This is a genomic window from Nostoc edaphicum CCNP1411 (genome assembly GCF_014023275.1).
Lineage (GTDB): Bacteria > Cyanobacteriota > Cyanobacteriia > Cyanobacteriales > Nostocaceae > Nostoc > Nostoc edaphicum_A.
In genome coordinates this window covers 4438968-4496638 of the sequence record NZ_CP054698.1, presented here as the reverse complement: position 1 = coordinate 4496638, position 57671 = coordinate 4438968, and the positions used below count along the sequence as shown (strand labels likewise).

General features: G+C 41.7%; 52 protein-coding genes and 1 pseudogene (1 of these 53 only partly in view). 25 read left to right on the top strand and 28 right to left on the bottom strand.

The genetic code is table 11. The annotated features are described in order from the left end of the window. Nucleotides 1-130: 130 nt before the first annotated feature. Nucleotides 131-1570: a trigger factor gene (tig, locus tag HUN01_RS21440; RefSeq protein ID WP_181927896.1), complete on the bottom strand. Its 1440-nt coding sequence runs from the start codon at nt 1568-1570 to the stop codon at nt 131-133. Between the two features lie 875 nt (nt 1571-2445). Here tig and HUN01_RS21435 point away from each other — a divergent pair. The 3 genes from HUN01_RS21435 to HUN01_RS21425 all read left to right on the top strand — a co-directional run bounded on the left by HUN01_RS21435 (nt 2446) and on the right by HUN01_RS21425 (nt 6542). Next, on the top strand, nt 2446-3483 hold the full coding sequence (locus HUN01_RS21435) for an aspartate-semialdehyde dehydrogenase (protein WP_181927895.1): 1038 nt from the start codon (nt 2446-2448) through the stop codon (nt 3481-3483). 141 nt (nt 3484-3624) lie between these two features. Further along, a complete protein-coding gene (gene dapA, locus HUN01_RS21430; RefSeq protein WP_181927894.1) occupies nt 3625-4509 on the top strand; it encodes a 4-hydroxy-tetrahydrodipicolinate synthase in 885 nt (294 codons plus the stop codon). Between the two features lie 260 nt (nt 4510-4769). After that, a complete protein-coding gene (locus HUN01_RS21425; protein WP_181927893.1) occupies nt 4770-6542 on the top strand; it encodes a ribonuclease J in 1773 nt (590 codons plus the stop codon). 296 nt (nt 6543-6838) lie between these two features. Here HUN01_RS21425 and HUN01_RS21420 read toward each other — a convergent pair whose 3' ends face one another. Next, entirely contained in the window at nt 6839-8035 is a 1197-nt protein-coding gene (locus HUN01_RS21420) for an anion transporter (protein WP_181927892.1), read from the bottom strand. A gap of 516 nt (nt 8036-8551) precedes the next feature. Here HUN01_RS21420 and HUN01_RS21415 point away from each other — a divergent pair. Continuing rightward, nucleotides 8552-8929 (top strand): Mo-dependent nitrogenase C-terminal domain-containing protein, encoded by a 378-nt coding sequence (locus HUN01_RS21415; protein ID WP_181927891.1) that lies wholly within the window; start codon nt 8552-8554, stop codon nt 8927-8929. An 86-nt stretch (nt 8930-9015) separates the two neighbouring features. On the opposite strand, the gene HUN01_RS21410 is transcribed toward HUN01_RS21415, so the two are convergent. Further along, nucleotides 9016-10887 carry a caspase family protein gene (locus HUN01_RS21410; RefSeq protein ID WP_181927890.1) on the bottom strand — a complete coding sequence of 624 codons (1872 nt, stop codon included), beginning with the start codon at nt 10885-10887 and terminating at the stop codon, nt 9016-9018. A 200-nt stretch (nt 10888-11087) separates the two neighbouring features. On the opposite strand from HUN01_RS21410, the gene HUN01_RS21405 reads away from it, so the two are divergent. From HUN01_RS21405 to HUN01_RS21395, 3 genes are all read left to right on the top strand, one after another. Then, complete coding sequence (locus HUN01_RS21405) at nt 11088-11579, top strand: hypothetical protein (protein ID WP_181927889.1); 492 nt, start codon at nt 11088-11090, stop codon at nt 11577-11579. Nucleotides 11580-11725: 146 nt separating this feature from the next. Then, complete coding sequence (gene rpmF / locus HUN01_RS21400; protein WP_012407602.1) at nt 11726-11899, top strand: 50S ribosomal protein L32; 174 nt, start codon at nt 11726-11728, stop codon at nt 11897-11899. Between the two features lie 494 nt (nt 11900-12393). Continuing rightward, a complete protein-coding gene (locus tag HUN01_RS21395) occupies nt 12394-12999 on the top strand; it encodes a sulfite oxidase-like oxidoreductase (protein WP_181927888.1) in 606 nt (201 codons plus the stop codon). Nucleotides 13000-13082: 83 nt separating this feature from the next. Here HUN01_RS21395 and HUN01_RS21390 read toward each other — a convergent pair whose 3' ends face one another. Further along, a complete protein-coding gene (locus HUN01_RS21390; protein ID WP_181927887.1) occupies nt 13083-14465 on the bottom strand; it encodes an aldehyde dehydrogenase in 1383 nt (460 codons plus the stop codon). Between the two features lie 177 nt (nt 14466-14642). Further along, entirely contained in the window at nt 14643-15782 is a 1140-nt protein-coding gene (locus HUN01_RS21385) for a hybrid sensor histidine kinase/response regulator (RefSeq protein ID WP_181927886.1), read from the bottom strand. Nucleotides 15783-16605: 823 nt separating this feature from the next. Between HUN01_RS21385 and HUN01_RS21380 the strand changes: the two genes are divergently transcribed. Then, on the top strand, nt 16606-18684 hold the full coding sequence (locus tag HUN01_RS21380; protein WP_238845526.1) for an NACHT domain-containing protein: 2079 nt from the start codon (nt 16606-16608) through the stop codon (nt 18682-18684). A gap of 2 nt (nt 18685-18686) precedes the next feature. On the opposite strand, the pseudogene HUN01_RS21375 reads toward HUN01_RS21380, so the two are convergent. The 8 genes and pseudogenes from HUN01_RS21375 to HUN01_RS21340 form a co-directional block, all read right to left on the bottom strand. Continuing rightward, nucleotides 18687-19721: pseudogene (locus HUN01_RS21375) on the bottom strand (IS630 family transposase); the annotation flags it as partial. A gap of 260 nt (nt 19722-19981) precedes the next feature. Further along, nucleotides 19982-20935, bottom strand: a complete 954-nt coding sequence (locus HUN01_RS21370) for an RpnC/YadD family protein (RefSeq protein WP_181927884.1) — start codon at nt 20933-20935, stop codon at nt 19982-19984. A 3-nt stretch (nt 20936-20938) separates the two neighbouring features. After that, a complete protein-coding gene (gene ureC / locus HUN01_RS21365; protein WP_181927883.1) occupies nt 20939-22654 on the bottom strand; it encodes an urease subunit alpha in 1716 nt (571 codons plus the stop codon). A gap of 61 nt (nt 22655-22715) precedes the next feature. Further along, nucleotides 22716-23021 carry an urease subunit beta gene (locus tag HUN01_RS21360; protein ID WP_181927882.1) on the bottom strand — a complete coding sequence of 102 codons (306 nt, stop codon included), beginning with the start codon at nt 23019-23021 and terminating at the stop codon, nt 22716-22718. Nucleotides 23022-23141: 120 nt separating this feature from the next. Further along, the gene (locus HUN01_RS21355) at nt 23142-23810 is read right to left on the bottom strand and encodes a hypothetical protein (protein ID WP_203219492.1); all 669 of its coding nucleotides are present in this window, start codon (nt 23808-23810) and stop codon (nt 23142-23144) included. A 95-nt stretch (nt 23811-23905) separates the two neighbouring features. After that, a complete protein-coding gene (gene ureA / locus HUN01_RS21350; protein ID WP_012407584.1) occupies nt 23906-24208 on the bottom strand; it encodes an urease subunit gamma in 303 nt (100 codons plus the stop codon). A gap of 39 nt (nt 24209-24247) precedes the next feature. Further along, nucleotides 24248-25084: an urease accessory protein UreD gene (locus HUN01_RS21345; RefSeq protein ID WP_181927881.1), complete on the bottom strand. Its 837-nt coding sequence runs from the start codon at nt 25082-25084 to the stop codon at nt 24248-24250. A gap of 16 nt (nt 25085-25100) precedes the next feature. Next, entirely contained in the window at nt 25101-25880 is a 780-nt protein-coding gene (locus HUN01_RS21340) for a class I SAM-dependent methyltransferase (protein WP_238846405.1), read from the bottom strand. A gap of 118 nt (nt 25881-25998) precedes the next feature. On the opposite strand from HUN01_RS21340, the gene HUN01_RS21335 reads away from it, so the two are divergent. Next, nucleotides 25999-26160: a type II toxin-antitoxin system HicB family antitoxin gene (locus HUN01_RS21335; RefSeq protein ID WP_181927879.1), complete on the top strand. Its 162-nt coding sequence runs from the start codon at nt 25999-26001 to the stop codon at nt 26158-26160. Between the two features lie 114 nt (nt 26161-26274). Here the strand turns inward: HUN01_RS21335 and HUN01_RS21330 are convergent, their stop codons facing one another. From HUN01_RS21330 to groES, 4 genes are all read right to left on the bottom strand, one after another. Further along, nucleotides 26275-28941: a ParA family protein gene (locus HUN01_RS21330; protein ID WP_181927878.1), complete on the bottom strand. Its 2667-nt coding sequence runs from the start codon at nt 28939-28941 to the stop codon at nt 26275-26277. Nucleotides 28942-28953: 12 nt separating this feature from the next. After that, nucleotides 28954-29394: a hypothetical protein gene (locus tag HUN01_RS21325; RefSeq protein WP_181927877.1), complete on the bottom strand. Its 441-nt coding sequence runs from the start codon at nt 29392-29394 to the stop codon at nt 28954-28956. Between the two features lie 100 nt (nt 29395-29494). Next, a complete protein-coding gene (gene groL, locus HUN01_RS21320; RefSeq protein WP_099099977.1) occupies nt 29495-31129 on the bottom strand; it encodes a chaperonin GroEL in 1635 nt (544 codons plus the stop codon). A gap of 143 nt (nt 31130-31272) precedes the next feature. Next, the gene (gene groES, locus HUN01_RS21315; protein WP_094348596.1) at nt 31273-31584 is read right to left on the bottom strand and encodes a co-chaperone GroES; all 312 of its coding nucleotides are present in this window, start codon (nt 31582-31584) and stop codon (nt 31273-31275) included. A gap of 337 nt (nt 31585-31921) precedes the next feature. Between groES and HUN01_RS35555 the strand changes: the two genes are divergently transcribed. Then, nucleotides 31922-32116: a hypothetical protein gene (locus tag HUN01_RS35555; protein WP_238845524.1), complete on the top strand. Its 195-nt coding sequence runs from the start codon at nt 31922-31924 to the stop codon at nt 32114-32116. A gap of 607 nt (nt 32117-32723) precedes the next feature. After that, nucleotides 32724-33401, top strand: coding sequence for a response regulator transcription factor (locus HUN01_RS21305; protein ID WP_012407592.1), 678 nt, complete (start codon nt 32724-32726; stop codon nt 33399-33401). 77 nt (nt 33402-33478) lie between these two features. Here the strand turns inward: HUN01_RS21305 and HUN01_RS21300 are convergent, their stop codons facing one another. Further along, complete coding sequence (locus HUN01_RS21300) at nt 33479-33787, bottom strand: NIL domain-containing protein (protein WP_181927876.1); 309 nt, start codon at nt 33785-33787, stop codon at nt 33479-33481. Between the two features lie 401 nt (nt 33788-34188). Between HUN01_RS21300 and HUN01_RS21295 the strand changes: the two genes are divergently transcribed. From HUN01_RS21295 to HUN01_RS21285, 3 genes are read left to right on the top strand one after another with little or no spacing between them, the layout of a single operon-like run. Beyond that, nucleotides 34189-35877 carry a serine/threonine protein kinase gene (locus tag HUN01_RS21295; RefSeq protein WP_181927875.1) on the top strand — a complete coding sequence of 563 codons (1689 nt, stop codon included), beginning with the start codon at nt 34189-34191 and terminating at the stop codon, nt 35875-35877. Beyond that, nucleotides 35874-36620 (top strand): hypothetical protein, encoded by a 747-nt coding sequence (locus tag HUN01_RS21290; protein WP_181927874.1) that lies wholly within the window; start codon nt 35874-35876, stop codon nt 36618-36620. The genes HUN01_RS21295 and HUN01_RS21290 overlap by 4 nt, the downstream gene beginning before the upstream one ends. A gap of 34 nt (nt 36621-36654) precedes the next feature. Continuing rightward, nucleotides 36655-37452 (top strand): Rpn family recombination-promoting nuclease/putative transposase, encoded by a 798-nt coding sequence (locus HUN01_RS21285; protein WP_181927873.1) that lies wholly within the window; start codon nt 36655-36657, stop codon nt 37450-37452. A gap of 141 nt (nt 37453-37593) precedes the next feature. On the opposite strand, the gene asnS is transcribed toward HUN01_RS21285, so the two are convergent. Together asnS and HUN01_RS21275 are read right to left on the bottom strand one after the other, a co-directional pair. After that, nucleotides 37594-38985 carry an asparagine--tRNA ligase gene (asnS, locus tag HUN01_RS21280; RefSeq protein ID WP_181927872.1) on the bottom strand — a complete coding sequence of 464 codons (1392 nt, stop codon included), beginning with the start codon at nt 38983-38985 and terminating at the stop codon, nt 37594-37596. A 2-nt stretch (nt 38986-38987) separates the two neighbouring features. Continuing rightward, entirely contained in the window at nt 38988-39350 is a 363-nt protein-coding gene (locus HUN01_RS21275) for a sll0565 family protein (RefSeq protein ID WP_181927871.1), read from the bottom strand. A 105-nt stretch (nt 39351-39455) separates the two neighbouring features. Here HUN01_RS21275 and HUN01_RS21270 point away from each other — a divergent pair, with 105 nt between their 5' ends. After that, nucleotides 39456-39734, top strand: coding sequence for a DUF6439 family protein (locus HUN01_RS21270; protein WP_181927870.1), 279 nt, complete (start codon nt 39456-39458; stop codon nt 39732-39734). A 64-nt stretch (nt 39735-39798) separates the two neighbouring features. On the opposite strand, the gene HUN01_RS21265 is transcribed toward HUN01_RS21270, so the two are convergent. Together HUN01_RS21265 and rlmD are read right to left on the bottom strand one after the other, a co-directional pair. After that, nucleotides 39799-40248 (bottom strand): ATP-binding protein, encoded by a 450-nt coding sequence (locus HUN01_RS21265; protein WP_181927869.1) that lies wholly within the window; start codon nt 40246-40248, stop codon nt 39799-39801. Nucleotides 40249-40639: 391 nt separating this feature from the next. Next, on the bottom strand, nt 40640-42046 hold the full coding sequence (gene rlmD / locus HUN01_RS21260; RefSeq protein ID WP_181927868.1) for a 23S rRNA (uracil(1939)-C(5))-methyltransferase RlmD: 1407 nt from the start codon (nt 42044-42046) through the stop codon (nt 40640-40642). Nucleotides 42047-42261: 215 nt separating this feature from the next. Here rlmD and HUN01_RS21255 point away from each other — a divergent pair, with 215 nt between their 5' ends. The 6 genes from HUN01_RS21255 (at nt 42262) to purF (ending at nt 48283) form a co-directional block, all read left to right on the top strand. Next, complete coding sequence (locus tag HUN01_RS21255; RefSeq protein WP_181927867.1) at nt 42262-42747, top strand: allophycocyanin subunit alpha-B; 486 nt, start codon at nt 42262-42264, stop codon at nt 42745-42747. Between the two features lie 90 nt (nt 42748-42837). Further along, on the top strand, nt 42838-43014 hold the full coding sequence (locus HUN01_RS21250) for a hypothetical protein (RefSeq protein WP_181932954.1): 177 nt from the start codon (nt 42838-42840) through the stop codon (nt 43012-43014). 493 nt (nt 43015-43507) lie between these two features. Continuing rightward, on the top strand, nt 43508-43822 hold the full coding sequence (locus HUN01_RS21245; protein WP_181927866.1) for a hypothetical protein: 315 nt from the start codon (nt 43508-43510) through the stop codon (nt 43820-43822). Continuing rightward, on the top strand, nt 43809-44201 hold the full coding sequence (locus tag HUN01_RS21240; protein ID WP_181927865.1) for a type II toxin-antitoxin system death-on-curing family toxin: 393 nt from the start codon (nt 43809-43811) through the stop codon (nt 44199-44201). Before HUN01_RS21245 ends, HUN01_RS21240 begins: the two co-directional genes overlap by 14 nt. A 42-nt stretch (nt 44202-44243) precedes the next feature. Beyond that, nucleotides 44244-46616, top strand: a complete 2373-nt coding sequence (gene purL / locus HUN01_RS21235) for a phosphoribosylformylglycinamidine synthase subunit PurL (protein WP_181927864.1) — start codon at nt 44244-44246, stop codon at nt 46614-46616. Nucleotides 46617-46783: 167 nt separating this feature from the next. After that, a complete protein-coding gene (gene purF, locus HUN01_RS21230; protein WP_181927863.1) occupies nt 46784-48283 on the top strand; it encodes an amidophosphoribosyltransferase in 1500 nt (499 codons plus the stop codon). A 53-nt stretch (nt 48284-48336) separates the two neighbouring features. Here the strand turns inward: purF and lysS are convergent, their stop codons facing one another. Beyond that, nucleotides 48337-49854, bottom strand: coding sequence for a lysine--tRNA ligase (gene lysS, locus HUN01_RS21225; protein WP_181927862.1), 1518 nt, complete (start codon nt 49852-49854; stop codon nt 48337-48339). A 112-nt stretch (nt 49855-49966) separates the two neighbouring features. Here lysS and HUN01_RS21220 point away from each other — a divergent pair, with 112 nt between their 5' ends. After that, nucleotides 49967-50230, top strand: a complete 264-nt coding sequence (locus HUN01_RS21220) for a Uma2 family endonuclease (protein WP_238845520.1) — start codon at nt 49967-49969, stop codon at nt 50228-50230. 167 nt (nt 50231-50397) lie between these two features. Here HUN01_RS21220 and HUN01_RS21215 read toward each other — a convergent pair whose 3' ends face one another. The 5 genes from HUN01_RS21215 to HUN01_RS21195 all read right to left on the bottom strand — a co-directional run bounded on the left by HUN01_RS21215 (nt 50398) and on the right by HUN01_RS21195 (nt 54056). Then, nucleotides 50398-50823 carry a hypothetical protein gene (locus HUN01_RS21215; RefSeq protein WP_181927860.1) on the bottom strand — a complete coding sequence of 142 codons (426 nt, stop codon included), beginning with the start codon at nt 50821-50823 and terminating at the stop codon, nt 50398-50400. Between the two features lie 84 nt (nt 50824-50907). Further along, entirely contained in the window at nt 50908-52029 is a 1122-nt protein-coding gene (locus HUN01_RS21210; protein ID WP_181927859.1) for a geranylgeranyl reductase family protein, read from the bottom strand. Between the two features lie 137 nt (nt 52030-52166). Beyond that, nucleotides 52167-52715, bottom strand: a complete 549-nt coding sequence (gene frr / locus HUN01_RS21205; RefSeq protein WP_069074278.1) for a ribosome recycling factor — start codon at nt 52713-52715, stop codon at nt 52167-52169. Further along, nucleotides 52702-53430 (bottom strand): UMP kinase, encoded by a 729-nt coding sequence (pyrH, locus tag HUN01_RS21200; RefSeq protein ID WP_181927858.1) that lies wholly within the window; start codon nt 53428-53430, stop codon nt 52702-52704. Before pyrH ends, frr begins: the two co-directional genes overlap by 14 nt. A gap of 71 nt (nt 53431-53501) precedes the next feature. Beyond that, nucleotides 53502-54056: a thioredoxin family protein gene (locus HUN01_RS21195; protein ID WP_181927857.1), complete on the bottom strand. Its 555-nt coding sequence runs from the start codon at nt 54054-54056 to the stop codon at nt 53502-53504. Nucleotides 54057-54525: 469 nt separating this feature from the next. On the opposite strand from HUN01_RS21195, the gene HUN01_RS21190 reads away from it, so the two are divergent. The 3 genes from HUN01_RS21190 to HUN01_RS21180 form a co-directional block, all read left to right on the top strand. Next, complete coding sequence (locus tag HUN01_RS21190; protein WP_181927856.1) at nt 54526-55452, top strand: alpha/beta fold hydrolase; 927 nt, start codon at nt 54526-54528, stop codon at nt 55450-55452. Between the two features lie 39 nt (nt 55453-55491). Continuing rightward, on the top strand, nt 55492-56316 hold the full coding sequence (locus HUN01_RS21185; protein WP_181927855.1) for a Uma2 family endonuclease: 825 nt from the start codon (nt 55492-55494) through the stop codon (nt 56314-56316). A gap of 584 nt (nt 56317-56900) precedes the next feature. Continuing rightward, nucleotides 56901-57671 carry the 5' portion of a serine/threonine-protein kinase gene (locus HUN01_RS21180; RefSeq protein ID WP_181927854.1) on the top strand. Its footprint extends 480 nt past the window's final position, so 771 of the gene's 1251 nt are visible here — the first part of the coding sequence; the start codon lies at nt 56901-56903; its stop codon lies off the right edge, out of view.

Here is a 57671-nt window from a genome sequence, read left to right as displayed (position 1 = left end):
AGCACTCTTGACTCAGCACTCTTGAGGGGCATTGGTTATTTCTTGCCCTACTTCCTCATATCCCTTACCTTACCGATTTCACCAGTACTTTAACTCAGAACTGGTGAACTCATGGCTGTGGGATTTTTTATTATCCTTCTGTGACTTCTGTAGAAGCTTCGCTGTTTTCTTCTTCAGTCTGAGGTGCATCACCATCAGCATCAGATTCTGCGTCTTCTGTTTCCTCTGCGGGACTCAAAGAACCTTCGGGTACAAGTTCAACCGAGGAGTGTTCTAAAAGCCAATCGATGATTTTTTCGTTTAGCAGCTCGTTTTCCACGATTGAGCGCAGTTTATCTTCATCAACGTCTTGCTCCTCTGGGTACTGTTCCAAAAGTTCTGTGACTCTGGCTGCGATTTCTTCTGGTGTTACCTCGATAGATTCGCGTTTACCGACTTCCCGCAAAGACAAGGAACGTTTGATGCGTTCAATTGCTTCAGTGCGCGATCGCTCCCGCAATTGCGGAATAATATCTTGAGTAAACAACTTTCTTACATCCAACCCTTGCTGAGACAGCCGGATTGCTGTTTGCGTTAGCATTGCATCTACTTCTTGCTCAATCAAAGTTGCTGGTAAGTCAACTTCTACGTGCTTGAGCAGTTCAGTTAACAAGGCTTCCTGCTTATTTGTTTTTGTTTTGTCATCTGACTCTTTTTGATATCGCTCTACCAAAGAAGCACGTAACTCCTCTAAGGTTTCAAAATCGCTGATTTCTTGGGCAAAATCGTCATTTATTTCTGGTAGTTCTTTTTCCTTCAGTTCTTTGAGCGTCACTGTGAAAGTTGCCGCTTTTCCAGCTAAATCTTCATTAGCATACGGGTCTGGGAACTGCGCGGCAATTTCTTTGGTTTCTTCAGGATTCATCCCTACTATTCCCGAAATAAAGCCTGGAATAAATTTATCTTCTTGCAATTCAACTTGAAAATCAGTTGCTTCGGCTCCGGGAATCGGTTCTGGTTCGGCTGTTTCGTCTTCGCCCTCTACTTTGGCGAATGAACCTTTAAAATCGACTACTGCAATATCGCCGATTTGGGCTGCACGTCCTTCCACAGGAATCAATGTCGCCAATTCTTGACGTTCCTTATCCAGCGTGTTCTCCACCCGTTCTGGATCGTACTTGACTTCTTCAGCCTTGGCTTGTAGATCAGTGTACTGCACGAGATTTACTTCTGGTTCTACATCGACCGCCGCCGAAATCGTCAGGGGTTTTCCAGGTTCATAATTATTAATCAAATCCTCAAAAGAGGAGCGCAATTGCGGCTGACCGATTGCCGGGATAGCTTCTTGTTTAACTGCTTGCTCAATGCCGTCTTGAATTAGTTCTTCCAGCGCTGCTGCCTTGATACGAGTTGTACCCAGCCGTTGTAGCAATATCGGCCGAGGTACCTTGCCTTTACGAAACCCAGGAATATTGGCAGTACTCGCTAAGTTTTTGATGACCTGTTCGTAAGTTTGCTTGGTAATTTCCGGCGTAATTTCTATTTCCAGGCCAATTTGGCTGGCGGGAAGTTTTTCCTGGGTGACTTTCATGCTTCGTCTCTAGTTTTCTGGTATTTTATACTCCGAGTACACACAAGACGCAATAAAATAATTGTTTGCGTTTTATAGCTTGATGTCTCTTAGGGGCAATGGGAGTTTGCCAAAAGGTCTGATGACATCCAAGGATGGATGTTTATCCTGGGGCAAAGATCCAGTTTACTGCCAATGACCAAGGACTTGACATTTTACCTTCATAACAATTTTGTTAATGGGGCATTGGGATTAGGGGGAAGGGGAGAGGTGATAGGGAATAAATCTGTAACCTCTACCCTGTAGCCTATTCCCTTCTTCACTCCCTACTACCCCTAAAACTTAGGAATTAATTATTCAGTGGGCTAATGCCGTGATATCCTGGTTCTCAACGAGTGGTTAGTACCCCCAAGTTAAAGTTATAGTATTGAGTCTAGCTATTATTAAGTTGTGGTACGAGAGCGCATCTGTTACCAAACCGCATAGCTCACTTTTGTGCTTTGCTAGTTTTATGCAATTTGATCATAGTATATTCATCATGTTGGTAAGCAGATTTGCAGCAAAAACGTTTATTGCCTTAAAGCTGGGATGCCTATTAAACGTCTAAGTGCAGATATATCCATTTTTCTGCTAAATGGTGGTTTATTGTATAATTAGTATTATAGTTAAAGGTTGATGAAAAAAATTGGAAGTCCGTTGTCGTAGAATGCAACATCACTTAACTTATTAAAAAACCAAGAAAATAAATGTATTAGATATATAAAGACCGACTAAATTAGAGAAAAAACTAAATCTATTCAAAATGTATTTCAAGACTGCGATAGCAATTTATATATAAGAAAATTGTCAATTGTTCCAAGAAATTGCACATAAATCTCTTAAAGGAGGAAGCAAGTTTGTCGAAATCCTATCGTTTAGCTATTTTGGGAGCGACTGGTGCAGTTGGCACAGAGTTGCTGGAATTGTTAGAAAGTCGTAATTTTCCTCTTGCCAACCTGAAGTTATTGGCATCAGAGCGGAGTGTCGGGCGATCGCTACAGTTTAAAGGTGAAAATATACAAGTAGAGCCAGTGAGCGATCGCGCTTTTGAAAATGTCGATATAGTATTGGCTAGTGCAGGTGGTTCCACATCCAAAACTTGGGCAGCAGTTGCCGTCGAAAAGGGCGCAGTGGTAATTGACAACTCCAGCGCCTTTCGGATGAACCCGGAAGTTCCCTTAGTAGTGCCAGAGGTGAATCCCCAAGCCGCTGCTAATCACCAAGGCATTATTGCTAACCCCAACTGCACAACAATTTTAATGGCTGTGGCAGTCTGGCCATTGCATAAAGTTAAACCAGTGCAACGCATTGTCGCTGCAACCTACCAATCGGCTAGTGGTGCAGGTGCTAGGGCAATGGCAGAAGTCAAAACCCAAACAAGCGCTATACTACAAGGACAGCCACCGATTGCTGAAATATTGCCTTACCCATTGGCATTTAATTTATTCCCCCACAACTCACCATTAAACGATTTGGGTTATTGTGAGGAAGAAATGAAAATGGTTAACGAAACCCGAAAAATATTTGGCACGCAGCAAATCAGAATCACTGCGACATGTATACGGGTTCCCGTACTCCGCGCCCATTCAGAAGCCATTAATTTAGAATTTGAGACTCCCTTTAGTGCAGAGGAAGCCAGACAAATTTTAAATTCCTCCCCTGGAGTGAAATTGGTCGAAGATTGGGAAACTAATCATTTTCCGATGCCAATTGAAGCAACAGGTCGAGATGAAGTTTTAGTGGGAAGAATTCGTCAGGATATTTCTCATCCCTGTGGCTTGGAATTATGGTTATGTGGCGACCAAATCCGCAAAGGCGCAGCATTGAACGCAGTACAAATCGCCGAGTTATTAGTAGAGAAAAATCTACTCAAACCATTAGCTATTAGTCATTAGTCATTGGTAATTGGTCATTGGTAAAGTGACAAAGGACAAATGACAAAGGAAAAATGACACTTGAAAGCAATTTGCAGATAGGTTATTACAATAGAGAACCACCAAGATATAAAAACATGGGTAATTAGGAGTGAAAAAAGGGTGGGAGATTTTGGCAATGTTTTAACCGCTATGATTACGCCATTTAAGCCAGATGGTAGTGTCAATTATGATGTAGCGGCAGAACTGGCGGCGCATCTAGCTAACAACGGTACAGATACATTGGTAATGTGCGGCACAACAGGAGAATCCCCAACACTGAGTTGGGATGAAGAATACCAGTTGTTTGTCGAGGTATTGCAGTCCGTGGCAGGAAAAGCCAAGGTCATCGCAGGTTGTGGATCAAATTCCACCAAAGAAGCGATCGCAGCCACCCAAAAAGCGTCTAAGATAGGAGTACATGGTTCCTTACAAGTTGTTCCTTATTACAACAAACCGCCACAGGCGGGATTGGAAGCGCACTTTAAGGCGATAGCACAAGCCTGTCCCGACCTACCATTGTTGTTATATAATGTTCCCGGTCGTACCGGACAAAACCTTCAGCCAGAAACAGTTGCCCGGTTAGCTGAGGTTAACAATATTGTCGGGATAAAAGAATCCACTGGTAATATAGATCAGGCAAGCGAAATTCGTCGCTTGACACCAAAAGAATTCCACATCTATTCTGGTGATGATTACATGACTTTGCCCTTGTTAGCGATCGGGGCAAAAGGTGTGGTAAGTGTAGCTTCTCATCTGGTAGGAAACCAACTACAGCAGATGATCCAAGCTTTTAGTGCCGGGAAAATTGAAGTAGCAAGCGACATTCATCTCCAACTCTTCCCGTTATTTAAAGCTCTATTTCTCACTTCAAATCCCATTCCAGTGAAAAAAGCACTGAAACTTCAAGGTTGGGAGGTTGGTTCAACTCGTCCGCCGCTATGTGAAGCTGATTTAGAAGTCAGTCAAAAGTTAGAAGCGGTTTTGAAAGAACTTAGTTTAATCTAGCCACCAGCTAGTTAAGCGCAAGATACATATAAACAATGATCATAATTGTTCATAAGTTGCAATTTAAAAATCTGTGCTAGGACTGATAGATATACTATGAATCCTTGAGCTTACAGTTAATTTTATTGAATAAAAAATTGAAGATTTCAATTTAAAACTTGATTGCTTTCAGACTGACTTAAGAGGCAGATTATGTTGTCTTAAATACAAGTTCGTTAACTATCAACTTAATTAACCACAAGTAACAATCTAAGGAGAAAATGGCTAAAAACGAAGCTAATAATTCCGCCTTGAAAATTATTCCTTTGGGCGGTTTGCATGAAATTGGGAAAAATACCTGTCTTTTTGAGTATGACGATGAAATCATCCTGTTAGATGCAGGATTGGCTTTTCCCACAGAGGCGATGCATGGGGTCAACATTGTTTTACCAGATACGACCTATCTGCGGGAAAATCGCCACAAAATTAAAGGGATGATTGTTACTCACGGTCATGAAGACCATATTGGCGGGATTGCTTTTCATCTCAAACAATTTGATATCCCGGTGATTTATGGCCCCAGACTAGCAATGGCAATGCTAGAGGGTAAACTTGAAGAAGCAGGAGTCCGCGATCGCACAGAAATCAGAACAGTTTTACCACGTGATGTAGTGCGGATTGGCAAAAACTTTTTAGTTGAATATATCCGTAACACCCACTCCATCGCTGATAGTTTCACTGTTGCCATTCATACTCCCCTGGGTGTAGTAATTCACACAGGGGATTTTAAAATTGACCATACCCCAGTGGATGGTGAAAAGTTTGACTTGCAACGCCTAGCAGAACATGGTGAAAAAGGCGTTCTTTGTTTGCTAAGTGATTCCACTAACGCAGAAGTGCCAGGATTTACACCTTCGGAACGTTCAGTTTATCCCAATCTGGAGAGAGTATTTAGTCAAGCACCTGGGCGATTATTTGTCACCACCTTTGCTTCTAGCGTGCATCGCATCAACATGATTTTGGATATCGCCAAGAAGCAGAATCGTGTAGTGACAGTTGTGGGACGTTCCATGCTGAACTTGATCGCTCATGCCCGCAATTTAGGTTACATCAAATGTGAAGATAATCTGCTGCAACCATTGCACGCCGTCCGGAATCTTCCTGACGAAAAAGTTTTAGTCTTAACTACAGGTTCTCAGGGTGAATTAATGGCAGCAATGACCCGCATTGCCAACAAAGAACATCCTCACATTAAAATCCGCCAAGGAGATACGGTAGTATTCTCTGCTAACCCAATTCCCGGAAATACGATCGCTGTAGTTAACACCATTGATAAGTTGATGATTCAAGGTGCGAAAGTGGTCTATGGACGGGATAAAGGAATTCACGTCTCCGGTCACGGCTGTCAGGAAGAACAAAAGCTGATGATTGCCTTAACTCGACCCAAATTCTTTGTGCCATTTCACGGCGAACACCGGATGCTAGTGAAGCATGCAGAAACGGCTCAGAGTATGGGCATTCCCGCAGAAAACATGATCATCATTCAGAATGGTGATATTGTCGAACTAACTGAAGATGCGATTCGCGTCGCTGGTAAAGTGCCATCTGGTATCGAATTGGTGGATACTACTAGTTCGGGTATGGTAAGTGCCAAAGTTTTACAAGAACGGCAACGCATGGCTTCAGAAGGGATTATCACGATCGCAGCTGCCATTGATTGGAATGGTAAACTGTTGGCAAAACCAGAAATTCACCTCCGGGGTGTAGTTACAAGTGTAGAGCGATCGCTGTTACAAACCTGGGTAAAACAACGCATTGAAGAAATCCTCACTGTGCGCTGGTCAGAATTTGCTCCTAGCGAAGGTGAAGCAGCAGATATAGACTGGGGTGGATTGCAAGGTACTTTAGAACGAGAATTGCAACGTTCCATCCGGCGGGAATTGCAATGTCAACCATCTGTGACTTTGTTAATGCAAATTCCTGATGAGCCACCTGTAAAAGTTGCTGATGGTAGAAGACGGCGGACTCGGACTGCTGCTCAGGTAGCATCCTAGAGAGTTTACGGTAAAAATTTTACGCAGAGGTGCAGAGACGTAGAGTTTTTCTAACGTCTTTGCGCTTTGTCGTGAGATTTCAAGAAAAATCATTTGCTTTTATAAACTGGAGTCGTTGCGTATAAGCAACTCTTCCGGGACTTATGATTTATTATTCTGATATCCAATAAATAATAAGCACCATAAACAACTGCCGCTGCTGCAACTGTGATAGCTACACCTGCTGCCATACCACCGCCAACAGTAGCCCCAACAGCCGCTAACCCTGAAGTGATTCCAGCAGCACTCAGACCAATTCAATGAACCCAGAGATATACTAGAACTAGAGTACATACTGTTAACGGCACTCCAAAGCGGAGATGCTCCCAAAAAGTTAGCTTGTAACCTAAATCCGCAGCAGCTTCTACAGTAATCAGGTTGGCGACTGCACCAAACAAAGTTAAATTACCTGCCAATGTTGAACCTGCTGCTAGCAACAGCCAAGACTTAGTATCACCTTGAGAAATCAGCGGTTGTAATAAGAGTACAGCCGGAACATTAGAAATCAAGTTAGATAAAACGACAGCTACACCCAGTAAACTCGCAGCAGAGTTTACTGTATGAGTCAATGGTTGGAGCAAATTCAACTTTTGCGTGACTCGCGTCAGGATAAACAATCCAGAAAACATTACCAGCAGGTTCCAATCCACCTTTTGCAAAATGCGCTGGGGTTTAACCCGCCGAGTAATTAGCAACAAGCTAGCAGCAACTAAAGCAGACTGCGCTAAGGGTAAGCCGACAGTAAATGCAATTAGCAGCCCAGTTGTGATGACTAATGTTTTATTAAATAAGGGCTTATAAATCCGTTGGTTGGTGGTGGGTAATATTTGGCAAGGTTTGACTGAGCGGACATCTGGGTAAAGTAGCCACAGTAATATCACCTGAATTACCAACCCTGCTAGGGCAACTGGGGCCAATACACGCAGAAATTCTAGATAGGAGATGCCTGAAAAGGAGCCAATCAGGATATTTTGGGGATTACCGCTCAAAGTTGCTACCGATCCGATATTAGTTGCACCTGCGATCGCTAGTAAATAAGGTATCGGATTTAAACCCAAAGCTTGAGTCAAACTCAAGGTTAATGGTGTAAAAACAAGCGCCAGAGTGTCATTGAGAAAAAAGGCCGAAAGAATACCACTACCAAAAGTTAAAGCCATCAACAAACCCAGAGGACTACGAGTGATACTCAATATCACTGATAGCGATCGCCTAAAAAACCCTGCATAAGATAGATTGGCGTTAACTACCATCATGCTCAACAGAAACACGATGGTATTGGCATCAATGGCCTGCCATGCCTCCTGTAAATTCAGAACACCTAAAGCAATTAAAAAGGCAGAACCGACCAAAGCAATAGTGGCGCGGTTCATGCGTAAACCAGGAATGTAGCCCAATGCTAACCCCAGATAAGTTAGCCCTAAGACGCTGTAGATTGCAAATTGGAGAAAAATCACTTTCTTTACCGAGACTTTGCGACGAACGATGTTTCATAAATATCCGCTCTGCATCTACTGAGAAAACCAACCCACCTGGCTTTCAGCCGCAGTCGCATCTACAGACTTCTCTCTATTCAGCCAGCAATAAACAGTATGTACTTACGTGAGAAAGTGGGAACACGGAGGGCAAAAAGGCCTTCTAGGATATTACTGATGTTTATACTTAGAAAAAATTCTTTTATAAATAGCTTATATTAAGGATTGTAAATGTTACACTAAAACCTATCCAATGATGGATGTCTTTATTAAAATTTAAACTGTGTCAAGTTATGAACAAGATCGTAATATTACACTACCGATCCCCAGAAAATTGCGATTAACTTGACGTAGTAATAAATTAGGTTCTGACTTAAGTGGCTAATCAGGTATTACATTATATCGCAGTCAGAACGCGATTTTTCCGGGAAAGTTCGTTGCCACGTTGTATATATTCATCAAAAAGGTGAATAACCTCAATAACACAGAGGATTAACCATGAAGGTATTCGACAATACCACAAAAAGAATTTTTCTGACAAGCTGGGTATCAATCAATCAAGCAGAGACTAGTGATCATAAAGGAACCCAGCTAAACCGTTCTATTTCCAAGCCTCACTGGGATATTCTCCAACCCTTACGGCAGCGTGTAGAAAATATTCAAGTCCGCGATCGCCAATTAGCTCACCGCTTGTGCAAACTGATTCCATCTCAGTGCCCCTTTGAGCGCGATGTCAAAGTATTTGGGAAAACCCTGTTTCACATTCCGCCCATGTGCAAGCTCAATCCCTTATACGAAGAAGTGGTTGGTTTACGTTTCCGAGCGCTGTGCTATCTAGCCGATGAATGCGGCGAAGATGTATCGCAGTACTGTTGAGTGTTTAGTCAAGAGTGAGTAGTTAGGAGTAATAGGTCGGGGATCAATAATATAACTCCTAATTCCTAACTCCTAACCATTTTTTACTATTTCTTTTGCCATTTTTGAATGGCATCCTGAGCATCTTCATAAGCAGCTGTCTCTTCTGGCACTAAGGTAGCAGTCGCAATTGCAGCCTTAAGTTCTCCTTGGGCGGCGCGACGCTTGGCCATATCTAAAATTTTCTCACTCCAGCTATTGATCGATTTTTGGGCGGCATCAAAGCCCGGTTGACCTGCTGGTACTTTTTTCGCAACTTCGATCGCCCGGTTGTAAGTAGATGCCTGTCCAGATTTAATCAAGGCATTAGCTGCATCTAAAAGAGTTTTGTTACTAACATACTGCTTGCCCTCTAACCGCCACAGGTTTATTGCTGCTTGTGCTTTGGCGTAGGGGGCTTCGTCTTTGGTGATTAATCGAGCGGCTGCAATAGCGCTGGCATACTGTCTTTGTTTAGCACGACCCTCTGCTAAATCTAAAATCATCTGGCTCCAAATCTTAATATTCTCCTGAGCTTGTTCATACAGTGGTTCACCGGGTTTTATTTTCCGGGCTGTAGCGATCGCCATGCTCAAATCGCTAGCCTGAGTTTGTCTGAGCGACATTTTCGCCAAGTCTAATACTGCTTGATTCCGCTTTTTCGACTGGGAACTAGAGGCTATTTGGGCGCTAGATTGGTTGTTGAGTCTAACTGGTGGAGTGCGGTCGCTTGGTAAATTCTCGATAACCTGAGAGTTACTAGAAGTAGCATTGGGTGATGTGCTTGATATTTGCTTAATTCTAAAAGTTTCTTGATTACGCAGAAAAACTACAGCAATTAAACCTGCTACCAGCAAGCTGCCTCCGCCCCACAGGATAAACTGTTTCCAAAAAGGGATGCTTGGCTGATTCGATGGCAATCGAGAGACATAACCTTTAGAGGAATTGGGAATAAATCTTCCTCTCGGATTCGCTCCTAAAGAAGTTTCCGGCATTGGCTGCGAAACTAAGCTGCTAGCTGACTCTTGGACTTGTTTACCCTTGGACTTCTCAACCTTCACCTGTTGGGATGAACTCACAGTAGCTTCTCCCCATCTGCCCCGTTCTGCTGAAGTTTTAGGGTAATCGTCAAGGGGAGGAGCCGCACGAGCGATCGCAAAAGATTCTTCAGGATAAATCACCGGTTCTGGTTGAAAGTGACTTTCCATTGCCAATTGTGGCAAAATTACTTGCTGCCTTGATGGGATGATCGTGGCAGGATTTTGAACAGGACGCCAATGGTGGTGACATAGTTTTGGCATGAGCAAGCTTAGGTAGCTTTCTAAATCTGCCAAGTTGTTGCCATTGCCAGAACGCAAAGCTTCTAACAAAGCTGCTGTAAAAAATCCGTGACCTAGTTCGCTACTCTCATGGGAAAATTGCTCTGGTTGGCAAGAAAGAATTGTTGCCAGTTGTAGTTCTTGGGCTAATTCTATGGTTTCTTCACCAACGGGAGCATCCGCTTGAGTGCCAAAAGCGCGGTTGATATCGAGTAATAGCAATACATTTAGGTCAGCAAGTTGCAGACTTTGCATTAGCGATCGCAATTCTATGCCAGTCTCTTCTACGAGTTCGGGGTTGCCTTCCACTGGCATTAAATAATCTTTGCCTTTGTAGTTGACTCCATAACCGCTAAAGAATAACCACAGATAGTCTTCCGGTTGCCAACTTGTCGCTGCAAAATCCTCAAGCAGCAGCAGAATATTCTCCTTGGTTGGATAAGTTGATCTATCCCCAATTGGCGGCGAGGTATCTGTCATGACTAGACAGTGTTCGGGGAGAAAACCTGCTTCTGTCACCAAAAAATCATCTAGTGCCTCAGCATCAGCTTGGGCACAACTTAAAGGTTGAAATAACTGATATTGATTGATGCCAATTGTGATCGCCCAGTAATTTGCCATCCCGCTCTTTGTCAGTTATCGTTTGCTGGTCTTAAAATTGCGGTTGGCTTTGCCAAAATAACAAAGCTAACCGGTGTTTTATAGTCTAGGTGATTCTGATCGAATCTTAAGTTAAAATGTAATTTTTATTACGTTAGTCAACCGGAAAATACCTTTTACCTAATTTCAATAAAAGATCATCACTAAGGAGATAGAAGGTCATGAGCAGAAATCTTGCTCACCTACCATCATCGATCACTACCTTTTCAGTTATTAGCCAAATTGCCAGAAGAATCCGGATAGTTCCTTTAGTAGTTTTGCTCATATCTACTGTTCCTGCGTGGTTTTTGACGGAAGCGATCGCACCCCAGGTTGTGCGAGCTTACACCGCTAGAGTTGATCTAGCTATTGACCGTTTGCCGGAAGAAAACTATGAAACCATTCTGCGGAGGGCGGAAGCGGCTGCGAGGGCAGCGGCTCAAAGGAGCTTCGACCAAGATATCTTGGTGACAGATGTTTCCATTATTGTGTCCGTACAAAATTATGGAGCGATCGCACCAGTCTTGACATTAGAAGTTAGTCGTCCCCAATGGCGATCGCGTCCTGATGCTCAAAATTGGGCAACTTACTTTAAAACTGCGCGATCGCTACTTTTCTTTGAAAATACCTCTAATCCAGTTCCAGCAGCTAGTAGTGTGTCAACCCCAAAATGACGGATTGGGCTAGATACAGAGAGAAGTTCCAAGCCAAGGTTCCTTAATTTGGAACTTCTTAACTTATTCCTGACTCAACTGTTGTCTTTGGCGTCAGTGGATGGCCTAGAATAAGAAGGTTGTCAAGAATCGCGATATCTGCTGACATGGCTGTTCCTAAGAAGAAAACTTCCAAATCAAAACGAGATAAACGTCGAGCTACCTGGAGACACAAAGCTGTCGTCGAAGCTCAAAAAGCCCTATCTTTGGGCAAGTCGATTTTGACTGGACGTTCGACATTTGTATATCCAACTGCTGAAGAAGAGGAAGAAGAATCATAATTTCCCAGTCAGGAAAAGCATGAACAGCACCGATAGATTTGATTGGTGACTTTGCCAATGAAACTTCTCACTACTGGATAAATGCTTTTTCTTAGCTTTCCTGATTGAATTATGAATCATAAACACTCTACATAAGCTCATTAGATCGAAAAAAATTGGTAGTGAGTAATTGGGAACATCCATTACCCATTACCTATCATTCATAAGTAATGATCAAGTCATCATATAAAACAGGAGTCAGAATACAGAACTCAGAATTCAGAATACTCTACCCATAAAGAGATAGAGTTTTAAAGTGAGAACATTTTAATATTTTTCGCCCATTATTCTACTCGCTTTTAACCAATATTTCGTCACCCACTCGTACAGTATTCATACTGAATTCTGACTCCTGAGTTCTGAATTCTTCATATAAAAAGTAAAACATCTGGTGCTGTTGGCAACTCCACAAAAAAACTTGTAAATACCTTGAGAAAAATAAGTTTTCTCCAACTATGCTAGGAAAATTTTTTCAGAAACCAGGGAAGGAAGAAAGCGAACGCGTTCCTCCTGGTCAACACTTAGCTAAAGGTTTCCCCGTATTAACTTACGGTGCAACTCCTCAAGTCAGCACTGAGGAATGGGAGTTTAAAGTTTGGGGTTTAGCAAAACCTGCTACCTTTAGTTGGTCAGACTTTATGGCGCTACCTCAACACGAATTCACAGCAGACTTCCACTGTGTAACGCGCTGGTCTAAACTCGATGTCAAATGGACTGGTATTAAAGTTACGGATTTTATGGGTCTGGTTGAGTTAGACCCCAAGGCAGTCTACATTATGGAACACTGCTATGGTGGCTACACTACCAATATTTCTGTAGAAGATTTCATCCGCGAAGAAAATTTCTTTGCCTTTAAAGTCTTTAGTGAAAACCTTCCATCTGAACACGGTGGTCCGATGCGGCTAGTTGTTCCCCACCTCTACGCTTGGAAAAGTGCTAAGTGGATTAATGGTTTAGAATTTTTAGCTGGTGAAGAACTTGGTTTTTGGGAGCGCAATGGCTACCATCGTCGTGGTGAACCCTGGGCTGAGGAGCGTTACAGCAACGCTTTTGGGTTTTAAGAGAGACGCGATTAATCGCGTCTGTACAAGAGTTAGGAGTTGTAGATTTTTATTCGTCACTCCTAACTCTTAACTCAGAACTTTTAACCCAAAAGTTTCTTGATTATTGGCAATTTGCCCTGATAGGGAGCGTATCGCCATTTTAAATCTAGCCAGAAGGAGTTTTGCAATACACTTTTCTTATGGGAAAAGGTGTCAAAGCTAGCTTTGCCGTGATAGTTGCCAATACCGCTATCTCCCACCCCACCAAATGGTAAAGACGAGACACCAACCTGCATCACTGTGTCGTTAATACAGACTCCACCAGAGGAAGTTTCCTGCAAAACTCGCTTTTGCAGGTTTTTGTCTTGAGAAAATAAGTATAACGCCAAGGGCTTGGGTCTAGAGTTAATCAAGGCGATCGCTTCTGCAATGTCAGTATATTCAATGATGGGTAGAATAGGGCCAAAAATTTCTTCCTGCATTACAGGATCTTCCAAAGAGACATGATCAATCACTGTGGGGGCGATATAACGCTCTGAAGGTTGATTTTCTCCACCGATGATAACTTCACCATCTTTGAGAAAATTAACCAATCTCTCAAAGTGTTTTTGGCTGATAATCCTAGCATAATCAGGACTGTCTATAGGATTATCGCCATAAAATTCTTTTAAAGATTTTGCCAGACCATCTATTAAATCTTTTTTGATTTTTTTATTAACTAAAAGATAGTCAGGGGCAATACAAGTTTGTCCAGAATTAATAAATTTGCCCCAAGTAATTCGTCTGACAGTGTGTTCAAGATTAATGTCAGTATCTACAATGCAAGGACTTTTGCCACCCAATTCTAAAGTCACTGGTGTGAGATGTTTTGCCGCTGCTGCCATAATGATTTTACCGACGGCTGTGCCACCAGTAAAAAAGATATGGTCAAACTTTTCTGCAAGTAGTTTTTGACTTGCTTCCACGCCTCCTTCAACCACGGCAATATAAGCAGGGTCAAAATGTTTGGCAATAATCTTAGCAACAATATCAGACGTATGAGAAGCAATTTCTGAAGGTTTGAGAATTGCACAATTACCGGCTGCGATCGCACCTATTAATGGTGAGATAATTAACTGAAATGGATAGTTCCAAGGGCCAATAATTAAGACAACTCCTAACGGTTCTGGATAAATTCTCGCTGAGTAGGAAAAAAAGTCCCAAGAAACAGATGCTTTTTTTGGCTTACTCCAGTTTTGAAGATGTTTTATAACATAATCAATTTCCTTAACTACACTGATTTCTGTAATATAAGTCTCCACTTCTGGTTTATGTAAATCCGCTTGTAATGCCTCAACTATTGCTTGTTCATGCTCAATGATTGCTTGCTTGAGAGTTTTAAGTTGCTCAATGCGAAAAGTGACATCTTTAGTTTTGCCAGTTTTAAAAAATTCTCGCTGATTCTGGATAATTTCACCAACGTTAGATAATTCAGTGGTAATCATTTATTTGTCCGATAAAAAACTGTTTGTTTAATGTTAGTGCTGCTAGATAAGCACATCTTTTATTGTTCTATTTTCTAATTGGAATATTTAGCCAAAATTAAAAACTAGTCAGATTATAAATTATGAATTATCAGGATAAATAACTTTATAATTCATAATTTATAATTACTAATTTTTTCATGTTTTGCTGGGTAGAAGCACAATAAATACACTACCTTTGCCCAACTCAGAATTAAGTAAAATTATGCCTTGATGTGCCTCGACAATTCGACGAGCAAGGTACAATCCTAAGCCACTACCAGAAGTTTTGTGGCTGCCTTGGCGAAATCGTTCAAAGATAGTGGCTTGTTCTTCAGGGGGAATACCTGGGCCAGTATCCGCTATCTCAATTCTAATATAGTCACCAGAATTGGATTTTCCAGATAACTGAGATTGACTACTGTTGTCGAACTGGCGTTGAGAAGTAAAACGAATAGTAATAGATCCAGAGTTGGTAAATTTGATTGCATTGCCTATGAGATTGGTGAATAGACGATGCAGTTCCAAGCGATCGCCCATCACTGTATTTGACTCTTCAGTAAAGTCCAAATTTAGGGACAATGCTTTGTCTTGGGCTAGAGGTGACAATTCTCCCATCACTTCTTCTAGCAGTTGTCTCAGATTAACTGGTTGAAATGCCAAACTTTTGCGACCTGCTTCAAAGCGATAAACTTCCAATAAGGTATTGACCATAGTAAGCAGGTTGATATTACTACGGGCCATGATGGCGATTACTTCCTGCATTTGCGTTGATAATGTTCCCAAAGCACCTTGCTGAAATAGCATCAACATGCGATCGGCAGCTACCAAGGGAGTGCGTAAGTCATGGGTGAGGCGGGAGACAAAATCTTCTCGCTGACGGGCAATTTCATCACGTTCATCCATACTATGCTTCAAACGCAGGAGCGATCGCACTCGTGCCAGCAATTCATCTACTGTTACAGGTTTGCGGATAAAATCATCAGCACCCAAGTCTAAACCGTGGGCGACGTTGGGCGTATCGTGGGCAGTGATCAGCAATATGGGGATATATTGCGGCAATTTCATCTCACCGCGAATATGCTTGGTGACTTCGTATCCATCCATACCTGGCATCATCAGATCCAGTAAAACCAAGTCACAAGGAGAAGCTTTCAATTCTGCCAAGGCTGAAATTCCATTTTCTGCGGTGCTAACTGTGTAACCTTCTTCCTCCAAAATAGTTTTGATCAAAAACACGTTATCAGGAGAGTCATCAACAACCAGAATTTTGTCAGAGCGAGAAGATTGTGAAGTCATATAGATGCAAGGTACGGGGTAAAAGTAAATTTTTGTAAGACTAGCTGTATTTGTAACAATTTGTCTAGCTATATGTGTGTGAATCGTTCTCTTTTGTTGGCTCAGGCAGAGACTTTAGAGATGTTTTGAGCAAAATGCAATCAAGATAGAGTATAAGAATCTGCATTTTCAGAAAGTGGTTGAGACATTGAAAGCTTTCATCCCTCAGCAGCCATGCCCAGATTTTTTTCAGCAATAGCACTAGGATAACTTCAATAGATTTCTTGAGAATCAGAGTAATTAATATTTCTAACATTGCGATCGCCTCAGCTGCTTGACTGAGTTCAATGTCGCAATTTTGTTTTGTAGTTATTTATTTGACTTGTAGTGACTTACATTGACTTGTCTTGACATATCTTGATTAGCCGCCAATTTCTGCAAACGCAAGCTAGACTGAACTTTAAGGCGATTTCACACTAGGTATATGTCGTTACCAAGAGACTTCCTAACACAACTAGAGCAATACAGCGAATTGTCAAACCGAGAAAAGGCAGTCTTTTTAGAAATCTTCAGTAGTGGCAAGAGTCGAGTTCAAGTTACACAAGCGTTTAACATCTCTAACAGCAATCTCAACAGTTTTCTAACGGGGGTTTACAAAAAGTTCAGTATTTGCGGCAGTGGGCCTGTGAAAGAAAGCCGCTTGCGAGAGTATCTTGAAAAGCGATATTCCCAGCAGAAACCTTCTGGTGGCTCAACTGCTGACATTGCAGAGGATGATATTGATGCTCTAGTTCAAGAAATCCGGGAAAAGATTAAACCCAGCATCAAAGAAAAGTGTGGAACGATGCGTGTGCTGGATATGGATCAGCCTATTGAGTTAACTGGAGAGCGAGGCATCTATACTAACGTCAACATTCTGGAGAAAACCACAAAACGCAGGCGAGTGAAAATTGGGCAACTGCTGCAAAAGTTTGATCGGGAAGACTTTGATCATTTTGGACTTCATGAACCCAGTGAGAAGCGCGTGCCAGGGCTAAAAGCAGTGCAGCATCACAATAAACTAATGGTTTTAGGTAAACCGGGCGCAGGAAAGACTACATTTTTGAAGTATTTGGCGATGCACTGTATCGAAGGGCAGTTTTTGACAAACCGAGTTCCCGTATTCATCATCCTCAAAGACTTTGCACAAGACCCTAAACAGCTAGATATTCTCCAGTACATTACTCAACAATTATTTATCTGTGGTATCCAAAATAGCAGCGTGAAAACTGAGCAGCTGTTGAGACAGGGTAAAGTTTTGGTTTTACTGGATGGTCTTGATGAAGTTAGAGAAGAAGATACAAAGCGTATTTTATGGCAAACTCGGAATATTTCCGAACAGTTCCACACCAATCAATTTGTTATAACCTGTCGGATAGCTGCCAAAGAATACACCTTTGAACCGTTTACTGAAGTAGAAGTGGCAGATTTTGACAAAGAACAGATTGCTATTTTTGCTCACAACTGGTTCAGCTTAAACTGTCAAGTGAAAGCTGAAATATTTATTGAAAAACTACAAGCAAACAAACGGATTTTTGATCTGGCAACTAATCCACTATTGCTGACCTTACTGTGTTTGATATTTGAGGAAAACGAAGATTTTCCAGCGAACCGTTCAGAACTTTATAAAGAAGGTTTGGATATATTGCTTAAGAAATGGGATGCTAAACGTAATATTGAGCGCAATCAAATTTATCAAAATTTATCGTTGGACTGTAAAGAAGATTTACTCAGCGAAATTGCTTTTACTACCTTTGAGCAGAAAGACTATTTCTTTAAACAAAAAACTGTAGAGGCATATATCGTCAAGTTTATCAGTAATTTACAATCTTTTAATTTAGAACCAGAGGTTTTGAAACTTGATAGCGAAGCTGTTTTGAAATCTATTGAAGCCCAACATGGTTTACTGGTGGAAAGATCAAAAGGAATTTATTCTTTTTCGCATCTGACTTTTCAAGAGTATTTCTGCGCTAGAAAAATTGTATCTACTTTAGCGTATGAAAATTTAGTAAAACATATCAATGAAAAACGCTGGCAAGAGGTGTTTTTACTAACCGTTGGAGTTATGGAAAAAGCAGATAATTTAGTATTGTTAATGAAGCGAGAAGTTGATAAATTAGCCGCTTCCGATGAAAAATTACAACATTTTTTAGAATGGCTTGCTCATAAATCTAGTTCGTTTGAATATTTTTACAAGCCAGCAGCTATAAGAGCATTATATTTTGAAATGATCTTAAATAGTGAACAAAATAAATTAGATAATACTCTTGAAGGGGATTCAGGAAATACTTTATATGATTTAGATAATGCTCTTGGATGGGATTCAGAAGATACTTTAGATGATATAGAGGTAGATTGGTTACTCAATGAGGTTCTCACAAATAGTCTTGTTCTAAGTGATGACCTAGCTAATGCTTTTTCTCAACGTCTTGATGCTACTGATATTCATGATGAAACTATTGATAAATCATCCCGTGTACAAGCGTTTCTTGATCGGGATTATACTTGTTGTAAGCTAGCTGATATTGACGATTTTCTTGGAAAGGCTATTGATTTATCTTCTTCTTTTCAATCAGATTTTAAGACTGCATTGCAGTTGCTACGAGATAAACTCAATCAGGCAATACCAGAATGGGAATACCTATTTGAAAAATTAGAAGGATTTGGAGAATGGTGGCAGGAAAATAGCCAAGCTTGGACTGAGCAGTTAATAGCTTTGATGATTGAACATCGTAATATTGGTCATAACTGGCAGTTCAGTTATAGACAAGCTAAACTACTAAATCAGTATTATAATAGTAACAAACTCCTGGTAAACTGCTTAGACAGCGATTGTAATATTAGTGAGAAACTTAGACAAGAAATTGAGCATAACTTGCTATAGGACTAATATTTGATTTCTGAAAAAGCTCCGTACATTTGAAGAGTCGCAAAATCAAAGGTAGTGTGCCGGATAAACCACTCAAACATCCATTTGAGATGTGAGAACGAAGGAATCAAGGCACAGAAACGCCGCACCCAGGTTTTAGCTTGTAACCAAATATCCTCAATTGGATTTTGTGACGGGCAATTAGGAGCAAAGCGGACGCAGTGAATTTTCCACTCCTCTTGAGACAAATCTTGGTTTACCTCGCCTAAAAAGTTTTGAACCAGATGTGAACGATGGTAAGAAGCACCATCCCAAAAAAGAAGTAATCTTTGATTGGGGGACTGATCTAATAAATAACGTAGATAATCAATTGTATTTTCTGAGTTACCTGCGTTATACGCTTTTAGTAGTAAGCTTCCCTCCAGATAGTCAACTGCCCCGTAGTATGTCTGTTTGTCTCGTATATTAACAACTCTCACTGCTATTTCTTGGTCAGTTTTTCCCCAGACATACCCACTTAAATCTCCCCACATTAAATGACACTCATCAAGCAGCAATACTCTCAACTTTCCTTCTTCAATTTCCTGCCGATGCCTTGCCAATAGTGTTTCAATCTCTTTTTTTTTTGCAGCAACAGCGTCCTCGTCAGCTTTTGGATTTAAAGAAGTAGTTTTCTTCCAACTAATTCCTGCCGCATCAAATAAGTCATAATAGCTCCGCTTTGACTCATAAGTTACATCATATTCAAAAGCCAATTTATATTCGAGTTCACCAAGTTCCCAACATTCTTTTGTTTGCAACCAACTTAAAACTTCTTCTCGTTGTTGAGCAGTTAAGTAACTTTTTTTTCCCTTGTGGTTCAGGCGCAGTCCCGAAATTCCATCTTCCTCATAAGCTTGCTTCCAGCTTGTTATCGAACCCAGTGACACATCTAAAATTGTTTGAATTTCCTCATACTTGTAGCCTTGATAAACCAATTTGACTGCCAACGCTTTCCTCACCTCACGCGCATCTGGGCGATCATCTATAAATTCTTGTAGTTCTGCGATCGCGGCTTGTAGATGCTGGTTTATCATTGTTAGCTATTAGACAAATATTCTGTCCGTATTATCTCGTAGTTTTTTTCAGAAATCAAATATGATTCCTATATTACCAATAAGTAAATTACAAACGGAAAAGAACATAGAGATTTTCTAATTTTGCATTTTAAACTTTTTTCCACATTTTGCTAATGAAAGTGAGTGTGCAACAAGTAAACAAGACACCATTCCTTCAAATAAAACAATGGATATCTGGCAATCAGCCACTATGCTCATTCCCCAGAGGTAAGACTATCTAAAACTTGCTGAAATTCTGCTATGGAAGGAATTGCGATCGCACTTTTATGAAGCATTTTTAGCACAGATGGTTCTTCTATCTTATTGATAACTTCGACAATAGAGCTTGGCACTTCTCCAAATCGTGTTTCTAGGACTGTAATGATGCTTTCTCTCGCATTTTCAACAATTCCTTCTTCTTTTGCTAGCCTTTCAATACTAGTTACGTACCGCATTCTATCTGCCTCCTCGTAACTTCTCACTTTTGTTTTAAAACTAAGTGCCAACTCTTTTGGCAAAACCATTATCCAGTCGATAAACCGAAATAACTCCCGAATATCTTCCCGGCTATATCCCCGTTCATACAGGCGTCTGACTAGGCTTAGTTTCCACTGTAGCCGATTTTCTGGATTTCGTTGCGTTGCCTTGGTCTTGAGATGCGCCATCACAATTACACCAAAGGGGTTGGTTGTTTGCTCTAGGATTTCCCACCCTTGCTCATAGTCCAACAGTTTCGCCACAGGAAACTCTAAGCTGACGCGACATCCGCCCAGTTGATAGCTGTAGCTAGAAGGTCGCCAATTTGCTTGTTCATCTGCTAAAACTGCTAAACTAATGACTCGCTTTTTATGACGGTCAAACAAGCGGTAATTATATGTGTACATCCGTTCGGCAAATTGGCTGTCATATTGCCCTTGGACTTCCACATGAACCAATACCCAAGCTTCCTCTCCATCCAGTAGCCAAACTTTTGCGACTTTATCAACCAAACGCCGCCCAATTTCTGCATTCGGTTCTAGCTGTTGCAGTTCTGTGTCCAGAAATTCATAAGGTCGCGTCCAGTCGATTTCGGCATAAGCTTGGGTGAAAAAGAATTCTAGAAATCGGGGAAAATATAGTTCAATAACTTCTTTCCAAGGACTATCGTAATCAGTAAGTTGCTCGGTCATGAATTAAAACAAAAAGTACCTCTGTGCCATTGGTAAAACTGTCGCAGGTTCACAAATCAGCAACTCACCATCTGCCCTGACTTGATATGTTTCTGGATCTACTTCAATGTGGGGTAGTGCATCATTCAGCTTCATATCCCGCTTACTCAATTGGCGTGTCCCAGAAACTGCAACTGCTGCTTTTTGTAAACCTAGCTGGCTGGGAATTTCTTTCTCTAAAGCTACTTGCGAAACAAAAGTTAATGATGTGGCATGACGCGCCCCTGCAAAACTACCAAACATTGGCCGCATATACACTGGTTGCGGTGTAGGAATACTAGCGTTAGCATCCCCCATTTGCGACCATGCAATCATTCCGCCTTTAATCACTATTTCTGGTTTCACGCCAAAAAACGCCGATCGCCACAAACATAAATCTGCTAATTTTCCCTCTTCTACTGAACCCACATATTCAGCAATTCCGTGAGCGATCGCAGGGTTAATTGTATACTTAGCAACATATCTTTTTGCCCTAAAATTGTCTGCTTTTTGCTCTGTTCCTTGTGGGTTAAGAGTTCCCCGTTGCACCTTCATTTTGTGAGATGTCTGCCAGGTGCTAATTATCACTTCGCCTACCCTTCCCATCGCCTGAGAGTCAGAAGAAATCATGCTAAATGCGCCTAAGTCGTGCAAAATATCTTCAGCAGCAATGGTTTCCCGACGGATGCGAGATTCGGCAAAAGCGACATCTTCAGCGATCGCAGGATCAAGATGATGGCATACCATCAACATATCCAGGTGTTCATCTAAGGTGTTGAGGGTGTAAGGACGTGTGGGATTGGTGGAAGATGGCAGAACGTTGGCTTGACTGCAAACTTTGATGATATCTGGTGCGTGTCCGCCACCTGCGCCTTCGGTGTGGTAGGTGTGGATGGTACGATTCTTGAAAGCAGCGATCGTATCTTCCACAAATCCGGCTTCGTTGAGGGTATCAGTATGAATCGCTACTTGGACATCATATTCATCGGCAACACTGAGGCAGGTATCAATTGCTGCGGGTGTAGTTCCCCAGTCTTCATGAAGCTTTAACCCCATTGCACCGGCATCTACTTGCTCTACAAGTCCTTGGGGCTGACTGGCATTACCTTTGCCCATAAATCCTAAGTTGACAGGAAAAGCATCAGCCGCTTGCAGCATTCGGTAAATATTCCAAGGGCCGGGAGTGCAGGTAGTGGCATTTGTACCTGTGGCGGGGCCAGTACCGCCGCCAATCATGGTGGTAATTCCAGAAGCGATCGCAACTTCAATTTGTTGGGGACAAATAAAATGAATATGGGCATCGATACCGCCAGCAGTGAGAATCATTCCTTCACCGGCTAAGGCTTCAGTTCCGGGGCCGATAATAATATCTACATTATTTTGAATATAAGGATTTCCGGCTTTACCAATTTTGAAAATCTTGCCGTCTTTAATGCCGATATCCGCTTTGACAATACCCCACCAATCGAGAATTAAGGCATTGGTAATTACTAAATCTACAGCACCATCGGCGTTAGAAATGGGGGATTGTCCCATTCCGTCTCTGATGACTTTTCCGCCGCCAAATTTTACTTCGTCGCCGTAGGTGGTGAAATCTTGTTCAACTTCTATAAATAATTCTGTATCTGCAAGTCGGATGCGATCGCCTAATGTTGGGCCGTAGGTTTCGGCGTAGGCGCGGCGATCCATTCTGTAAGGCATATAAAATCCTTTTTTGAACGCAAAGGGACGCTGAGGGAAGCGCAGAGGTACGCGGAGGTTTTTAGAGGTTTCCGTTAATTTTGGCGTTGAAGCCGTAGACTTGGCGAGTACCAACTAGGGGGATGAGAGTTATTTCTTTTTCGTCGCCTGGTTCAAAGCGGACTGCGGTTCCTGCGGGGATATCGAGACGCATTCCTCGCGCTTGTTCTCTGTCAAAGTTTAAGGCAGTGTTGACTTCATAAAAGTGATAGTGGGAACCGACTTGTATGGGGCGATCGCCTGTATTTGACACTTGCAATTTTATAGTTGGACGACCAATATTTAGTTCAATTTTACCTTCTGGTATAATGATTTCTCCTGGGATCATATTCAATCAACCCAAATAATTTAAATTAGGACTTACACACATTCTGCGAATTCCTGACGTTCTTCTCTTCGAGACGCTTCCTTCCTTCGCGTTGGCGTAGTCTCTCATAGAGAAGGAGTCTTAGCGGTTCGATGAGTTAAGCTTTTTAACTATTTTTGCCGAATTTTTGTTAACTTTTAAAAAGTTTGCTTGTTGACCCTTGAGGTCTGTAAAAGTTTCAATAATGTCAGTTTCAAATTTTAATGGGAAGTTAAATTTTGATTTCCACGGATATTTAATTTGCTGTTCTTGCCACCGCAGATGTTCCATTTTCCAGGAATTATGGTAATCCAAAAAATTTAGATAACTGTTTGGCATTATTTCACCTTTAATTAAGTGTGTTTTTGACATCAAAAGCTTTTTGATTTTTTCGTGGCGGGGAAAAGCATCTTTTTCTATCCAAAAAACCCACAGCTTAATTTCTTCTTCGTCTCGCAATGGGAAAATTATACGATCATCTTTTTCTACTACTTTCAGAGATCCTGAAATATGCTTTTTTCCCCGCATTTCTGTTAACTTTTCTACTAAATCTGTATAGGTACGTCTACCTTCCCAAATCAGAAAAGCAAGTGGCCCATATAGTTCTTCTAGCTGCTGTTCAGTATATTTTAACGATGCAGTTGTCTGCTGATTTTCTCTCTCTCTGTTGCCAGACATAATGTGATTAACTATTCCGGCTACAACAGCAAAGGCAGTAGTTATAGCAGTGGTTATAATGGTTGCTGTAAAGCCAGGGTTTCCTGTATTCATTGCCTTTATACTTGACGGTAGTCAAGCAGTAAAATTTTAGCTATGTGGTAAATTTTATACTTTTTCTTTTCAAAGTAACACAGTATGAAGTAAATTTAACGAATTGGATTATGTACTGTAACTAACTTTGTGCCATCAGGAAAAGTAGCTTCAACCTGCACATCATGCACCATTTCTGGTATACCTTCCATGACATCATCCCGCGTTAAGAGAGTTGTACCATAACTCATCAATTCAGCTACAGTTTGCCCATCTCTTGCACCTTCTAAAATAGCAGCAGAAATATAAGCGATCGCTTCGGGATAATTCAGTTTTAAACCCCTTCCTTTCCGTCTTTCTGCTAATAAAGCAGCAGTAAAAATCAATAGCTTATCTTTTTCCTGCGGCGTAAGTTGCATTCTTATCTCCTCTGTGTTCTCTGCGCCTTTGCGGTTCGTTCAAACCTGCCAAACTCTTGGTATACAATTACCACGATTCAAAAAAGAAACTCGCAGCAACTGCCAAACATCAATAAACCAGTTTCTCACCTCAGAAGTAGAAGAACCGCGATATCGACACAATAATCCATGTTGTAATCGACTAACACCCACTTCTCCTTCTCCATCCCATAAATTTCGCATTTTTTCCACAATTTCTGCCGAAACTGCACCACCAACCCAAACTAGACTACCTACTATTGGTTTTCCAGCCAAACCATGAGGACTATAAAAAGTTTCTTCGCTACCCTGTAACCATTGCCGATCAATCCATAAAGGAATACCTTCTTGCCAAATTTCCGTGTGCGATCGCCATTCTCCCTGCAAGAATTTCTCTCCTCTAGCACTGCGACCAAATCGGGTAATTTCCCAGCCTAACCAACTGCCCCCGGTTGCTAATTCTACCCGTAAATCTTGCCGATAAATCGCGTCGTTAAATAAAATTGTCTCTTGCGGTAGCCATTCTAAACAAGCACCAGCATCAACTTGCATTTGGATGATTTGTCTAGCTTGTAAGCCATTGCTGCGATATATCTTGCTTGCAGCCGCCGTGGTGATTAAGGCTTGGGTTTGGGGTTGGAGGTGGATGTTAGAGGATAAGCGATCGCCTCCCACCATTCCCCCAGCCGTGTGTAAAATTATGCTATGACAAATTTCCCCTTCTGGATAAAATGGGCGTTGTACCTTCAGGGGCGCTTGTTGGTGATTGGAAATTAATTGAGTTTTACCCTGGCGATCGGCATAGACTAAATTAAGTTTGCCATGCCAACCTTCTGCTATTTCTGAGTTGCAGGTCATTTAGAAATTTTTATTTTTAAATTACTTCGCCAAGGTGTACGCTAGTGCGATAGACCATATAGACAAAACCACTTTCATCACTAAAGCGCTGATATAATTCTTGAAACCTATCAATAAGCTGTTCGTATGCCGAACCTTCATGCGGCAAATAAGAAACACTCATTGCTCGTCCAATAAGTCCAGTTAAATCTAACTGTTGCCTATAAGTAAAATTATATTCCTGGATGTTAATAAAATGGGGAGTTACTAACAGTGGCTCTATCGCCTGCATTCGAGATTCTGCTGGATGATTATTAGATGCTTCGCGGACTATTCGGCTATACTCTGTAGTTAACGCATCTTTTTGATCGCGGTTATTCCACACCACAGCCAAGCGTGTTGATGGTTTTAAAATGCGGTGAAATTCCAATAAAGTTGGTTCGGGATTGAACCAGTGGAAAGCTTGAAAACAAGTAACTAAATCAACTGAATTATCAGGTAGTTGGGTAAATTCTGCTGTTCCATCACGAAACTCTATTAAAGGATGTGGTTTAGCAGCTTCTCGCATCGCCGCGTTTGGTTCTATGGCTATGACATTAACTCCCCGTTCAGCTAACAATCTTGAAGCAATTCCTGTACCTGCACCAATATCTGCTGCTACGAGTTGTGAATTTTCACCTAATCCTTCCAAGATAATATCAATTGCATCTGCGGGGTAACTTGGTCGATATTTTACATAATCCTCTGCTCTGTCAGAAAATCGGTTGAGTGGGTTTAAGGTATGTAAGGGGGTTGTTTCAGGATTAATTTGGCTCACGGGTTTTGATGTAAAAGTGGAAGTGCGTAGGCGTAGCCCGTTGTAGACATCGCTGTAGTTCAGAAAAGCGATATCATAACAATTAAACCGCTCCAAATAGTAACATCTACATACAATAATGGAAAGATTGCTAAACATCCACATTGAGAAATTACCTGAAGGCGTTTATTTAGCAACATCTGATGAGCTTCAAGGTTTAGTAGCTCAAGGACGAACTTTTGCTGAAACTTTAGAAATTGCTCGTGATGTAGCGCGTAAGTTATTAGAAGCAATATCTTGAGAAATTACAGATTGTTTCATAATATCCTCCCGCAAAAATTGCCGAGCCAAATCTTTTAAAACTCAAGCCTGCGAGAAGTTCTATACAACCTGAAGTATAAAATCAAAAATATTTTTATACTGCACCTTGGCGAATCATTTCAAAACCATATACATAGATATCCGCAAATTTATAGCGTTGTTCTTTTTCGCGCCATTCAATAATGCCAATTTCACTTAAAAAAGAAGCAAATTCTTCAAAATCTGCTATATCATGTGCTGAATCTTGCCATATAGTATGTAACTCATCTTGAGTTAAAAAGGCTGATTTAAGCTTAAGGGATTCAAAAAAATTAGCCAAATCACGATATTCCTCTCGGATTTCATCACAGCGTTTTTCTGATGCTTTCTTTAACCCGAATTCTAAAGATTTACTTCGCAGTAAGCGGTCGGTAGGTGGTTGAATTGATGATTTTCCTTTATAGCTTAATTCTTGCTCTTTTGCTCCTTCTAATAATATGCTTAAACTTCGAGGAAAGGTAGTACCACTTGAGTCTGTTAATCTTTCATAAACCCATCTGGATACATATTTAGCTTTGTCTCCTGTTCTCCGACGACTTCCCCAAAGTAATTCTAAAGCTTTATCAATCACTTCTTCACTAGCTTGATCAATACTTTCAACAGCAATAGGAGAGAATTTATCAATCAAGTTCTTGAAATTTTGAGATTGTATTACTTGGCGCAGTGCTAATCGTAAAAAATCAACCCTAGTCCACTGTAAAAGAATATCGCGTCCATTGAAATGACTTCTATTGTCAAAAATTAAGCGATTCCATATATCTTCTCTCAAGAAAACTTTAAACCTAATTGCTGTTAATCTGTTGGCATCACAAGACTGAATCAATTGAAATAAGCCCGTGATTGCTTGCTGTCTTACTTCTCCTGCTTGACGAAAGTCTTCATCTAAATCATCGTAAAGAAACCACAGTTTTTGAGATTTTTTTTGGGCTTCTTGATTAATTATATTTATGACATCTTTGGCGATAAGTCGCAAATCATAATCAGTGGACAGTTGTAGTAAAGCTTGGGTAAATTCATACTGCCATCCTTCTGTAGGTAACTTATTAATAATTTCTTTCAATCGGCTAAATTTATTATTTCTAGGGAATTTAAATAATTTTTCTTGATGACATCTCAGCAGTAAATAAGCTCTCCAAAAAGATTCCCATGTTCCATCATTTTGCTGCAAATGCCGATGGATGACTTGGAATTCATCACGAGTGGGACGGCTTTCCTGAAATCTACCATGTGCTGACAAAAATACAGTATTATCTAATCGTCCATGAGCCAGTTTTTGACCAACGCTTTTGTGTTTTAGAAAAAGCGAATACAGAGCAGTTTTACCTGTTCCTTTTCGTCCTCTTATCAAACAGGTAGTATCATCTAAAAATTTTTCAAAATCAGTGGTACGCTGAAATATTAGACCCAAATGTTCTGTATCAGCAGCATTTACTTCAGGAAATTGCAGGCTTTCAATAATAGTCCAGCGTTTTTCCGAGTTAGCTAAAACATTTTTGCGTTGGAGATCATCAGTTTCTTCATCAATCAAATTGGCAATTTTATTATAGTAATCTAGTAAAGCTGGGATAGGATAGTTGTCAGCCAAAGCAATTAGCTGTATGTAAGGAACTACTAAAGGTTCTTCTATTTTTGATTGATAATTATCTATGTCTTCCTCGTTATTATTTTCATTAGTTACGATTTTTATCCTTTCAAACAAAAATTTGCAAATTTCTTTTACTTTAGATAAGCCTGTTTTAGTAATATCAGGTACAGGAGAAAAAACAAAATTAATTGATAATTTTTTCAGGCTTTGAAGCGATTGTAAAAGTAGTTCTATACCCTGTTTATTTTGTTCGTTAGGGAAAAGGAAAATGATTGCTTCGTCAGCAGCTTGGATTAATGATAAAGCTCCCCATTGATTAATTCCGGTTCTCGAATCAATTAAGATAATATCTGGTTTTAATTGTTCGTAAATTTCACGCTTAAAAACAGACCAAAGACTTTGATCTCCATCAATAACAGTAGTAGCATGTAGATCATCAACCTTAGAAACATAATCAAGATTAAGAAAACCAGCAGGAACAACAAATAACCTCCCTGTAGCGTTCGGTATTCTCACTTCACCAAATATTTCTGCAATTGAAATATTTGGCTCTACCCCTTCTGGTAAGTAGGAACGCTCATAAAAATAGTCAACGATTCCATATTTTGGTTGTGGTTTGAGGTTAAATGCTGTACTCAAACCCGGTGCTTCTAAATCTAAATCAACAGCGACAACTTTACGTCCCCGCATTGCTAAAATCCAAGCAACATGAGTTAATGCTGTAGTGCGTCCTACTCCTCCTTTAAAGGAATAAAATGTCACTGTCCTGGGTAAACTAGCTTCGCGCTGGGGTGCGGTTAATTGATTTTGCGGATTTGCTGCTTGGATAGCTAAATCTTGCCAAGTGTTTAGTGAGGTTGCATTTAAAACCTGTGGCTGTGAAAGATTCAGTGAGTGTGCGTCTTGAAGCGTATATAAAGATAGAAATCCAGGAGATAAATGAGGAACCTGAGATTTAAGTAAGCTTGAGATTTGCTCTTTACGCTGGGGAGGAGATAAATTAATAAAGCGATCGCTTACAACAGTCAAATTCAATAAACCTGATGTAGAAATATTTAAATCAACCCATTCGTCTGAATTATGCACATACTGATTTTTAATTTCCTGCTTTAGCAAAACCTGCCAACTTTCCTGCATTTGACCACCTCTTTAAAGTTGAGTAGCTTGCTTTTGTAACCACCCCTTGAGATTCTGATAAGCTTTTAACCAGCGTTTGTAACTTTCATCATCAGGCTCAAGGCCACAATAACGCATATCTATAAAATTTTGGCTATTAGGATTTTCCACTTCATTAAGCCATTTTCGCACTTCAGGAAAATGAACAATTCTAGATTTAAGTCGATTGTGCCGATTTAATGCTTCTATGTAACTATGTCCCGGATTAGTAATAGTATGCCCAGGATTAGTAGAATCTGTCTTCCATTCCTGAGTTGCACCCTTTGGTAAGGTAGCAAAAATCATTGCTTTTAATAAACATTCAATAGTTACACCTCCAAAGTGCATAGCGGCTACTCTTCTTTCCGATTCCTTTCTACATAATATTTCAGTATCAAGGTGACGCTGCATAAAAGCGGCTTGGTAATCTTCCATTTCGTTATTTTCTCGTTTGAAACACCTGAATCTTGACATAAAAAAATAGCCGCCTCCACAAGGGAAGCAGCTATTTTTACAAACAGAGGATTACAAAGTATTAGTAATCGAAGTCACCGCCGCCAGCACCAGCGCCAGCAGGAGCGCCATCCTTAGGCTCAGGCTTGTCAACTATGATACATTCGGTTGTCAACACCATGCCAGCGATAGAAGCAGCGTTTTGCAGAGCAGAACGAGTCACTTTCGCAGGGTCAACAATACCAGCCTCTAACAAATCGACGAATTCGTTTGTTGCAGCATTGTAGCCAACGTTGAATTCTTTCTCTTTCACGCGTTCAGCGATTACAGCACCATTCTGACCGGCGTTTTCAGCAATCCGCTTCAGAGGTGCAGGTAAGGCGCGAACGACAATCAACGCACCAATCAACTCTTCATCTTTAAGATTGCTCTTTGCCCAAACTTCCAATTCAGGAGCAAGGTGAGCCAGAGTTGTACCACCACCAGGAACGATACCTTCTTCCACAGCAGCTTTGGTGGCATTGATAGCGTCTTCTAGGCGCAACTTCTTGTCTTTCATTTCGGTTTCGGTTGCTGCACCCACTTTCACTACAGCAACACCACCAGAGAGTTTAGCAAGACGCTCTTGTAATTTCTCTTTATCGTAAGAAGATTCGGTTTCATCGATTTGACGACGAATCTGTTCTACACGAGCCTTAACAGCAGCTTCGTTACCTTCGGCAACAATTGTGGTGCTGTCTTTGGTAATGGTGATCCGGCGAGCTTTACCCAGGCTATCCAGCTTGGTGTTATCTAGCTTCAGACCAGCATCTTCGGTGATTAGTTGACCACCAGTTAAAACAGCGATGTCTTCTAGTAGTGCTTTGCGGCGATCGCCAAAGCCAGGAGCCTTAACAGCAGCCACGTTGAGTACACCGCGCAAACGGTTTACTACCAAGGTTGCCAAAGCTTCTTTTTCAATATCTTCGGCGATAATCACCAAAGGACGACCAGCACGAGCCACTTGCTCTAATACTGGCACAAGGTCTTGTACCAAAGCGATTTTCTTATCGGTCAGCAGTATGAAAGGCTCATCAAAAACCGCTTCCATCCGCTCAGGGTCAGTAGCGAAATAAGGAGAGATATAGCCTTTGTCAAAGCGCATCCCTTCAGTGATTTCCAACTCGGTGAACATAGATTTCCCTTCTTCTAGGGAAATTACGCCTTCCTTGCCCACCTTGTCCATTGCTTGGGCAATCATCTGACCAACTTCTTCGTCATTACCAGCCGAGATCGCACCAACTTGGGCAATGGCTTTGGAATCTTCCACTGGACGGGCGTGTTCTTTGATTTTGTCTACCAAAAAGGCAGTAGCTTTGTCAATACCACGCTTCAGGGAAATTGCGTTAGCACCGGCTGCAACGTTCCGCAAGCCTTCTTTGACGATCGCATGAGCTAAAACGGTAGCAGTTGTGGTGCCATCGCCCGCAGCATCATTAGTCTTAGAAGCAGCTTGACGAATCAAAGCTACACCAGTGTTTTCAATGTGGTCTTCTAATTCGATTTCTTTGGCGATCGTTACACCGTCATTGACAATTTGCGGTGCGCCAAACTTCTTTTCTAGAACTACGTTACGACCTTTGGGGCCAAGGGTAACAGCTACAGCCTCAGCCAGGATGTCAATGCCTCGTTCCAAGGCGCGACGGGCGTTTTCGTTGTAGATAATGCGCTTTGCCATAAATGTCTAAAATTCCGGGAGTAAGTCAATTTTTTCTTGAATTGGGTATTGGGTATTGGGTATTGGGTATTGGGCATCGGGCATTATCTTTGTTTTTGACATTCCCTGTTCCCTATTCCATATTCCCTATTCCCCACTCCCCACTAGATAACAACTGCTAAAATATCTTTTTCAGAAAGCAGTACATATTCTTCAGTGCCGAGCTTGATGTCAGTGCCGGCGTACTTAGAGTACAGCACCTTATCGCCGACTTTAATTTCCAATTCCTGACGGTTTCCATCGTCATTACGCTTGCCAGGGCCAAGGGCCACTACTTCCCCTACCTGGGGTTTTTCCTTGGCGGTATCGGGCAAATACAGACCACCTGCGGTCTTTTCCTCAGAGGCGCTCACTTTTACGAAAACGCGATCGCCTAAAGGTTTAACTGTAGAAACGCTTAGAGATAAAGCAGCCATAATTTATTTTCTCCAGAGTTTAGCACTCTCAACTCCTGAGTGCTAATTTACCGAAAAGTGGCGTCCAATGGCAAGAATGCCTTGAGTACGGGTTCCCGAACTAGAGAGTCATAGATGCACTTAAGTATAAATGCTTAATTATTTCTACCTTTCAGGTTTTGTTCTGTAAGTTACGAAGAGAGTAGGGAGTAGGGAGTAGGGAGTTAGGAGTAGGGAGTTAAGAGTTATGAGAATTCTTCCCCATTCCCCACTCCCCATTCCCTGTTCACCACTCCCCAGTCAACTTTATTTGCAAAGCTTGCAAATTGTTATAGAACTGTAATCAGGGAGCCGCTCAATGAGTAACAATACAGTGACAGTGATCCAGTCCAGCCATCAAATCCCCAAAACTACTAAGTCTCTGGAACATAAAACCCTGAGTAATTGTGTAGAAAGTTTAGGACTTGCAAAAATTCACCGGCAAATTTTTATCTGCGCTGACCAGACAATTGCTGCTCAAAACGAGCTAGTCTGGAATTCTGGGATTACTTAAAAAAAGCGACTTAAAGAGTTAAAACTTGATGAGCCGCAAGAAAGTTATCCCATTTGTGTCTATAAAAATAAAGCCAACTGCTTGCGTGTTTCTTGTTCTAGACCCATAATGGTGGTTTACCCTGATGGTGTCTGGTATCGCCAAGCAAACCCGGAAGTTACCCTGTGGATCATCCGAGAACACTAAATAGGCATAATGGCGTTTGAAAAATATGCGTTTTCAACCCATCCTTTGCCAGAAACTTCCCTAGTTTCTTGTGAACACCTCATAGAGGCTTAACAACCAAAAGATATGGTATAGCAGTAAGCTTTAAGAAAGTGCGGGTTGGTTTTGAGGTAGGGTCATCTTTAAGCCAGTACTTACTTGTGAGTCCGAAAGATTATTATTTAATCAGTGTTTTTTACCCCGCCCCTTTCAAAGCGATATATAATAGCGCATTATAGATACTACTGCTATACGTATCCTTGCTGGACTTTTGCTATCTAGCTACTAGTCTATTGAAAGTGCTCGGCATTTTTAAGACTTCGAGACAGCAAAGGCAAGTTAAGTAGGAAAAAGGACAACATCTCGAATAACCCACCATAGAGGATAAATATTCAAGACTTTGATGGACCGAAGCGCGACAAGTGCCACTGCTATGAAAGAGCCCAGCATGAAAGATCACAAACGACTTCTATTGATTGATGATGACCCTAACCTCATCTTGCTGGTGAAGGATTACTTGGAATTCCGGGGATATGAAGTCATCACCGCTGAAAATGGACGTGAAGCTCTGGAAATTTTAGAGCAAGATGTTCCAGACATGATCATCTGCGATGTGATGATGCCGGAAATGGACGGATATACTTTTGTGGAACAAGTCCGGCAAAACGAACGCACCAGCTGGATTCCGGTTCTTTTCCTTTCAGCTAAGGGACAAAGTGCAGACCGAGTTAAGGGTCTGAATAAAGGTGCTGATGTTTATATGGTCAAGCCCTTTGAGCCAGAAGAACTCGTAGCCCAAGTTGAATCCTCGCTGAAACAAACTATCCGTTGGAAAGAACACCAAGCAAAAGGAGGCGAAAACGGCTCCCGTATCCAGGTTCCCTTCGATGTACAGTTAACCCCAACTGAACTAAAAGTAGTTCAGTTTGTTGCTAGGGGTTTAGCTAACCGTGAAATTGCTGAAGAACTCAATGTTAGTCAGCGCACGGTTGAAAGCCATGTGTCCAATATGTTGGGCAAAACCAATCTCCACAACCGCACTGAACTAGCGCGGTGGGCGATTGAAAATCAAATGGCCTAAAATCAGTAACGAGTGCTGAGTGCTGAGTGCTGAGTGTTTTTGACTCAGCACTCGTAACTCAGGACTCAGCACTCAATTTACCAACCATCTTCTTCAGGGCTGGATTGGTGCAAAACTTCTAAATCCAGTTCATCCAGGTAAGTCAAGGCACTTTCAATCTGGGAAACAGTGCCCCGTAGTTCCAGATCGAAGCAGCTATATTGTGGCACGTTTGCGCTTACCTGAGCATCAGCAATAATGACTGTGATACCGTAGTGAGAAACCAGTCGTGAAATGACTGGTTCCTCATGCAAGTCTTTAGGAATACGAACCTGGATGCGAGTTTGGGTGCGTCTATTATCTAAAATATCAGTATTAGATTTTACTTGTTTATTTGGAATTGCCATTCTAGCTTCCTACTCGACTTCTGGGACGAAGGTTTTACTTTGCACAATTCTTTTAACACTAGCGTCACTTATCCCACGCAGGCAAGCAAGAAAGTATTTACCTTTGCAAACCATTAATCTAGATGTAGTAAATGTGAATAATTGCTCATAATTCGGCAGTTATGAGGTTAATTGTTATTCTATAGTAATTTTCGAGCAAATTGAATATAGCCAATCTGTAGGGTTACAACAATTGTTGTAACCCTAATTTATTGTGTATGAGATTTAATACTGAAGTTACAAGTGCTATATATGTTACTTACTCAAAGTTTTAGGGAACTCTATTAATAGAACCTTATAGGTTTAACCCTCTGTTTAAATATCAATAAAAATAGATTCTTTAGGATATTTACTTCTGTGTAATGACCTATTGTATAAATCCCAATTGTCCAAAACCTGTTGACCCAGTGAATGCAAACAACCTTATTTGCCGTAATTGTGGGTCAGAAATATTGTTGCAAGGTCGCTATCGGGTAATCAAACAACTAGGACAAGGTGGCTTTGGTAATACTTTTGAAGTTGACGAGTGTGGGAAAACTAAAGTTTTAAAAGTGCTGACTGAGAATAATCCCAAAGCTATTGAACTGTTTCAGCAGGAAGCAAAGGTTTTAAGTCAGCTAAACAGTGCGGGTATTCCCAAGGTAGAACCAGATGGTTATTTTACTGTTTTACCTAAAAATAGCTCTGTACCAATGCACTGTTTAGCAATGGAGAAAATTGAAGGCGTAAATTTAGAGCAGTGGATGGAATTTCGTAATTATCAACGTCTTTCTGAAGCTCAAGCTCTCAATTGGCTAAAACAACTTGTAGAAATTCTCGCTTTAGTACACGCTCATCAATATTTTCACCGTGATATTAAGCCTCAGAATATCATGCTGCGACCAAGTGGGCAGCTTGTCTTAATTGATTTTGGTGCAGTTCGACAAGTCACGACAACCATTGTGGCGGGAAATTCCCATACCAGAATTTTTTCACAAGGCTATTCACCGCCAGAGCAACAAAACGGTTATTCGGTACAGCAGTCAGACTTTTTTGCATTGGGACGGACTTTTATTTTTCTGCTCACAGGTAAAGAACCCCAGGATAAAGCTATTTATGATCCTCTGACTAATGAGTTGCATTGGCGAAACTATGCAGTTAACATTTCTCCTTTTTTAGCAGACTTAATCGACCATTTGATGGCTTATACTGCAAATCAGCGTCCTGAAAATACCGGAGTTATTTTACAGAAATTAAAGGACATTGAACAAGGATTAAATCAAATTCATATTTTCAAAAACACTACAAAGAGTCAATCTAAGAATAGTGTTTCTGGGACTGTTGCAGTTAGTCCAGGTAAACCAGTCACAACAACGGCTAAACAAACTCAAAAAAGTTTTAACTGGTGGACATTAATGATTGGTTTATTTTTAGCTCCTTCTATTATTTATGTATTAAATCAAAATAATAATCAAGATGTTTTTAAAAATGTAGACACAACACCTATTAGTCCTAGTATTTCTAATTCATCACCAGTTATTCCCATTTCTAAATCTACTCCAGCTAAACCACAAATTAAACCAAGTCCGGTAAATGTAGTTTCATCTGAAGACGTGGAAGCTGAAAAAGCGAGAAGGGAAGAAATAGAAAAACAAAAACGTCAAGCTGCTTTGAAAGCTGAACAGGAGAGACAATCAGCTATTAGAAAAGAAAGAGCAGCTAAAGAAGCAGAGAAAGAACGAGAAGCTGAGACAGAGAAAAGAGAACTTGAGGCTGCTATATTGGCACAACTGAAAGAACAAGCTGCACTGCGAGAGAAACAAAAAAGACAAGCAACCATACAAGCTGAAAATGCTAAACAAGCTTTGCGAAAAAAATCACAAACAACAATTGTGACAGTTCCAAAGAAACGACAATTATCTACTAAAGGAAAAGTTACAAGGAAGAAACCAGAAAATATACAACGTGCAAATAATAATGTAGTTAATGCTGCTAAACCTTGGGAAACTACATATACCATGCCTAAATCTTCCGATGAATTAGAACAAGTAATTAGAGAGGGAAATCAATGATAAAATTCACAGTCAAAGGTTTAATTGCTTTATTTGTGACTAGCTCGGCTTTGTTTTTAACGCCAATGAGAAGTGATGCACAGGTTAATATGAAGACACTAGCTGAGGTGACTGAAAGTTGTCAGAAGGATGTGTCTTCTAAAAAATACTATCAACAAATGTTATTAAATGTCGCTCAGTGGTTTAATAGTGATTTAGAAGAATGTATCTACTCTCGATATCATTACTCCTTAATTTTGGATAAATTTACTGAACTCGCTTCAACAGGAGAAATACTGCCAGGTTATCCTGGTTCTGTAGCTGTTGGACAACTAGCAAGCACCTTTAGTCCTTATGCTTACAAGAGGCAGTTGTTAGACTGTATTATTTCTAATAATCCCTCTAGTGACGTATGCAACATGAGCAGAATGATTTCTAACTACACAAATAGTAAATATAGGTCTGATTGGTATTCAAGATCACACTACTTACCATATGTTTGCCCTTCTTGTGTTGTAGCTCATGACGAAGTATCAGGTTCACAAGAGACAATTTTAAAAGCTTTTATCGAATGGTTTATTAAACTTGATAAACCACAAAGAAGAGAAGTGATTTCTCTTTTAGGGGATGACGATGAAGCAAGCCAATTGATACAGTCACTAAATAATGACTCTGAAAAAGCAGTAGAAGAATATCGGGAAGCACGTGCAAGGGTTCAGCAACAGGAACAGGAACGACGTAGACAAGAATTACTTGGTAATTAGGTTTTTGTAATTTAGTAGTTCGATTGTAATCACTATGTATGACAACATTTGCAAATTCATTGCTGAAAACTTCAAAGATGACTTAGCAACATGGTTACTAGGTTCACCAATTAAATTAACAGAACTAAGCCCCACAGAATTATCAAACGAACCGATTCGTGCTGACTCGCTAATACTATTACAATCAGATGACTTAGTTCTGCATACCGAATTTCAAACCGACCCTGACGAAGATATTCCCTTTCGGATGTTAGATTATCGAGTTAGGGTTTATCGCCGCTTTCCTAACAAACAAATGCGTCAAATAGTAATCTATTTGAGAAAGACAAGTTCAGAATTAGTCAGGGAAAACACTTTTAGATTAAACAACACTTACCATCAGTTTGAGGTAATACGCCTGTGGGAACAACCAACAGACAGGTTTATGAGTATTCCAGGTCTATTACCCTTTGCCGTGCTAAGTCAGACAAACGATCCTACAATGGTATTAACCCAAGTAGCCAAAGCAGTTGAAGCAATTAGCGATCGCCAGCTACAAAGAAATATAGCTGCTGCCAGTGGCATTTTAGCAGGTCTGGTGTTAAAGAAGGATGTAATTAAGAAAATTTTCAGGAGTGAGATTATGCGCGAATCAGTCATTTATCAAGAAATCCTAGAAGAAGGCGAAGCTAAAGGCAAAGCAGAAGGTAAAGCAGAAGGTAAAGCAGAAACAACAAGAAAATTGGCTTTAAATTTGCTGCGAATTGGAATGAGTTTAGAACAAATTGCTCAAGTTACTGAATTATCTATTGAGCAAGTTCAAGTTTTGCAAGAGGAGATTCAAAAATCTTAATTTTAATTAATCGCTTTAGAAAACACGTGCCTATACAAACAAAACCCGCATTCGCGGGTTTCAAAGTTTTCATTAATCCGCGCAGACGCACTTGGTTTGTGTAGGCGCGATTTTTAATCACCTGAGTTTCAAATTCTCAAACTAAAACTCAGCACTTTGCGGTGTACGCGGAAACGGAATCACATCACGAATATTTCCCATACCAGTCATAAATTGCACGAGTCGTTCAAAACCCAACCCAAAACCCGCATGAGGAACAGTACCATAACGACGCAAATCCAGATACCACCACAAGTCTTCTGGGTTTAATCCTTGCGCTAATACACGGCGTTCTAAAACTTCTAGGCGTTCTTCGCGCTGGGAACCACCGACAATTTCGCCAATTTTTGGTGCGAGAATATCCATTGCCCGGACGGTTTTTTCATCGTCATTCAAGCGCATATAAAATGCTTTGATTTGCGCTGGGTAATCTGTAACAATTACTGGCTTTTTAAACTGCTGTTCAGCGAGATAGCGTTCGTGTTCTGATTGTAAATCTAAACCCCAACTCACTGGATATTCAAATTTAACATCAGCTTTTTCTAAGAGTTTGATGGCTTCTGTGTAAGTTAACCGTTCAAACTGATTATTAATAATATTTTCGGCTGTTGTCAACACAGATTTATCAATGCGTTCATTGAAAAATTCCATATCTTCTGGGCAAGTTTCCAATACATATTTAAAAATGTGTTTGAGAAACGCCTCAGCTAAATCCATATCTCCTTCTAAGTCACAAAAAGCCATTTCTGGCTCAACCATCCAAAATTCTGCGAGGTGGCGCGAGGTGTTGGAATTTTCTGCACGGAAGGTAGGGCCAAAGGTGTAGACGTTAGAAAACGCCATCGCCATCACTTCCGCTTCCAACTGGCCGCTAACTGTTAAATATGTGGGTTTAGCAAAAAAGTCTTGGCTGTAATCTACTGCTTGATTTTCTGTGCGGGGAATATTCTTTAAATCTAAACTGGTAACGCTAAACAGTTCACCAGCGCCTTCGCAATCGCTAGCAGTAATGATGGGTGTATGTACCCACAAAAAGCCTCTTTCTTGGAAGAATTGGTGAATTGCTGCTGAACAAGCATTTCTGACGCGGAAAACTGCACCAAAAGAATTAGTCCGCGATCGCAAATGTCCAATGGTTCGCAGAAACTCAAAGGAATGGCGTTTCTTTTGCAGGGGATATGTATCGGGATCAGCTTCGCCGTAAACTTTCACTGTCTTGGCTTTCAACTCAATCCGTTGTCCTTTACCAAGGGAAGCCACTAGTACCCCTGTCGCTTCCACAGCCGCACCCGTATTCAATTTTTTCAAGATAGCTTCGTAATCTGGCAAATCCTGATTGATGACGACTTGCAAATTAGCTAGTGATGAGCCGTCATTGACTTCAATAAAAGCAAACCCTTTAGATTCGCGTTTCGTCCGCACCCAGCCTTGCACTTGGAGGGATTCATCAGGTTGGCCACTTCGCAATATTTCTGCAATCCGTCGATTTGCCATATTTACCCAACATAAGACTTTAATATCCAGCCTATGATAACGCCCATTCCACCAAAGCGGACGACTTGCCAGAAAGGTTTTTTGAGGCTACGCCAAGAAAATAACTGGCTTTCTAAGTTTAGTTCTAGCCTTTCCAACTGCTGTTGAATTTGCCGTAACTCTGCTTTTATTTCTGGTGTCTGAGATTTATTGTGCTTTAATTGATCGCGACGCTGTTGCCATTGTGCCTGTTGTTGGCGATCGCGCTGCACTTGATCGTAACGTTTTTTTAAGGATAGGAGCGATCGCTCTACTTCCTCTAGTTCTTGTTCAAAATCTGGTTCTGGAGTTTCCCCTGGCGGTTGTGATTGTTTAGACGGCTTCATGTACAAGTAGTAAACTAAGATTAAAGGCGAGTCTGCCAATAGTCAAAATTAAAACTATGAGTTCTTGACTCAGCACTCAATACTCAGCACTCAGCACTCATAATTATGTCCCAATCTACCCAGCTGTCTCAAACCAGTCAACTGAATGAACTTACTACTCTGGAACTAGCTCAAGCCCTGATGGAAAGACTGAGTATTTCCCCTAACGATTGGCATCGCCTCAAGTCTAACCGCAATTCCCGCGCTAATGAACAAGTGGCAGCAGCTATTGTGTATCTTTTAAAGAATCAGCCACAAGAAGCTCAAGCTAGATTAGAACAAGCAATTGGCTGGTTAGATCGCTCTATTTCTGCGCCTCCCTGTCCAACTCACGGAAAAAGCTAAAAGTTAGGAGTTAAAAGTTTTAAATTCTTAACTCCTAACTCCTAACTCCTAACTCCTAAATACCTTACCGTCGCAGAGATAATCCGCGGCGATTTTCCATTTGTTTACAAAGCCTCAATTCTGTGCCTTTGCGGTTCCACTCTACCTGATCAAAAATTTGATGCAGAAGACATAAACCACGACCATTTTCTGACTCATCTGGTGGAAGATAGTCTGTTGGTTCTTCATTACTTGTAGATGAGGGAGTAAAGCCACTACCCTGGTCTGATATTATCCACCAATATTGATTATCTATTAAGGAAAAACGAACTACAACTGTTTTACTTGGATCAAGATTATTTCCGTGTTTAGCTGCATTTACTAGGGCTTCTTGAAGTCCTAACCGCAGTTCTGCTTGTAATTTTGCTGGAATTTCTGCCAGCAATAAATCTAATATGGGACAAAGGTAGAGGGTTGAGGCAAAACTAATAGTGCCCCAATAACGTCCAACTGGACGGAGTGAAATAGTAATCACAAGAGAAACCCCATAGCTTTCAGTTAGCTAGACATCAGTTTGCTATTACAGGCACCCTGATAAAACTTGAGGTGGTCATGCTGCCTTCAAACTTGCGTCTTTAAAACTAAATTTTGAAAATGCTAGGGAGCATTGGCTCTATAGTATGAGTTGGGATTCTTCAGATATATGGCGGCTGGAATAACTTTGATAATGAAGTCAGCAAATTAAAAAGATGCTGTTAAGTTTAAAGAGCATTTGTATACTCTAGCTAGTTGCCGATTTTTCATTTAGACAATCCACTTCATATTTTTTAAGAACCTATGCAACTTGAATTTATTTAAACAAAATGAATTTTTATTTTTAGATTAATTCAATTCTAGCATCTTTGGTATGCACTAAACTAAAAATTTCAAATTTCAGTTTTTTTAAAGGAATTACTACCCTGGTCTAAATCTGATAACACAAGAAAGGCAGCAGCTTCAACGTGAGCCGTTTGAGGAAAAAAATCGGCAGGTTGCACCCGTGTGATAGTATATAGCCCGTCTTGACAAAGTAATTTCAGGTCGCGGGCGAGGGTGGCTACTTTACAGCTGACGTAAACGATCCGAGATGGTTTCAATTGCCGTAAAGTGTCGATGACAGCGCGATCGCACCCTTTACGTGGCGGATCGAGTATTACTACTTCTGGTATTGTGCCCATTTTTGGAAGCAATTTCTCTACTGCTCCGACTTGGAATGTCACATTATCAATTCCGTTGTGGTGGGCATTCAAAATAGCTTGTTCTACTGCTGCTGATTGCACTTCTAATCCTGTAGCAATACGGACTTTTTTGGTGAGGGGTAAAGTTAAAGTCCCAATACCACAGTAGGCATCAACTAGCAACTCATGCCCTTGAAGATTGAGTTCTGATTGAATTACCTGCAATAGTGCCTCTGCTGTTTCTGTATACACTTGGAAAAATGTGTCTGGGCGTACTTGAAATTCCAGTCCAGCAAAATTTTCACGCAGGTGGGGGACTCCAGCAATGCAACGGGTTTCTAATCCAAAGATAGCATTTGTGCGATCGCCATTGCGATTGAGTGACACTCCTACTAACTGCGGATAACGCTTTAACCATTCCTGGGCTTGGGTTTCAATTCCTGATAAATTCCAGTCTTTCACCACCAAAGTCAGCAACATTTCCCCAGTGTGTCGGCCAATGCGTAAACTGAGATGGCGAATTTTTCCTTGGTGACGCTGTTCGTCATAAATTTGCCAACCCCGTTGTTGAATATCCTGCTTAACTTCGGCAAGTAAGGGATTTAATCGCGCGTCTTGGACTGGACATTGATTTAAGTTAATTAATTGGTGACTACCTTTTTGATAGTAACCAGCCTGTACCTGTCCTGTTGCCGATGTGCCTAGAGGATATGTAGATTTGTTACGGTAGCCCAAAGCAGAAGGGGCAGCAAGTACTGGATCTACAGGTGGTTGAACAAAACCGCCAATGCGCTCTATTGCTTGGATAACTTGATTTTGCTTGGCTACTAGCTGGTAATCATAACTAATATGCTGCCACTGGCAACCACCGCACTTATCCGCCACAATACAGCTAGGTCTAATCCGATGTGGGGATGGTTCTAATAGCTGTTGGAGCTTCCCGTGGCCGTATTTGGGTTTAACATGTACTAAACGGACAATGGCGCGATCGCCTGGTACGGTATCTGGGACAAACACAACACGCTCATCAGCGCGTCCCACACCATCGCCTGTATCACTCAGGTTAGCGATCGTAACTTCAATTAATTCACCCTGTTGCCAAATTATTTTTGTCATTAGTCATTTGTAATTGGTCATTGGTCATTAGTCATTGGGATCAGGTGACAGGTGATAGGGAATAATCTTTACCCTGTAACCTGTTACCTATTCCCTTCTTCAGTCCCCACACCCCTAAATAGATAAATTCAATACATAACTAGCTCCGATCCCTTCACTTGTGTACCTCCAACTCGCTAAACTAACAGATAATATTTCAGGTGATTTCAATCATCATGACTGTAATTAGCCAAGTTATTCTCAAAGCCGACGACGAACTGCGTTATCCCAGCAGTGGCGAACTTAAAAATATCAAAGAATTTTTGCAAACCGGCGTACAACGGACGCGGATTGCGGCTACCTTAGCCGAAAATGAAAAAAAGATAGTTCAGGAAGCAACCAAACAACTTTGGCAGAACCGTCCTGAGTTTATCTCCCCTGGTGGCAATGCTTACGGAGAACGCCAACGCTCTCTATGTATCCGTGATTTTGGCTGGTACTTACGCCTAATTACCTATGGTGTGCTTGCCGGTGATAAAGAGCCAATTGAAAAAATCGGTTTGATTGGTGTACGGGAAATGTACAATTCATTGGGCGTTCCCGTGCCTGGAATGGTAACAGCGATCAATTGCCTCAAAACAGCCTCCCTTAGCTTACTGAGTGCCGAAGACGCTGCTCAAGCAGCACCCTACTTTGATTACATCATTCAAGCGATGTCTTAATACAAAGTGTGTGCTGGTTCTAGGAATATACTTCCGGTCTACTAGAGTGAGTGCAAGATATTAGCACTCGATTGGCATAAGATCCCCAATTTGATCATACCTTCCCCACATTTGGTAGTGGCTGTGGCAAAATCTCTGTCAAGTTACGAACCAGTTGTGGGGAAATTTTATGGATATGGATATGGATATGGATATGGATATGGGCATGGGGCATGGGGCATGGGGCATTGGGCATGGGGCATGGGGCATTTTACTAATGACCAATGACAAATGACCAATGACCAATGACAAATGACAAATGACCAATGACAAATGACAAATGACAAATGACAAATGACAAATGACAAATACAAAAAACCGACAGTCCTTGATTAAGGCTGTCGGCAATTTAAGTGTGTTCCCTATTAATGACTCGGCTAGAGTTCAGTTGTCATTAATTATGCTTAGTTAGCGATCGCAAAGAGACGATCCGAATCATCGATATGTGTGATTCTCGTCACTTGATTGTTACATCTAAACTGCATATACCCGAATAATCTCTGATTGACAGCAGATTTATGCAAGTTCAAGAGCTAGAAATTTCACTGAGATTACAAAATCAAGTTATCTTTAAAGACTAAACCATTTGGTGTAAGACAGATATCCGTGTATAAAAGCTTCGATTATTGTTGACCTGGAAGCCCTCACTCATCGCGATAAGCTAGAGTTAGCAGCAGAACTGATTCACAATGTCTTGCAACATACCTAGCTTGGGGTAACGATGGCAACAGAACAAAAACACAGCACTTATTTATCAGAAGCCGAAAGCCGTTTGCGTCAACTTTCTACTGAAAAGTTGCGATTAGCAGTTGCGTTTCTGGCTTACTTGCAAGAAACAGAAGAAAACGAAGTTACTGAAAAAGTATTATTAAATATTCCTGATTTTGCCCAATCTTTCCGCGAGATTGAACAAAATGAAGACAAGTTAGAAAATACTGCCTCAAATCAGATTGCCTCAGATGAAGAGGTATGGCAGGCTTATTTAGCTTCTAAACAGAAATGGCAGGAGGTTTACCGTCGCCTTGCAGACTCCTAGATTTCTTTCTATTTCTCAAGTCCTAGACATTCACCAAGATGAGATAAACAGCTTTGGTGGAACATCTGGTGTCAGAGACGAAGGTTTGCTAGATTCAGCATTGGCACAACCTCAAGCTACTTTTGGCGGCGAACTTCTCCATCCTACAATTCACGAGCAAGCAGCAGCATACCTATACCATTTAGCGATGAACCATCCGTTTATTGATGGCAACAAACGCACTGCATTTGCGGTCATGGATACCTTCATAACCTTAAACGGCTACAGTTTGAACTTATCCCAAGAGCAAGCTTACAACTTGGTGATTCGAGTAGTTCAGAAAGAAATATCCAAAGAAGAACTATCTGCATTCATGGAACTGCACTTACAGGGCAAGTAAATCGATAGAATAATGCTCTGTCCCCCAGAGTGCATTACTTCCATGACTGCAACCTCAAAACCAGCCTTTTCCCCCCAAGAAATTGCTGCTGAAGGTCTTAAACCAGAAGAATACGCAGAAATTGTCCGTCGGCTAGGCCGTCATCCCAACAAAGCTGAACTGGGAATGTTTGGCGTGATGTGGTCAGAGCATTGCTGTTATAAAAATTCTCGACCTCTACTCAAACAATTTCCCACCGAGGGCCCCCGAATCCTGGTGGGGCCTGGTGAAAATGCTGGTGTTGTAGACTTGGGTGATGGACTCCAACTAGCTTTTAAGATTGAATCTCACAACCATCCCTCAGCGGTCGAACCCTTTCAGGGAGCTGCAACGGGAGTCGGAGGTATTCTCAGAGATATTTTTACAATGGGTGCGCGTCCCATTGCCCTATTAAACTCGCTGCGCTTTGGTTCCTTAGAAGATGCCAAAACCCAACGGCTATTTAGCGGTGTGGTGGCAGGAATCTCTCATTATGGTAACTGTGTGGGAGTACCCACCGTTGGCGGTGAAGTTTACTTTGACTCTGCTTACTCTGGTAATCCTCTGGTGAACGTTATGGCACTGGGGTTGATGGAAACCTCAGAAATCGTCAAATCTGGAGCATCTGGCTTAGGCAACCCCGTGCTGTATGTTGGTTCCACCACTGGGCGCGATGGTATGGGAGGCGCAAGTTTTGCTAGTGCAGAATTGAGCGATCAATCCATAGACGATCGCCCTGCTGTGCAAGTGGGCGATCCTTTTTTGGAAAAGTCGTTAATTGAAGCTTGTCTGGAGGCGTTTAAGACGGGTGCAGTTGTCGCCGCCCAAGATATGGGAGCGGCGGGGATCACTTGTTCTACCTCAGAGATGGCAGCAAAAGGCGGTGTGGGAATTGAACTAGATTTAGATAAGATTCCTGTCAGAGAAACGGGGATGGTTCCTTATGAATATCTGCTTTCGGAATCTCAAGAACGAATGCTGTTTGTTGCTCATCAAGGGCGTGAGCAGGAATTAATCGATATTTTCCACCGCTGGGGACTTCAAGCTGTTGTCGCAGGGACAGTCATCGCTGAACCCATTGTGCGGATTCTCTTTCAGGGTGAAGTAGCAGCAGAAATTCCTGCTGAGGCTTTGGCGGAGAATACACCACTGTATAACCGGGAGTTGTTGGCAGAAGCACCAGAATATGCGCGTCAAGCTTGGGAATGGACTGCTGATTCCTTACCTCCTTCCACAACTGCTGGAATAGAACTTCAAGGAGGACTGCAAAGTTGGAATGATATTCTCTTAACTTTGCTTGATACACCCACGATCGCTTCTAAAAATTGGGTATATCGTCAGTATGACCATCAAGTACAAAATAATACGGTAACACTGCCAGGTGGTGCAGATGCAGCTGTTATCCGTTTGCGCCCCCTTGAAGAAATCCCCAATCTAAAATCCCAAATTCCAAATTCCAAATTAGGGGTGGCGGCGACGGTAGATTGCAATCCTCGTTATGTTTATCTTGACCCTTATGAAGGAGCGAAGGCAGTAGTGGCAGAAGCAGCCCGCAATCTTAGCTGTGTGGGTGCAGAACCTCTAGCGGTGACAGATAACCTAAATTTTGGCTCTCCAGAAAAACCCATTGGTTACTGGCAATTGGCAGAAGCTTGTCGCGGTTTGGCGGAAGGTTGCCGAGAATTAGCAACACCAGTCACGGGCGGAAATGTTTCTTTGTACAATGAAACTCTTGATTCTGAAGGCATCCCACAACCCATTTATCCCACTCCTGTTGTGGGTATGGTGGGCTTAATTCCCGATATCACCAAAATTTGTGGTCAAGGTTGGCAAACATCCGGCGATGTGATTTATCTTCTCGGATTACCTCTGACATCCCAAATCAGTTTGGGAGCATCTGAATACTTAGCCACTATCCACGATACTGTTGCCGGAAAACCGCCACGGGTAAATTTTGACTTGGAACGCCGTGTGCAGAAAGTTTGTCGTGAAGGAATTCGTAATGGTTGGGTACGTTCAGCCCACGATTCTGCTGAGGGAGGAGTAGCGATCGCATTAGCCGAATGTTGTATTGCTGCAAACCTTGGTGCTGAAATCAATTTAGAAATAGCACCAACGCAATTAAACCGCTTGGATAAAGTGCTGTTTGCCGAAGGTGGTGCCAGAATTTTAGTTTCTGTAGCATCAGCACAACAAGAAATTTGGGAATCATACTTACAGGAACATCTGGGTAAAGATTGGCAAAAACTGGGCACAGTTGGTAATTTTGAGGCGGGTTTGGGGGTTTTCACCACTGATAACCAAACCTTAATCAAAGTTAGTATCGAAGATATGAACGATCGCTATTCCCATGCGATCGCCAGACGTATCGCCATCCACACCACTACCCCTAGTTAAAAATAGTGAGGAGTTAGGAATAAAAAGCATAACTCCTTACTCTTTTATTAGCGTCTCTGAGCATAATTACGGTACTGTTTTAATGGATGGTTAAAGATTTGTTAAGAACTCCGCAACCATTTATATAATCCCAGTGACTTGACCCCCCCACCAGGAGCAAAGCTAGCATGATTTCTATTCATTCTGTCACTTCGGATGAATACCCCGACCAGACCAACAACCAAATCAATAGTCATGAAAATCAGTCTGACAAGCCAGAAGAAGCTTGTGGTGTTTTTGGGATCTACGCCCCAGGAGAAAACGTTGCTAAACTGACCTACTTTGGATTGTATGCCCTCCAGCATCGGGGTCAAGAATCAGCTGGTATTGCCACCTTTGAGGGTACAAAGGTACATCTCCACAAAGACATGGGCTTGGTGTCTCAAGTTTTCAATGAATCTGTCTTGGATCAATTGCCCGGTAGTCTTGCTGTTGGTCACACTCGCTATTCCACCACAGGTTCTAGCCGCAAAGTTAATGCCCAACCCGCAGTACTAGAAACCCGTTTGGGTTCATTAGCTCTCGCACACAATGGTAATTTAGTCAATACAGTGCAACTACGTCAAGAGTTGCTTGAAAATAAATGTAACTTAGTCACAACAACAGACTCAGAAATGATCGCTTTTGCGATCGCAGAAGCCATAGATGCGGGCGCTGATTGGCTAGAAGGTGCAATTAAGGCATTTCACCGTTGCCAAGGAGCCTTTAGTTTAGTTATTGGCACTCCCGTCGGTGTTATGGGTGTCCGTGACCCTAATGGCATTCGCCCCCTTGTAATCGGGACTTTAGCTGGTAATCCAGTCCGTTACGTTTTGGCTTCCGAGACTTGTGGTTTAGACATCATTGGAGCCGAATACCTGCGAGATGTAGAACCAGGTGAATTAGTTTGGATTACTGAAGAAGGTTTGGCTTCTTATCATTGGAGTCAAAAGTCCGAGCGGAAATTGTGCATCTTTGAGATGATTTACTTTGCCCGCCCTGATAGCGTTATGCACAACGAGAGTTTATATAGCTATCGAATGCGGTTAGGACACCAATTAGCTAAAGAATCTGTTGTAGATGCCGATATTGTCTTTGGTGTTCCTGATTCTGGTATACCTGCTGCTATTGGATTTTCCCAAGCGTCTGGTGTCGCTTACGGCGAAGGACTAATTAAAAATCGCTATGTTGGGCGAACCTTCATTCAACCAACCCAAACCATGCGCGAATCGGGTCTGCGGATGAAACTCAACCCCCTCAAAGATGTGCTGGCAGGGAAACGAGTAATTATTGTAGATGACTCGATTGTTCGCGGTACTACCAGCCGTAAACTAGTCAAAACCTTGCGTGAAGCAGGTGCAATAGAGGTACACATGCGAATTTCTTCTCCGCCTGTAACTCATCCCTGCTTCTATGGCATCGATACCGATTCTCAGGATCAACTCATTGCTGCTACCAAGTCAGTAGCGGAAATTGCCAAGCAACTCGAAGTAGATAGCCTTGCATATCTTAGTTGGGAGGGAATGCTAGAAGCGACACGAGAAGACACCAATAGTTTCTGTTCTGCCTGCTTCACCGGAGATTATCCCGTGGCAATTCCTGATCAAGTGAAGCGTTCTAAGCTGATCCTAGAAAAAGTAGTGGTGTAGGAATTGGGGGATTAGGGACATGAGAAGCAATACCCAGTCCCCAATCCCCAGACTTAATCTGGGGATGATTCTAATTTTTCTGGCTTGAGTAAGGGGAAGGCGATCGCATCCCGAATACTGGCACAATCAGTTAATAACATCACCAAGCGATCGATCCCAATCCCTAAACCACCAGTAGGCGGCATCCCATATTCCAAAGCGGTGAGAAAGTCTTCATCTACACCTTGGGCTTCTAAGTCACCAGCAGCTTTCCGCGCCGCTTGTACCTCAAAACGTTCTCTTTGATCAATAGGATCGGTAAGTTCTGAGAAGCTATTCCCAGTTTCTCGCCCGACTATAAATAACTCAAATCGTTCTACTAAACCAGGCACAGAACGGTGAGGTTTTGCTAGAGGCGAAATTTCTACAGGATAATCAATTACAAAGGTAGGTTGAATTAAATTGGCCTCTACTTTCTCTTCAAATGCCAAATTCAGTAACTTACCAATTGATTGGGCTTCATCGATACCAGGAATACCAGCATTTTTACTTGCTGTTTTGGCATCTTCCAAATTTTGGAACGAATTAAAATCCAAGCCCGTAAATTCTTTAACTAAATCATGCATTGTCACCCGTCGCCAAGGTGGTGTTAAATTTATCGGTTCCCCTTGGTAGGTGATTTCTAATGTGCCAAGTACGTCTTGGGCGACAGTTGTAATAATCCCTTCAGTCAACGCCATCATATCGTTGTAGTCGGCGTAGGCTTGGTAAACTTCAATCGTCGTAAATTCGGGATTGTGTCGAGTCGAAATTCCCTCATTGCGGAAAACCCGCCCTAATTCAAACACCTTTTCAAAACCACCCACAATCAACCGCTTGAGATGGAGTTCGGTGGCAATTCGCAGATACAACTCCATTTCTAAAGTGTTGTGATAAGTAATAAATGGACGTGCATCTGCACCCCCAGTTTCACTTTGCAAAACCGGTGTTTCAATTTCCAGAAAATCCCGCTGTTCTAAATAGCGGCGAATACCAGCAGTAATTTGAGCGCGACGGCGGAAAGTTTGCCGCACTTCTGGGTTAACAATCAAGTCAACATAGCGCTGACGGTAACGCTTGGCAACATCCGTTAATCCATGCCACTTGTCGGGTAGGGGCAACAGGGATTTAGTGAGGATAGTATATTGTTTAACGTAGACAGATAACTCGCCCTTTTCAGTCCGTTTAATAGTACCTTTGGCTCCTAGAATGTCGCCTGCATCCGTAAGTTGCTTTAAGTGATTGAAAGCATCGGCATCAATATCTGCCATACCTTCTTGGATGCGATTTTTATCTAGATAAAGCTGAATTGTGCCGGTTTCATCTTGCAAGGTGAAGAAAGCTAATTTACCGAAAACGCGACGTGCCATAATGCGTCCGGCTATGGCAACTTCTAAACCAACTTCTTCACCACTGACTAAATCGGCAAACTTTTCTTGCAACTGCGCTGCATGATGGGTAGATTCCCAACGATAGGCATAAGGGTTAGTCCCTAGCTGCTTGAGTTGTTCTACTTTCTCCAGCCTGGCGGCTCGGATATCTTCTTCCGACATGGTAACGAACTAAATAGGGCAAGATTAATTATAGATGCTGTCAAAGTTGAGAGTAAGACATAATCGCCTAAAAATGATGTGCGTAGGCGTAGTCAGCCACAGGAAATATACAATGACACAAACTAGAGTGCGCTTGTGGACTGTAAACGAATATCATCGGACGCTAGAAACAGATCGTAAACAAAAAGCGTCTCTTTTTGCTAAAGCAGGAATTGCTGACTACTGGATTTTGGATGTGAATCAGCGTCAGGTTTATATTTTCCGCGAACCGGGGTTAGAAGGCTACAATCTTGAATTTATTTTGCAGGAGGATGCAACGTTATCCTTGATCGCTTTTCCAAAAGTTGAAGTCCCGATTAATCAACTGTTTCCATAAGTTTAGCTATCCAGAGATTTATGCTTTAGCATTAGTCCGCGAAGGCGGACTTTGTTTGTGTAGCCGCGACTTCCAGTCGCCAGGGTATAAGAATGATGTAGATGAAAATTTCCTATTTGCTAAACCACAGCAAAAGAAAGCGCTATGCAAAATGATTGCTTTTGCTCTTACTTCTGTCCTATTTTTAGCCAATGCCTAGATGAAATAACTTTCATTTTCAAGTTAGTAAATTGCACGATCGCCTTTACCAACTCTTGCTGCTCTAGTTGCAAATTCAATTTTTCTAACGCTTGATTGAGATTATTACCAGCCCGGAGATTGTGATTAAGTTGGGCACGTTGGGATGAGTTTAACACTGCCTCAATTTCTCTGTTTCTTCTCTGACGTACAGCCTGGATTTCTTGGCGTTGTAAGGGAGTCAGGTCAATCTCCGATGAGGTGGAATAGCTTGCAGTTTTGGTAGTCTGGGCGAAAATAACACCAAAAGTAGTATTGATTTGAACGGGTGCGGCTAAGGCAATTCCCGGCATGAAGAGGACAAGAGCAAGAATATTAGCTAACACAGACAGCCGTTTTATCAAGTAAATTGCCATATTGCCATATTTAGAAATCCCTATTATACAGTGGCGGAAGTTTGCTTACTTTTAACAAGTTGCTCAAGCAACTTGTCTGGTTAATTAACCTCCAAAACCAGAAATTAAACGCTTGAGAGCACGACCGGCAACATCGCCATAGCGCAGTTCTCCACACATAATCTTACCCATGATTTGGGGAGCAGAGGGGTGCTTAACACCAACTTTGTAGCCAATGTTGGAAAACCGATAAAACGCTCCAGCTAACTTTTGCGCCCAAGCCATCTCAGTACCCACTTCTTCATTAATGGCTTCGCTATATTTTTCTAAAGCGTTAGTGTCACCAGAAAGTGCTTCATTAATGGTTGCGGCTGCGAGCAAACCGCTAAAAATTGAGGGGCGAATGCCTTCTGCTGTCATGGGATCAACCACACAAGCAGCTTCCCCAGCCAAAATAGCATTTTGGGTGTGCAGCTTTTGATTACCATCCCAAATACATAGGGGATGACCATATTGTTTGCTGGTTTTGAGGTCTACATTCAATGATTTGGCGTACTCATCCAAAATCTTTTTGAAGTCCTGGGGTTGACGGCCAATAAACGTCCCGACACCGATGGAATAGCCATCAGCTTTGGGAAAGTTCCAGAGATAGCCATTTTTTACCAAGCCAAACTCAAAATGAATTATGGGTTGGTTTTCTATAATTCCAGGGATTTCTGCCTCTAAAGCCCCTGTGAGGAGACGTTTCCGTTCTTTGAAACCTAGCCATTTTGCCATCGGCCCTTTAGCACCATCAGCCGCAATTAAGTAGCGACCTGTAACTGGCCCATTGGCTGTGTTAACTTGCCAATAGTCACTTTGAAATTCAATACCCGTTACTTCAGTATTATCTCGTAGTTCAGCCCCTTGCTTCTGTCCTTGCTGTACTAGGAAATGGTCAAAAATATCTCGTCGCACCATCCAGACTGGTTCTTTAGTGGCAATTTTTGCTTCCACTGGGTCGCCCAATTTCCAGGTAAAGCGAAGGGAGTCGGCTTTCAGAGAAATCGCTGGGCTAAAATCAAAGTCAAACCATTGAGCGATCGCTGGAGATACACCACCGCCACAAGGTTTATATCTTGGCAAGGATTCTTTTTCCAGCACTAATACTGAGCGACCTTGTTTGGCTAAATGATATGCCGCTGTTCCACCAGCTGGCCCAGCGCCGACGATGATACAGTCGTACATAAGGCTGAATTTTTGCTCCTGAATTAGTTTATTTTCTATTGAGATACTTGATCAATTTTTGTTAGATACTTAAGAAATGATAAAGGCTGAAGAATTTATCCATTATCCTTCAGCCTTTATGCTTCAGACTTTAGACTTTAAACAGTCGTAATGTCTTTTTCTTTTTCTGCCAGCAATTCGTCTATTCGGGCAGTGTACTTGTTTGTTAGTTTTTGCAATTTATCTTGCTGATCTCGTGCTTCATCTTCAGGAATTTCGGCGTTTTTTTCCTGTTTGCGAATGGCGTCTATGGCATCGCGGCGGATGTTGCGAATAGCAACACGACCCTCTTCAGCATACTTAGATGCTATTTTGACGAGTTCTTTACGACGATCGCTTGTCAAGGGCGGAATATTCAAACGAATCACGGAACCGTCGTTGCTGGGGGTTAAACCGACATCTGACAAAGAAATCGCTTTTTCGACTATATTTAAACTGCTGCGATCGTAGGGTTGAATTAAGATCGTCGTAGCATCCGGCGTGCTAATGTTTGCCAGTGATTTCAAGGAAGTGGGCGAACCGTAATAATCCACCAATACCTTATCTAATAGACTCGCATTGGCTCGACCAGTGCGAATTGAGTTAAAAGATCGTTGAGTCGCCTCAACGGTCTTTTGCATCGTACTCTCAGCTTCAGCTAATTTCACAAGAACCTCCCACAAGGGTACCGATGGATTCTCCCAAGACTGCTCGGTGGATGTTGCCTCGCACCGTTAGGTCAAATACCAGAATTGGGATATTATTTTCTTTACACAAGGCGATCGCAGTACTATCCATCACCCGCAAATCTTTGGCTAAAACGTGTGCGTAGGTAAGGCTATTGTAACGCTTGGCCTCAGGATAAATATGAGGATCTGCATCATATACTCCGTCTACTTTGGTGGCTTTAAAAATCACCTCAGCATCAATTTCTGCGGCTCTTAATGCCGCAGTGGTGTCTGTAGTAAAAAAGGGATTTCCAGAACCAGCACCAAAAATTACCACCCGTCCTTTTTCAAGATGACGGATGGCACGACGACGGATATACGGTTCTGCTAATTCTTGCATAGCGATCGCAGTTTGTACCCGCGTCTGTACTCCTATGCGTTCCAGAGAATCTTGTAGCGTCATGGCATTCATTACCGTGGCAATCATCCCGATATAGTCAGCGGTTGCCCTGTCCATCCCCGCCGACGCTGCTTTGACGCCACGAAAAATATTGCCGCCGCCAACAACTATGGCGATTTGAGTGCCAGTGGCTATCACCTCTGCTAATTCTTGTGCTATTCCTTTGACCACTTCTGGATCAATGCCATAGCCCATGTTGCCCATTAAGGCTTCACCGCTCAGTTTGAGTAAAACCCGTCGGTAATTCGTTCCCATGAAGTTCCGCTTTATCAAAAAAGTTGCAATTGCCTCCAATTTAAGATAACAGTTACAGGGACTATCTATGTCTAGTTACGCCAAATCAATGTAGTACCTATTGGTTCTGTTTGTGGTATGTCTATTTCTTGACCTTTAAACAGAGAAGCGATCGCAGTTCTCAAATAATCCTCTCCCACCGATGATGGGTCTTGGCGATGATTGTCAATTCTACCTTTGTAGCGGACTATACCATTAGTATCTATTAAAAAAGCCATTGGTGTTTTTGTAGCACCAAAACTGCGGGTCACATCTTGCGTAGAGTCCCACAGGTAGGGGAAGTTCAAGTGGTGACGCAGGGCAAAAGCTTTCATATTTTCAAAGCTTGACCGAGTTTCGCGATCGCCATCACTACCATTCATCCCAATTAGTGTGAAGCCTTTTGGCGCAAATTCGGCTTGAATGTTTCTGAGCTTGCCTAGATACCACTCTACATAAGGACAGTGGTTACACATGGAAATGACGCCGACTGCTCGGAACTTCTCAAGATAACGCCTGAGATGGTGTACTTGACCATCAATTCCTGGCAGTTCAAAATCTGGTGCGTAGCTCCCAACGGGAGTATCAATTGTTTCTAGTAGATTCATGATTTCTGGCCCGCAGAACTAGGAACAAGAAAAATATTGTTAAATTCAGCGTCAGTTTCCAGTTGCAAACCACCCCTTAGCCGATGCCTCATATTCGCCAATCTTATAGACTTATATTGGCTATCGTAAATTGTGAAACTACTGAATCTATCACTGATGCTAATTCACTTACATATCCAAATAGCGAAAATATTACTCACATTACAAAAGTTCTGATTTCTAATACTGACATAATATAAGTTGTGAGTAAATTACCTCTATCAACAAGATGAAAACTCTCTATAAATAGATAAAACTATCAGCTTAATGCTAGTGTTATCAGCCTAGAAGCTTTCGTGGTATAGGTATAGGCTATCACTAGAGCCAAAGATTTATTTTGAAAATCTGATAAATTTTCTTCAAATTCAAAACAATTTTACTTGCGTCTTACTGCCGAAAGGCTTTTACCCTTGTTCTCATCAAAATTCTCATGACAACCTCAACTTCAAACACAGCACTTACCTCGACAAAAACCTGGATTTGGCAGGATTTTCCAATCTGCTATCAAACCCAAGGAACCACTGGGCCAGCTGTTGTCCTCGTGCATGGATTTGGCGCTTCTTGGTGGCACTGGCGGAAAAATATTCCCGTATTAGCGGAAAGTTGCCGTGTTTATGCGATTGATTTGATTGGTTTTGGCGCTTCCGCAAAACCTCAACCTGGCGAACAAATTGCCTACACATTAGAAACCTGGGGACAGCAAGTAGCAGATTTTTGCCGCGAAGTTGTCGGCGAGCCAGCTTTTTTAGTCGGAAATTCTATTGGCTGTATTGTAGCCATGCAAGCAGCAGTAAGCAATCCAGATATTGCCTTGGGAGTTGCTTTGCTCAATTGTTCTTTACGGCTGTTGCACGATCGCAAACGGGTAACTTTACCTTTATCTCGTCGTTACGGAGCGCCTCTACTGCAACGTCTGTTATCTATCAAACCAATTGGCGAGTTCTTTTTCAATCAACTCGCCAAACCGAAAACAGTGCGGAAAATTCTGCTGCAAGCATACTCGAATCCTGAGATGGTGACAGATGAGTTGGTTGATATTCTGACTTCACCAGCAAGCGATGTGGGGGCTGGTGCTGTGTTCCTGGCTTTTACTTCTTATTCTACAGGCCCTTTACCAGAAGACCTTTTACCACTGCTACCCTGTCCGGCAATTATCTTGTGGGGAACGGCTGATCCGTGGGAACCAATTAAGTTAGGAAGAGAATTAGCTAACTTTCCTCAAGTACAAAAGTTTATTCCTTTAGAAGGAGTGGGGCATTGTCCGCAGGATGAAGCGCCGGAGTTAGTCAATCCGATTTTACTCGATTGGATTTGGGAGCGATCGCTGTTAAAAGACTCGGCAAAATTAGAAGCATAATTTGTATCCAGCCACTCTCAAAATGTTCACAATTTGACTATGACTTCTTCTCCCCACTATATTCCCCAATCTGATCCGCCGCTTCCTCCTTGGGAAACTCTACCAACAATGTATGATTTACCAAGTGACAACCCAGAGGAACCCGGTTTGCCAGACGATTTTCACTTTTTACAACCCTTAATTTTATATTTAACTTTTCAGCCAATTAACTGGAATCCAGAACTAGTTTATAGTGCGGCTGATCTTAATCTCTACTATGATCTCCAGCATCCTTTGTGGTATAAACGCCCAGATTGGTTTGGTGTGGTAGGTGTAGGAAAATTATACAAAGGGGAGGATTTACGGTTAAGTTATGTAACTTGGCAAGAACCAGCAAATCCCTTCGTGGTTGTTGAGTTATTATCTTCAGGTACGGAAGATGAAGATTTAGGCACAAGAAGAGAAAGTGCAGCAGATAAACCTCCTAGTAAATGGGAAGTTTATGAACGAATTTTGCGGATTCCCTACTATGTTGTTTTTAGTCGCTATACTAATGAACTTCGGGCTTTCCAGTTAGTTGGTGGTCACTATGAACCGATGAACTTGACTGATGGATACCTACTAATGCCAGAGATAGATTTAAGTTTAGGCTTATGGCAGGGTTCATTTCGAGATATTGAAAGGTTGTGGTTAAGGTGGTTCACTTTGGCGGGAGAATTAATTCCCGTACCCACAGAAGAAGCCGCTGCTGCAACGGAACGAGCGATCATTGCAGAAAAAGAAGCTACAGAAGCCAAACAAGAAACTGCTCAAGCTAAACGAAAAGTAGAACAATTAGCAGAACGTTTGCGTCAGTTAGGTGTGAATCCTGATGAATTACTGTAGCTTCAGTAGTCTTTTATGATACACAGCATATTTTTCTGCTTTTGAGAAATCACCTGTACTGAAAACCTTAATAGCCGATTCTGAAACAGCTATCTCATAATGAGATTGGCTCTCAGAAAGATTAATTTTTGAGAGCGATCGCATATTTAGCACTTGAAATACGTATAATATTTTTTTCAGGAAGTCTATAGCAACCTCAGTTTTTCTGAAAAACCATGATGTTGCGCTATATCCTTAACTATTCCTAAACTCAATGTCAATTGGGTTACTAGGCGTATAGATAAGGTTCAGCAGCAAATCTAAAAGGCGATGCCCTGAACAGTCGCAGATATTACCGCAGACACTGGCTATGTTGCGGCTGCTAAAATACCTAAGTATGAGTAGCATGATTAAACTACTCAGGTAAAAATTGTCTATTTGGTCACACAAGACCATCGAAAGATTGTAGAAAAGTGTATTTCCTTGTTTTGATAGTGGTGCTAACCTCAATTTGAAGGATGTTATCAGCCTTTATCTGCTAGAGTTTCTGACTTTCAGCAAACTAAATAATTTATCAACAATAAAATCGCTAGGAGTGCGATGAGATGTCACAGTTCCATATCACAAGGCCAGAAATAGCTGCTGGAACTCTAATCGATAACCGCTATATTATCCAAAAACTTCTAGGACAGGGAGGATTAGGACGAACTTACTTAGCTTTTGACACTCGTAGATTTGATGAACCTTGTGTTCTCAAAGAGTTTGCACCCATTGGCACAGGGGAGAGTGGACTGGAACAATATCGCAACTTATTTAAAAGAGAGGCAAAAATTCTTCATCAATTGCAACATCCTCAAATTCCCAAGTTTTTGGCTTGCTTTGAAGGAGACGGTCGGCTATTCCTAGTACAAGAGTATGTTGATGGTAAAACATATTCGAGATTATTAGGAGAACTTCAACGTCAAGGAAGAAATTTCTCTGAAGACGAAGTTATCCAGTGGCTAAAAAATCTGCTGCCTGTTTTGGAATATGTCCACCAGCACAACATTATCCATCGAGATATTTCTCCTGATAACATTATGTTACCCACTGGCAAGGATCTGCCAGTACTGATTGATTTTGGTGTTGGTAAACAAATTGCTGACGTGAACGAGGGGAGAAGTTCTAACCACCAGGTAACCTTTGTTGGTAAAATGTCCCTCGTCGGTAAAGTGGGATACGCTCCCCGCGAACAGATTAGCTTGGGTTTATGTTCCCCCTCTAGTGACCTCTACGCTTTGGGTGTAACAGCTATTGTGCTACTCACAGGTAGAGATCCATCTTTACTAATGGATCAATATTCACTTGAGTGGAACTGGCGTTATTATACCTACGTC

What these genes read in the sequence shown, in the direction of transcription:
- purL (WP_181927864.1), top strand. Translation starts at nt 44,244, where the DNA reads ATGACTGCAACCTCAAAACCAGCCTTTTCCCCCCAAGAAATTGCTGCT.
- HUN01_RS21425 (WP_181927893.1), top strand. Translation starts at nt 4,770, where the DNA reads ATGGCTAAAAACGAAGCTAATAATTCCGCCTTGAAAATTATTCCTTTG.
- HUN01_RS21215 (WP_181927860.1), bottom strand. Translation starts at nt 50,823, where the DNA reads ATGGCAATTTACTTGATAAAACGGCTGTCTGTGTTAGCTAATATTCTT.
- HUN01_RS21385 (WP_181927886.1), bottom strand. Translation starts at nt 15,782, where the DNA reads ATGACTTCACAATCTTCTCGCTCTGACAAAATTCTGGTTGTTGATGAC.
- HUN01_RS21305 (WP_012407592.1), top strand. Translation starts at nt 32,724, where the DNA reads ATGGACCGAAGCGCGACAAGTGCCACTGCTATGAAAGAGCCCAGCATG.
- HUN01_RS21290 (WP_181927874.1), top strand. Translation starts at nt 35,874, where the DNA reads ATGATAAAATTCACAGTCAAAGGTTTAATTGCTTTATTTGTGACTAGC.
- asnS (WP_181927872.1), bottom strand. Translation starts at nt 38,985, where the DNA reads ATGGCAAATCGACGGATTGCAGAAATATTGCGAAGTGGCCAACCTGAT.
- HUN01_RS21415 (WP_181927891.1), top strand. Translation starts at nt 8,552, where the DNA reads ATGAAGGTATTCGACAATACCACAAAAAGAATTTTTCTGACAAGCTGG.
- HUN01_RS21380 (WP_238845526.1), top strand. Translation starts at nt 16,606, where the DNA reads ATGCGTGTGCTGGATATGGATCAGCCTATTGAGTTAACTGGAGAGCGA.
- HUN01_RS21325 (WP_181927877.1), bottom strand. Translation starts at nt 29,394, where the DNA reads ATGGAAGATTACCAAGCCGCTTTTATGCAGCGTCACCTTGATACTGAA.
- HUN01_RS21300 (WP_181927876.1), bottom strand. Translation starts at nt 33,787, where the DNA reads ATGGCAATTCCAAATAAACAAGTAAAATCTAATACTGATATTTTAGAT.
- groL (WP_099099977.1), bottom strand. Translation starts at nt 31,129, where the DNA reads ATGGCAAAGCGCATTATCTACAACGAAAACGCCCGTCGCGCCTTGGAA.
- HUN01_RS21270 (WP_181927870.1), top strand. Translation starts at nt 39,456, where the DNA reads ATGTCCCAATCTACCCAGCTGTCTCAAACCAGTCAACTGAATGAACTT.
- HUN01_RS21285 (WP_181927873.1), top strand. Translation starts at nt 36,655, where the DNA reads ATGTATGACAACATTTGCAAATTCATTGCTGAAAACTTCAAAGATGAC.
- HUN01_RS21345 (WP_181927881.1), bottom strand. Translation starts at nt 25,084, where the DNA reads ATGACCTGCAACTCAGAAATAGCAGAAGGTTGGCATGGCAAACTTAAT.
- HUN01_RS21405 (WP_181927889.1), top strand. Translation starts at nt 11,088, where the DNA reads ATGAGCAGAAATCTTGCTCACCTACCATCATCGATCACTACCTTTTCA.
- pyrH (WP_181927858.1), bottom strand. Translation starts at nt 53,430, where the DNA reads ATGGGAACGAATTACCGACGGGTTTTACTCAAACTGAGCGGTGAAGCC.
- purF (WP_181927863.1), top strand. Translation starts at nt 46,784, where the DNA reads ATGATTTCTATTCATTCTGTCACTTCGGATGAATACCCCGACCAGACC.
- ureC (WP_181927883.1), bottom strand. Translation starts at nt 22,654, where the DNA reads ATGCCTTACAGAATGGATCGCCGCGCCTACGCCGAAACCTACGGCCCA.
- tig (WP_181927896.1), bottom strand. Translation starts at nt 1,570, where the DNA reads ATGAAAGTCACCCAGGAAAAACTTCCCGCCAGCCAAATTGGCCTGGAA.
- HUN01_RS21330 (WP_181927878.1), bottom strand. Translation starts at nt 28,941, where the DNA reads ATGCAGGAAAGTTGGCAGGTTTTGCTAAAGCAGGAAATTAAAAATCAG.
- HUN01_RS21275 (WP_181927871.1), bottom strand. Translation starts at nt 39,350, where the DNA reads ATGAAGCCGTCTAAACAATCACAACCGCCAGGGGAAACTCCAGAACCA.
- rpmF (WP_012407602.1), top strand. Translation starts at nt 11,726, where the DNA reads ATGGCTGTTCCTAAGAAGAAAACTTCCAAATCAAAACGAGATAAACGT.
- HUN01_RS21410 (WP_181927890.1), bottom strand. Translation starts at nt 10,887, where the DNA reads ATGGCAAATTACTGGGCGATCACAATTGGCATCAATCAATATCAGTTA.
- HUN01_RS21210 (WP_181927859.1), bottom strand. Translation starts at nt 52,029, where the DNA reads ATGTACGACTGTATCATCGTCGGCGCTGGGCCAGCTGGTGGAACAGCG.
- HUN01_RS21245 (WP_181927866.1), top strand. Translation starts at nt 43,508, where the DNA reads ATGGCAACAGAACAAAAACACAGCACTTATTTATCAGAAGCCGAAAGC.
- HUN01_RS21255 (WP_181927867.1), top strand. Translation starts at nt 42,262, where the DNA reads ATGACTGTAATTAGCCAAGTTATTCTCAAAGCCGACGACGAACTGCGT.
- HUN01_RS21395 (WP_181927888.1), top strand. Translation starts at nt 12,394, where the DNA reads ATGCTAGGAAAATTTTTTCAGAAACCAGGGAAGGAAGAAAGCGAACGC.
- HUN01_RS21355 (WP_203219492.1), bottom strand. Translation starts at nt 23,810, where the DNA reads ATGAATACAGGAAACCCTGGCTTTACAGCAACCATTATAACCACTGCT.
- HUN01_RS21295 (WP_181927875.1), top strand. Translation starts at nt 34,189, where the DNA reads ATGACCTATTGTATAAATCCCAATTGTCCAAAACCTGTTGACCCAGTG.
- rlmD (WP_181927868.1), bottom strand. Translation starts at nt 42,046, where the DNA reads ATGACAAAAATAATTTGGCAACAGGGTGAATTAATTGAAGTTACGATC.
- HUN01_RS21370 (WP_181927884.1), bottom strand. Translation starts at nt 20,935, where the DNA reads ATGACCGAGCAACTTACTGATTACGATAGTCCTTGGAAAGAAGTTATT.
- lysS (WP_181927862.1), bottom strand. Translation starts at nt 49,854, where the DNA reads ATGTCGGAAGAAGATATCCGAGCCGCCAGGCTGGAGAAAGTAGAACAA.
- HUN01_RS21390 (WP_181927887.1), bottom strand. Translation starts at nt 14,465, where the DNA reads ATGATTACCACTGAATTATCTAACGTTGGTGAAATTATCCAGAATCAG.
- HUN01_RS35555 (WP_238845524.1), top strand. Translation starts at nt 31,922, where the DNA reads ATGAGTAACAATACAGTGACAGTGATCCAGTCCAGCCATCAAATCCCC.
- HUN01_RS21360 (WP_181927882.1), bottom strand. Translation starts at nt 23,021, where the DNA reads ATGATCCCAGGAGAAATCATTATACCAGAAGGTAAAATTGAACTAAAT.
- HUN01_RS21185 (WP_181927855.1), top strand. Translation starts at nt 55,492, where the DNA reads ATGACTTCTTCTCCCCACTATATTCCCCAATCTGATCCGCCGCTTCCT.
- HUN01_RS21335 (WP_181927879.1), top strand. Translation starts at nt 25,999, where the DNA reads ATGGAAAGATTGCTAAACATCCACATTGAGAAATTACCTGAAGGCGTT.
- HUN01_RS21220 (WP_238845520.1), top strand. Translation starts at nt 49,967, where the DNA reads ATGACACAAACTAGAGTGCGCTTGTGGACTGTAAACGAATATCATCGG.
- ureA (WP_012407584.1), bottom strand. Translation starts at nt 24,208, where the DNA reads ATGCAACTTACGCCGCAGGAAAAAGATAAGCTATTGATTTTTACTGCT.
- groES (WP_094348596.1), bottom strand. Translation starts at nt 31,584, where the DNA reads ATGGCTGCTTTATCTCTAAGCGTTTCTACAGTTAAACCTTTAGGCGAT.
- HUN01_RS21190 (WP_181927856.1), top strand. Translation starts at nt 54,526, where the DNA reads ATGACAACCTCAACTTCAAACACAGCACTTACCTCGACAAAAACCTGG.
- HUN01_RS21195 (WP_181927857.1), bottom strand. Translation starts at nt 54,056, where the DNA reads ATGAATCTACTAGAAACAATTGATACTCCCGTTGGGAGCTACGCACCA.